Annotated in this window: 50 protein-coding genes and 1 riboswitch (1 of these 51 only partly in view); of the genes, 36 read left to right on the top strand and 14 right to left on the bottom strand. The window is 68.8% G+C overall.

What is annotated here, in order from left to right:
- The 3 genes from NF876_RS07980 to NF876_RS07990 form a co-directional block, all read right to left on the bottom strand.
- Positions 1-751: the 5' portion of an HlyD family type I secretion periplasmic adaptor subunit gene (locus NF876_RS07980; protein ID WP_262268274.1), read on the bottom strand. It extends 560 nt beyond the left edge of the window; 751 of the gene's 1,311 nt are visible here — the first part of the coding sequence; its start codon is at positions 749-751; its stop codon lies beyond the left edge, outside the window.
- Between the two features lie 17 nt (positions 752-768).
- On the bottom strand, positions 769-2,508 hold the full coding sequence (locus NF876_RS07985) for a type I secretion system permease/ATPase (protein ID WP_262268275.1): 1,740 nt from the start codon (positions 2,506-2,508) through the stop codon (positions 769-771).
- A 172-nt stretch (positions 2,509-2,680) separates the two neighbouring features.
- Positions 2,681-11,440, bottom strand: coding sequence for a peroxidase family protein (locus NF876_RS07990; protein ID WP_262268276.1), 8,760 nt, complete (start codon positions 11,438-11,440; stop codon positions 2,681-2,683).
- A gap of 360 nt (positions 11,441-11,800) precedes the next feature.
- Here NF876_RS07990 and NF876_RS07995 point away from each other — a divergent pair, with 360 nt between their 5' ends.
- On the top strand, positions 11,801-12,178 hold the full coding sequence (locus tag NF876_RS07995; protein WP_262268277.1) for a hypothetical protein: 378 nt from the start codon (positions 11,801-11,803) through the stop codon (positions 12,176-12,178).
- Between the two features lie 367 nt (positions 12,179-12,545).
- Here NF876_RS07995 and NF876_RS08000 read toward each other — a convergent pair whose 3' ends face one another.
- Both NF876_RS08000 and NF876_RS08005 read right to left on the bottom strand, forming a co-directional pair.
- On the bottom strand, positions 12,546-13,181 hold the full coding sequence (locus NF876_RS08000; RefSeq protein WP_262268278.1) for a response regulator: 636 nt from the start codon (positions 13,179-13,181) through the stop codon (positions 12,546-12,548).
- Positions 13,174-14,589: a sensor histidine kinase gene (locus NF876_RS08005; protein WP_262268279.1), complete on the bottom strand. Its 1,416-nt coding sequence runs from the start codon at positions 14,587-14,589 to the stop codon at positions 13,174-13,176. Before NF876_RS08005 ends, NF876_RS08000 begins: the two co-directional genes overlap by 8 nt.
- A 421-nt stretch (positions 14,590-15,010) precedes the next feature.
- On the opposite strand from NF876_RS08005, the gene NF876_RS08010 reads away from it, so the two are divergent.
- Positions 15,011-15,784, top strand: a complete 774-nt coding sequence (locus NF876_RS08010) for a LuxR C-terminal-related transcriptional regulator (RefSeq protein ID WP_262268280.1) — start codon at positions 15,011-15,013, stop codon at positions 15,782-15,784.
- A 447-nt stretch (positions 15,785-16,231) separates the two neighbouring features.
- Here the strand turns inward: NF876_RS08010 and NF876_RS08015 are convergent, their stop codons facing one another.
- Complete coding sequence (locus NF876_RS08015) at positions 16,232-16,483, bottom strand: hypothetical protein (protein WP_262268281.1); 252 nt, start codon at positions 16,481-16,483, stop codon at positions 16,232-16,234.
- Between the two features lie 192 nt (positions 16,484-16,675).
- Here NF876_RS08015 and NF876_RS08020 point away from each other — a divergent pair, with 192 nt between their 5' ends.
- The 6 genes from NF876_RS08020 to NF876_RS43120 all read left to right on the top strand — a co-directional run bounded on the left by NF876_RS08020 (position 16,676) and on the right by NF876_RS43120 (position 21,867).
- Entirely contained in the window at positions 16,676-17,344 is a 669-nt protein-coding gene (locus NF876_RS08020; RefSeq protein ID WP_262268282.1) for a transglutaminase-like cysteine peptidase, read from the top strand.
- Between the two features lie 179 nt (positions 17,345-17,523).
- Positions 17,524-17,685, top strand: coding sequence for a hypothetical protein (locus NF876_RS08025; protein ID WP_262268283.1), 162 nt, complete (start codon positions 17,524-17,526; stop codon positions 17,683-17,685).
- A 290-nt stretch (positions 17,686-17,975) separates the two neighbouring features.
- On the top strand, positions 17,976-18,134 hold the full coding sequence (locus NF876_RS08030; protein ID WP_262268284.1) for a hypothetical protein: 159 nt from the start codon (positions 17,976-17,978) through the stop codon (positions 18,132-18,134).
- Between the two features lie 776 nt (positions 18,135-18,910).
- The gene (locus NF876_RS08035; RefSeq protein WP_262268285.1) at positions 18,911-19,918 is read left to right on the top strand and encodes a sensor domain-containing diguanylate cyclase; all 1,008 of its coding nucleotides are present in this window, start codon (positions 18,911-18,913) and stop codon (positions 19,916-19,918) included.
- Between the two features lie 275 nt (positions 19,919-20,193).
- On the top strand, positions 20,194-20,505 hold the full coding sequence (locus NF876_RS08040; RefSeq protein ID WP_262268286.1) for a hypothetical protein: 312 nt from the start codon (positions 20,194-20,196) through the stop codon (positions 20,503-20,505).
- A gap of 153 nt (positions 20,506-20,658) precedes the next feature.
- Positions 20,659-21,867: a polysaccharide lyase family 7 protein gene (locus NF876_RS43120; RefSeq protein ID WP_315975013.1), complete on the top strand. Its 1,209-nt coding sequence runs from the start codon at positions 20,659-20,661 to the stop codon at positions 21,865-21,867.
- Between the two features lie 226 nt (positions 21,868-22,093).
- Here NF876_RS43120 and NF876_RS08055 read toward each other — a convergent pair whose 3' ends face one another.
- Entirely contained in the window at positions 22,094-22,420 is a 327-nt protein-coding gene (locus NF876_RS08055; protein ID WP_262268287.1) for a hypothetical protein, read from the bottom strand.
- Positions 22,421-23,047: 627 nt separating this feature from the next.
- On the opposite strand from NF876_RS08055, the gene NF876_RS08060 reads away from it, so the two are divergent.
- The 5 genes from NF876_RS08060 to NF876_RS08080 all read left to right on the top strand — a co-directional run bounded on the left by NF876_RS08060 (position 23,048) and on the right by NF876_RS08080 (position 28,443).
- A complete protein-coding gene (locus NF876_RS08060) occupies positions 23,048-24,853 on the top strand; it encodes a cache domain-containing protein (RefSeq protein WP_262268288.1) in 1,806 nt (601 codons plus the stop codon).
- Between the two features lie 148 nt (positions 24,854-25,001).
- Positions 25,002-25,979 carry an ABC transporter substrate-binding protein gene (locus NF876_RS08065; protein ID WP_262268329.1) on the top strand — a complete coding sequence of 326 codons (978 nt, stop codon included), beginning with the start codon at positions 25,002-25,004 and terminating at the stop codon, positions 25,977-25,979.
- A gap of 134 nt (positions 25,980-26,113) precedes the next feature.
- Positions 26,114-26,845, top strand: coding sequence for a Crp/Fnr family transcriptional regulator (locus NF876_RS08070; protein ID WP_262268289.1), 732 nt, complete (start codon positions 26,114-26,116; stop codon positions 26,843-26,845).
- Positions 26,846-27,298: 453 nt separating this feature from the next.
- On the top strand, positions 27,299-27,610 hold the full coding sequence (locus NF876_RS08075; RefSeq protein ID WP_262268290.1) for a hypothetical protein: 312 nt from the start codon (positions 27,299-27,301) through the stop codon (positions 27,608-27,610).
- Positions 27,611-28,092: 482 nt separating this feature from the next.
- A complete protein-coding gene (locus tag NF876_RS08080; RefSeq protein WP_262268291.1) occupies positions 28,093-28,443 on the top strand; it encodes an STAS domain-containing protein in 351 nt (116 codons plus the stop codon).
- Positions 28,444-28,453: 10 nt separating this feature from the next.
- Here NF876_RS08080 and NF876_RS08085 read toward each other — a convergent pair whose 3' ends face one another.
- A complete protein-coding gene (locus NF876_RS08085) occupies positions 28,454-28,699 on the bottom strand; it encodes a DUF6894 family protein (protein WP_262268292.1) in 246 nt (81 codons plus the stop codon).
- A gap of 244 nt (positions 28,700-28,943) precedes the next feature.
- Here NF876_RS08085 and NF876_RS08090 point away from each other — a divergent pair, with 244 nt between their 5' ends.
- Positions 28,944-29,198: a hypothetical protein gene (locus tag NF876_RS08090; RefSeq protein WP_173949164.1), complete on the top strand. Its 255-nt coding sequence runs from the start codon at positions 28,944-28,946 to the stop codon at positions 29,196-29,198.
- Between the two features lie 332 nt (positions 29,199-29,530).
- A complete protein-coding gene (locus NF876_RS08095) occupies positions 29,531-29,977 on the top strand; it encodes a PilZ domain-containing protein (RefSeq protein WP_262268293.1) in 447 nt (148 codons plus the stop codon).
- 10 nt (positions 29,978-29,987) lie between these two features.
- Here NF876_RS08095 and NF876_RS08100 read toward each other — a convergent pair whose 3' ends face one another.
- Together NF876_RS08100 and cobD are read right to left on the bottom strand one after the other, a co-directional pair.
- Positions 29,988-30,239 (bottom strand): hypothetical protein, encoded by a 252-nt coding sequence (locus tag NF876_RS08100; RefSeq protein WP_262268294.1) that lies wholly within the window; start codon positions 30,237-30,239, stop codon positions 29,988-29,990.
- A gap of 443 nt (positions 30,240-30,682) precedes the next feature.
- Positions 30,683-31,681 (bottom strand): threonine-phosphate decarboxylase CobD, encoded by a 999-nt coding sequence (gene cobD, locus NF876_RS08105; protein WP_262268295.1) that lies wholly within the window; start codon positions 31,679-31,681, stop codon positions 30,683-30,685.
- Between the two features lie 23 nt (positions 31,682-31,704).
- On the opposite strand from cobD, the gene cbiB reads away from it, so the two are divergent.
- Positions 31,705-32,691, top strand: coding sequence for an adenosylcobinamide-phosphate synthase CbiB (gene cbiB / locus NF876_RS08110; RefSeq protein WP_262268296.1), 987 nt, complete (start codon positions 31,705-31,707; stop codon positions 32,689-32,691).
- Here cbiB and NF876_RS08115 read toward each other — a convergent pair.
- Together NF876_RS08115 and cobO are read right to left on the bottom strand one after the other, a co-directional pair.
- Positions 32,678-34,123 (bottom strand): cobyric acid synthase, encoded by a 1,446-nt coding sequence (locus NF876_RS08115; RefSeq protein WP_262268330.1) that lies wholly within the window; start codon positions 34,121-34,123, stop codon positions 32,678-32,680. The two genes, cbiB and NF876_RS08115, sit on opposite strands and share 14 nt — an antisense overlap.
- A gap of 12 nt (positions 34,124-34,135) precedes the next feature.
- Complete coding sequence (gene cobO / locus NF876_RS08120) at positions 34,136-34,741, bottom strand: cob(I)yrinic acid a,c-diamide adenosyltransferase (RefSeq protein WP_262268331.1); 606 nt, start codon at positions 34,739-34,741, stop codon at positions 34,136-34,138.
- Positions 34,742-34,866: 125 nt separating this feature from the next.
- A riboswitch (cobalamin riboswitch) is annotated at positions 34,867-35,054 on the top strand.
- Between the two features lie 31 nt (positions 35,055-35,085).
- Between cobO and NF876_RS08125 the strand changes: the two genes are divergently transcribed.
- The 9 genes from NF876_RS08125 to cobJ are packed head-to-tail and all read left to right on the top strand — an operon-like array spanning position 35,086 to position 44,495.
- Complete coding sequence (locus NF876_RS08125) at positions 35,086-35,262, top strand: CbtB domain-containing protein (RefSeq protein WP_262268297.1); 177 nt, start codon at positions 35,086-35,088, stop codon at positions 35,260-35,262.
- An 11-nt stretch (positions 35,263-35,273) separates the two neighbouring features.
- The gene (locus NF876_RS08130; RefSeq protein ID WP_262268298.1) at positions 35,274-36,050 is read left to right on the top strand and encodes a CbtA family protein; all 777 of its coding nucleotides are present in this window, start codon (positions 35,274-35,276) and stop codon (positions 36,048-36,050) included.
- Between the two features lie 3 nt (positions 36,051-36,053).
- Positions 36,054-36,464: a DUF1636 family protein gene (locus tag NF876_RS08135; RefSeq protein WP_262268299.1), complete on the top strand. Its 411-nt coding sequence runs from the start codon at positions 36,054-36,056 to the stop codon at positions 36,462-36,464.
- A gap of 25 nt (positions 36,465-36,489) precedes the next feature.
- Positions 36,490-37,524 (top strand): cobalamin biosynthesis protein CobW, encoded by a 1,035-nt coding sequence (gene cobW, locus NF876_RS08140; protein WP_262268300.1) that lies wholly within the window; start codon positions 36,490-36,492, stop codon positions 37,522-37,524.
- Between the two features lies 1 nt (position 37,525).
- Positions 37,526-41,065 (top strand): cobaltochelatase subunit CobN, encoded by a 3,540-nt coding sequence (cobN, locus tag NF876_RS08145; protein WP_262268301.1) that lies wholly within the window; start codon positions 37,526-37,528, stop codon positions 41,063-41,065.
- Positions 41,062-42,360: a precorrin-3B synthase gene (gene cobG, locus NF876_RS08150; protein ID WP_262268302.1), complete on the top strand. Its 1,299-nt coding sequence runs from the start codon at positions 41,062-41,064 to the stop codon at positions 42,358-42,360. The genes cobN and cobG overlap by 4 nt, the downstream gene beginning before the upstream one ends.
- Positions 42,357-42,986 carry a precorrin-8X methylmutase gene (locus NF876_RS08155; protein WP_262268303.1) on the top strand — a complete coding sequence of 210 codons (630 nt, stop codon included), beginning with the start codon at positions 42,357-42,359 and terminating at the stop codon, positions 42,984-42,986. The genes cobG and NF876_RS08155 overlap by 4 nt, the downstream gene beginning before the upstream one ends.
- A 4-nt stretch (positions 42,987-42,990) precedes the next feature.
- Positions 42,991-43,734 (top strand): precorrin-2 C(20)-methyltransferase, encoded by a 744-nt coding sequence (locus tag NF876_RS08160; RefSeq protein WP_262268304.1) that lies wholly within the window; start codon positions 42,991-42,993, stop codon positions 43,732-43,734.
- The gene (gene cobJ / locus NF876_RS08165; protein WP_262268305.1) at positions 43,731-44,495 is read left to right on the top strand and encodes a precorrin-3B C(17)-methyltransferase; all 765 of its coding nucleotides are present in this window, start codon (positions 43,731-43,733) and stop codon (positions 44,493-44,495) included. The genes NF876_RS08160 and cobJ overlap by 4 nt, the downstream gene beginning before the upstream one ends.
- Here cobJ and NF876_RS08170 read toward each other — a convergent pair.
- Entirely contained in the window at positions 44,477-45,229 is a 753-nt protein-coding gene (locus NF876_RS08170; protein WP_262268306.1) for a cobalt-precorrin-6A reductase, read from the bottom strand. The genes cobJ and NF876_RS08170 overlap by 19 nt on opposite strands.
- Before the next feature lie 37 nt (positions 45,230-45,266).
- On the opposite strand from NF876_RS08170, the gene cbiE reads away from it, so the two are divergent.
- From cbiE to cobM, 3 genes are read left to right on the top strand one after another with little or no spacing between them, the layout of a single operon-like run.
- Positions 45,267-46,481 (top strand): precorrin-6y C5,15-methyltransferase (decarboxylating) subunit CbiE, encoded by a 1,215-nt coding sequence (cbiE, locus tag NF876_RS08175; RefSeq protein ID WP_262268307.1) that lies wholly within the window; start codon positions 45,267-45,269, stop codon positions 46,479-46,481.
- The gene (locus NF876_RS08180; RefSeq protein WP_262268308.1) at positions 46,460-46,864 is read left to right on the top strand and encodes a cobalamin biosynthesis protein; all 405 of its coding nucleotides are present in this window, start codon (positions 46,460-46,462) and stop codon (positions 46,862-46,864) included. The genes cbiE and NF876_RS08180 overlap by 22 nt, the downstream gene beginning before the upstream one ends.
- The gene (cobM, locus tag NF876_RS08185; protein ID WP_262268309.1) at positions 46,861-47,634 is read left to right on the top strand and encodes a precorrin-4 C(11)-methyltransferase; all 774 of its coding nucleotides are present in this window, start codon (positions 46,861-46,863) and stop codon (positions 47,632-47,634) included. Before NF876_RS08180 ends, cobM begins: the two co-directional genes overlap by 4 nt.
- A gap of 11 nt (positions 47,635-47,645) precedes the next feature.
- Here cobM and NF876_RS08190 read toward each other — a convergent pair whose 3' ends face one another.
- On the bottom strand, positions 47,646-48,749 hold the full coding sequence (locus NF876_RS08190) for a cobalt-precorrin-5B (C(1))-methyltransferase (RefSeq protein WP_262268310.1): 1,104 nt from the start codon (positions 48,747-48,749) through the stop codon (positions 47,646-47,648).
- Positions 48,750-48,820: 71 nt separating this feature from the next.
- Here NF876_RS08190 and cobA point away from each other — a divergent pair, with 71 nt between their 5' ends.
- The 8 genes from cobA to NF876_RS08230 all read left to right on the top strand — a co-directional run bounded on the left by cobA (position 48,821) and on the right by NF876_RS08230 (position 56,887).
- Positions 48,821-49,615 (top strand): uroporphyrinogen-III C-methyltransferase, encoded by a 795-nt coding sequence (gene cobA / locus NF876_RS08195; RefSeq protein WP_262268311.1) that lies wholly within the window; start codon positions 48,821-48,823, stop codon positions 49,613-49,615.
- A gap of 56 nt (positions 49,616-49,671) precedes the next feature.
- Entirely contained in the window at positions 49,672-50,988 is a 1,317-nt protein-coding gene (locus tag NF876_RS08200) for a cobyrinic acid a,c-diamide synthase CobB (protein WP_373696631.1), read from the top strand.
- A gap of 87 nt (positions 50,989-51,075) precedes the next feature.
- Positions 51,076-51,237, top strand: a complete 162-nt coding sequence (locus tag NF876_RS08205) for a hypothetical protein (RefSeq protein ID WP_262268312.1) — start codon at positions 51,076-51,078, stop codon at positions 51,235-51,237.
- Positions 51,238-51,595: 358 nt separating this feature from the next.
- Entirely contained in the window at positions 51,596-51,796 is a 201-nt protein-coding gene (locus NF876_RS08210; protein ID WP_262268313.1) for a hypothetical protein, read from the top strand.
- A 175-nt stretch (positions 51,797-51,971) separates the two neighbouring features.
- The gene (locus NF876_RS08215) at positions 51,972-54,023 is read left to right on the top strand and encodes an AMP-dependent synthetase/ligase (protein ID WP_262268314.1); all 2,052 of its coding nucleotides are present in this window, start codon (positions 51,972-51,974) and stop codon (positions 54,021-54,023) included.
- Complete coding sequence (locus tag NF876_RS08220) at positions 54,020-54,820, top strand: ABC transporter ATP-binding protein (protein WP_262268315.1); 801 nt, start codon at positions 54,020-54,022, stop codon at positions 54,818-54,820. Before NF876_RS08215 ends, NF876_RS08220 begins: the two co-directional genes overlap by 4 nt.
- An 18-nt stretch (positions 54,821-54,838) precedes the next feature.
- Positions 54,839-55,789, top strand: a complete 951-nt coding sequence (locus tag NF876_RS08225; RefSeq protein WP_373371374.1) for a branched-chain amino acid ABC transporter permease — start codon at positions 54,839-54,841, stop codon at positions 55,787-55,789.
- A 12-nt stretch (positions 55,790-55,801) separates the two neighbouring features.
- On the top strand, positions 55,802-56,887 hold the full coding sequence (locus tag NF876_RS08230) for a branched-chain amino acid ABC transporter permease (protein ID WP_262268317.1): 1,086 nt from the start codon (positions 55,802-55,804) through the stop codon (positions 56,885-56,887).
- Positions 56,888-56,904 lie beyond the last annotated feature (17 nt).

Genomic DNA, 56,904 nt, shown 5'->3' on the forward strand with positions numbered 1-56,904 from the left:
CGATCTGGAGGATCTGGAGCTCGGTCTCGCTGATCTTGCCCTTGGCCTGCGCCACCGTCGAGATCAGCTGTCCGCGCTCGCCGCGCAGCCGCGTCTCCTCACGCTTGAGCGAGGTCACGCGGGTGATCGGCACGAGGTTCTTCTTCCACAGTTCCTGAACCCCGGTGAGCTCGGATGCGATCAGGTCGATCTCGTCCGCCTTGGCCGATGCCTGCAGCCTGGTGCCGTCGATCTGCTCGGCCAGCTGCGCGACCCGCTCCCGCAGCTGCGACTTCTGGCCGGCGCGCGCCTCGCGCCGGCTGTCGAACAGCCGGCGTTCGCCGCCCATCAGGTCGGCCACGTCCCGCTCATGGGCGCGGGAGACGAGATCCTCCGGGAAGCGGATCGCGTCGGCCCCGTCCCGCTCGGCCTCGAGCCGGGCCTTACGGGCGATCATCTCGTCGATGCTCTTGGCCACCATCGCGAGGTTCGCGCGCGCCACGGTCTCGTCGAGACGGACGACCACCTCCCCGGCCCGGACCCGGTCGCCGTCGCGGGCCAGGATCTCCCCGACCACGCCGCCCGTCGGGTGCTGGACCTTCTTGACATGGCTGTCCACCACCACGGTGCCGGGGGCCACGACGGCTCCGGACAGTTCCGTCGTCCAGGCCCAGCCGCCCAGGCCGCCGACCAGGAGGGCGACGCCTCCCAGGGCCAACATGGTATGGCGGCGGATGGACTGGCGGGCGGTCGATTTCATGGTGCTGCTCATGACGCTGCTCCCCGGGTTCACGCGGACCTGGCCGCATTGGGTTGATGGACGGCGCCGGCCGGAACCGGACGCAGGACGCTGCTGAGAACCTCCTCCTTGGGGCCGAACTTGCGCACCGCGCCCTCGTCGAGCACCAGGATGTGGTCGACGCCGGCCAGGGCGCTGGGGCGGTGCGCGATGACCACGACGATCCCGCCCCGCTCGCGCACCCCCTGGATCGCCCGGGTCAGGGCGTGCTCGCCGTCGTTGTCGAGATTGGAGTTCGGCTCGTCGAGCACCACGAGGAACGGGTCGCCGTAAAGCGCCCGGGCCAGGCCGATGCGCTGGCGCTGCCCGCCGGAGAGCGCGGCCCCGCCCTCCCCGACCTGGGTTTCATAGCCCTGCGGCAGGCGCAGGATCATCTCGTGCACGTTCGCATCCTGGGCGGCCCGCACCACGTCCTCCGGCTTCGGGTCGGCCTGGAAGCGCGCGATGTTCTGGGCCACCGTTCCGGCGAACAGCTCCACGTCCTGCGGCAGGTAGCCGATGTGCCGGCCGAGGTCCTCCGCCAGCCACTGCTCCAGCGCGGCCCCGTCGAGACGCACCTTGCCGCGCCAGGTCGGCCACACGCCGACCAGCATGCGGGCGAGCGAGGATTTGCCGGACGCGCTCGGACCGATGATCCCGAGGCCCATGCCGGCCTTCAGTTCGAACGAAACGTCCTGCACGGCGAAGCGCTGGCCCCTGGGGGCGCCCGATCCGGCGTTCTCGACCGACAGGGAGGCGCGGGGCGCCGGAAGCGCGAGCGGCCGCGCCTGCGGGCGGTCGTCCGCGAGGGCGGCCCGCAGCCGCGCCCAGCCCTGGCGGGCCGACACGAAGCCCTTCCAGTTCGCGATGGCGAGCTCGACCGGCGCCAGCGCCCGCGAGACCAGGATCGAGGACGCGATCATGATGCCGCCCGTCGCCTGGTTGTTGATGACCAGATAGGCCCCGACGCCGAGCACGCCCGATTGCAGGGCCATGCGCATCACCTTCGAGAAGGCCCCGAACCCGCCGGACACGTCGGAGGCCGCCTGCTGGTGGGTCAGATACTGGGCGTTGGCCTGCCCCCACATCGCTCCGAGCCGGCCGGCCATGCCCATCGCCTGCACCACCTCGGCGTTGCGGCGCGCGCCGTCGCCGATGCCGTTGCGCAGGGAGGCCGCGCCGACCGCCGCCTTCGTGGCCTTGCGGGTCAGCACATCCGTCAGGATCGTGATCGCCACCAGAACGGACGCGCCGCCCACCGTGACCCAGCCGAGCAGCGGATGGAACGCGAAGCAGATGAAGAGGTAGAGCGGAATCCACGGCAGGTCGAACAGGGCCGAGGGACCGCCGCCGGCCAGGAAGGCGCGGATCTGGTCGAGGTCGCGCAGGGGCTGCTGCGCGTCCCCTTCGCCCTTGTCGCGCAGGGGGGCCAGGACCTGGCCGCGGAAGACGCGCTGGCTCAGATCCTCGTCGAACGCCGCCCCGAGGCGGGCGAAGATGCGGCCGCGGAGCATGTCGAACAGGCCCTGGAACAGGAACAGGGCCAGGATGATGCCCGACAGGCCGAGCAGCGTCGGGATGCTCCGGCTCGGCAGGACGCGGTCGTAGACCTCCATCATGTAGAGGGAGCCGGAGAGATAGAGGATGTTGATCAGGCCGCTGAGCAGGGCGATCCCCAGCAGGGCGCCGCGGCATGAGGCCATCAGGCCGATGCGGCTTCTGGCGGATGAAAAGGATGCTGAAAGGGACATGGCCGTTTCCTCGGAAGAGAAGAAGGATGAACCCGGATGCCGCCAGGGGGGCGGCGGCCCGCCAGGGGGCGGCGAACCGCCAGGGGGGCGGCGGCATCCGGGGTCAGGTTCCCGCCGGGAGGATTGGGGGACATTCTCCCGGCGGGGCCATCGCGATCTCAGGTCGGCCGCATCAGAAGATGAAGTCGCCGTTGTCGAGATCGGACGCGGTGACGCCTTTCAGGACCAGGATGTCGGAGCCGTGCTCGATCACGGTGTCCTGGCCGACCTGGGTCAGGTGCAGGTCCGACAGCTCATCCACCCCGGACAGCCGGCTCGCGTCGATCCGGTCGTGATCGGCGCGGAAGTCGGTGACCACGTCGCGGCCGCCGCCCCGCTCGAACACGAAGCTGTCCTGGCCGGAGCCGCCGGTCAGCCTGTCGTCGCCCGACCCGCCCCGGAGCACGTCGTTTCCGGCGCCTCCGGCGAGCTTGTCGCGGCCCGAGCCGCCCAGGAGCATGTCGTCTCCCGCCATGCCCCTGAGCACGTCGTGGCCCGCCCCGCCCTTGAGGACGTTGTCGCCGGCATTGCCCGACAGGGCGTTGTCGAGACGGTTGCCCGTGCCGTCGAGGTCGGCCGTCCCGGCCAGGATCAGCTTCTCCACGTGGGTGCCATTCAGCGAGTAGGACACGCTGCTCCTGACGGTATCGACACCCTGACCGCTGCGCTCGATCACCCGGTCGCCGGCATCGTCGACCACGTAGACGTCGTTGCCTCTGCCGCCTTCCATCCGGTCGATGCCGGCACCGCCGTCGAGACGGTCGTGGCCGTCGCCGCCGTGGAGCCCGTCGCGACCGCCGCCGCCGTAGAGCCTGTCGTGGCCGCGGCCACCCTCCACCCGGTCGTCGCCTTCGCCGCCCCGGAGCGTCTCGCTGCGCGAGCCGCCCTTGAGGACGAGGTTGGCGGGAGCCGCGGGTTGAGCCGGTGCGGCCGGGATCGGATCGCTCGAGGGTCCGGGATTGGCCGGGACGCCCGGTTCGACCGGGATGACCGGGTCGACCGGGAGGACCGGATCGGCCGGCTGAGGCTGGGTCGGCGTCCCGGGCTGCGCCGGGTTCTCCGGATTGGCCGGCGTCTCGGGCTGAACCGGGGTTTCCGGATCCGGCATCACCGAGGCCTCGACCAGGGCGGGCCTGCGTCCCGCCTCGCACCGGAAGGTGATCCTGTGGCTTGCGCAGACGACACTGGTGGAGCCGTCCTCGTTCTCCTCCCACTCGTACTCGTCCGGCGTACGGCCGGGTTCGAGTTCGATCACGTCCTGGGGCCGCAGTGTCCCGACGATGGTGTCGTTGCCGCCGTTCGTGCGGAACACGATCCGGTGCGCCGAGGTGAGCTGCGAGATGTCGACGACATTGTTGTCCGACGAACCGTTGATCGTGATCGTGCTGAAAGCCAGGCTCGTGGGATCGAAGTTGCCGACGGCTTGCACGGTGTCGTTGCCGCCGCTGGTGTTGATGGTGATCTCCTCGATGTTGTCGAGTTCCGCAATGACGTTTCCATTGCGGGTGATCACGATCTCCGTGTCCGGCTTGAGGCCGGCAGCGAGCGCCGCTGGGACATTGCTGCGGGCATAGACCACAAAGGCCTCGGCCGCGTTGCTTCCCGTGACGACGAAGTGGTCGTTTCCGACACCGCCGTCGACGAAGTCGTGGCCATCGTTGCCGATCTCGAACCCCAGGAACGTGCTGACGCCCCAGGTGACCGTGTCGTTGCCAGCTCCTGCGAAGATCAGGTCATCACCCTGGCCGCCGGTGAGGGTGCTGTTGCTCCCGTCGCCGATCAGGATGTTGTCGTTGCCGTTGCCGTTGATGGCACCGGTCGTGTCACGGTTGACCGTCACGCCGCCCGTTGCGGTTGCATTCGCAGCGCCCGAACCGTCGGATGCAGTGTAGTTGAAGCTGCCGCCAGCCGTTCCGGTATCTGTCAGTGTGACAGAGCCGAGATTGGTCGCCAAGGACGCGGTCAGGCCATTGACGGCGCTGAGCGCGGTGACGTCCAAAGTGGCACCTTCGGCATCGGTGTCGTTGGCCAGCAATGCCCATTCGGGGATGATGAACGGGGCAGTCGTGTAGTTGGTGTACACGCTGTCACCGCTGACCACCGGGGCATCGTTGACGGGAACGACGTTGACGGTCGTGGTGGCGACGTTGCTGTTCAGGAAGCCGTCATTGACGGTCACGTTGACGATCCGATCAATCGCACTCGGGTTCTCCGAGGTGTTCTCGAAGCGGATGGCCTGGATGGCAGCCTGGTAGTTGGCGACGGTCTCCGTGCCGGTCAGGATTACCGTGATCTGCCCTGGAACCGAGGTGTCGATGGTGCGGGTGATGTTGCCTGGCAGGTTCGTCGGTGCCGACAGCACGTCGCCAGCCTGGGCATTGGTCAGCACGACCCGTGCGGACACCAGCACACCGCTATCCTCGACGATCCCCGGATTGCTGGCGATCGCGACTTGGCTTTGATCCTCCGTGAACGTGGTCTCGTAGTGCACGGTGGGGACCGAAGCCGGCCTGGCGAAGTCGACCGTGACGTTGTCGATCTGCACCACGTCATTGCTGAGGAAGCTGTTCTCGAACGAGGTCGCAACGAACCGGATGGCCGCGTTGGCCGAGAACGGGCCAGTCAGGTTGAAGGATAGGTTCTCGGCCACGCCATTGCCCGTGATCCGGTCGAGTTCGGTGAAGGTGATGCCGTCGGCAGAGAACTGCACGGAGACGTAGTCATCGTTCTCGAGATTGTCCGGGTTGGCCGAGAAGCTGAGCACGGCGCTCCCTGCTCCGGCGAGGTTGACCGTCCGGGTGATCGTTGCGCCATTGCCGTCCTCGAAGCGCAGGAAACCGTTGCTCACGAGGATCTGGCCGTTGGAGCTGGTGGCGCTGCCGTCGTCTTCGGTTTCCACCCAGCCCGGGGTCCAATTCACCGTTCCATCCGTGCCCTGATAGTTCGAGGGGGAAAAGTCATCGCGGTAATTCCCCGTATCGAAGGCGTGGAGCGACAGCTTCGGAGGCGTGAGGCTGACCTCCTGGTCGGCGAACTTCAGCTTCTCGATGTTCCAGAGGCGGTCGGTTCCGTCCGAGACCCGGTTGTTGCCCGTGGTCGGATCGGTCTCGACCGTCACGGTCACGTGCTGGACCGTGATGCTGCCGTCCGCGTTGCTCGTGATGGTGTAGTTGGCCCGCAGGTCGCCGTACACCGCCACGTCGGTGGCGCTGTCGTTCAGATCGCCGTCGACGATCTCGCGGACGATGCTGAGCTGGCCCGGGTTCAGGGTCGCGCTGAGCATCAGGGCGTCGAGGGTCTTGCCGCCGAACTGGGCGGTTGCCCCCTGAACCGGGGCGCCGTAGGCATACTGGGATTCGAGGTACACCTTTCCGGTCATCCCGTCTGCCGTGTAGACCCCGGTCGGCGTCGTGATGCGGATCCGCACGTTCAGCCACTGGTCGCCGTCGATGATGTCGTCGCCGGCGAAGCCCTTGATGGTGTCGCTGCCGCCGCCGCCGAGGATGATGTCCGCGGCCTGGGAGGTGTCGAGCACGATCAGCTCGGGATTGCCGTTGGCGTCGAGAACCGGGCGGCCCTGGGCGTCCACCACCGGAATGCGGGTGAGGTGGGCCACCAGCTTGTCCAGACCGTTGATGAGCGACACGTTCTTCTGCAGCAGGTCGTTGGAGAAGGAGTCGATCGGAGAGTTCGGGCCCGGGATGGCGGCCGTGCCGGTGGCCTCCGCCCTGGTGTTCACCGCCGCGACGCGTCCGGTCAGGATGTCGTTGTGCTTCCATCCGGACAGACCCTCGACGAGGTCGAAGCGGTCACGCAGGATGAACGCCTCCTGGTTGTCGAAGATCGGGATGCCGAGATTGGAACTCGCCGCGACGTTGTCCCCCTTGTGGATGGCCCAGTCGAAGCCCGCCATGCCGTTGCTGCGCTGGATGCCCTCGGCCTGGAACATGATGTCGTCGCCGGACTCGCCGTCGTAGTCGGTGTCGCTGGCGCCGCCGTTGAGCACGTCGTGACCGATGATGGTGGAGTTGAAGAACAGCTCCGAGTTCTCGCCCGACAGGCTGTCGAAGCGCGGCCCGCCCTCGAGCCAGTCGTCGCCCTCGTTGCCGAGCAGGGCGTCGCCGCCGTCGCCGCCGAGGATGAAGTCGTTGCCGGTGCCGCCGAAGGCCTCCTTCCCGTCCGGCCCGGTGATGATGAAGTCCTGGCCCTGGTTGCCGAAGATCAGCGCCAGGCCGCTGCCGCCCTGGATCACGTCGTTGCCGCCCTCGCCATGCAGGAAGTCGGTCGCCCCGATGTCGGTGCCGGCATTGGTGATGATGTCGTCACCGTCGCCGCCATGGATGAGGTCGACGCCGTAGCCCGCCTCGATGGTGTCGTTGCCCTCGTAGCCCCAGACCGTATCGTCGCCCTCGCCGGCCACGATCAGGTCGTCCTCGGACGAGCCGCCCATGACCACATGGTCGCCGCCGTTGTAGATCAGCACGTCGTCGTCGCCGTCACCGTCGAGGTCCTTGCGCACCACCAGGGGCGAGAGCGCCTGGAGGACCGGGTTGTCCCAGACCGGATCCGCCCCGATCTGCTTCGACTTGATGATCTCGAGCGTGTGGTCGGGGGTGGAGAAGATGTTGCCCGGGAGCGCGGTCCGGCCGTCGTCGCCGAGGTCGGTGTTGCGCATGATGATGTCGGTCATCGAGTTGTTTTCGAGCTCGTTCAGAAGGTTGAGGCCCTGGACGCGCGACAGGTAGTAGAACCGGTCGGCATCCTGGAGAGCCTCCAGCTGCGCCTCGAAGACGAACGCGAAGGTGGAACCCAGCATGCCGCCGAAATCCATCTTCTTCTCGGCGAGGCCGCCCATCCAGAGATCGATGTCGTTGAGGCCCGAGTTCTCGGCGTTCCAGGCACCGGTGCCGTTGAGGAAGGCGAGACGGTCGGCCGGCTCCCCGGTTCCGCCGAACACCAGCAGGGTCGCGGCGGCCCGCTTCGCCTCCATGGTGATGGCCGCCTCGATCAGCGGGTGCTTGCCGTAGGCCGCGATGAAGTTGACGATCGACAGGGAGTTCTGGAGGTTGAGGGCGAAGTCGGTCCAGCTCACGTAGGGCTTGAGCTGGGAGTCCTGGCCGGCCATCTGGTAGAACTGGGCGCGCGCCTCGTTGAGGGTCGGCAGGCCGAGATCGCGGCCGCGGGCGATGTTGAGGGCCGCGAGGTCGAGCGGGATGCCGACGAGCTGGTTGCGCAGCACGTGGGTGATGAACTCGTCGATCTCGTTGCCGTGCTGGCGGGACATGCCGCGGATGATCGCGCCGGCGGCCTGCTCGTGATCCACCACCACGTTGCCGCTCGCGTCGGTGGCCCCGAAGGCGAGCGGGTTGAGGAAGCCGTCGAACAGCTTCATCGAGACCTGCTGGCCGTTGACCGTGATCGTGTCGATGGTCTCGTTGAGCATCGAGTGGCCGAAGCGGTACACGGCCTGGGCGAACTCCGCGAAGATCGCCGGGTTGATGTCCACCGACGGCTCGAACACGAAGGCATCCACGTCGGGCTGCATCTTGCGGGCGAATTCCTCGAAGACGAGGTGCTGGTACTCCATCTCGTTGGTGAAGCGGGCGGCCTGGAACAGACGCTCGCCGTCCCACACGAGGGCGGCCTTGCCGGCCTCGGTGGTCGGGATCGCGGCGACCGGAACGAGCAGCCACTCGTTCAGGAAGGCGAGATCGCCGGTGGAGAGCGCCAGGGCCTTGACCTGGTCGACGAGGTGGTTGTGCTCCGAGTGGAACACGTGGTGGATCGCGGTCAGGCCCACATTCTCGTTGCCGCGGCCATCGCCCGTGATGTAGTGCGCGTCGAGCAGCTCGTTGTCGTAGGCGGTGTTCGAGCCGCGCGAGTTGACGAGGCCGGTCGTGGAGCCGTCCGCATTGGCGTAGCCGATCCCGGCGTCGCCGTCCTTCTGGAGGAGCCCGCCGGCCAGGACCGGCACCGCCGCGTGGGCGATGTCGTCGAGGAAGGCGTGGCCGGTGAGGACCGCGTTCGCGAGGCTCACCGGAGAACCCGGCGTGCCCGAGACCACGATGTCGTCCGGTGTGTTCGGGACGCCGTCAGGGCCGATCCCGACGATCACCTGGGCATAGCCGGTCTGCGGGTGCGGGATGAAGTTGCCGTAGGGATCCGTGCGCAGCAGCGGAACGTTCGTGACATGGGCGTCGGTCAGGTCGATGCCGAGCATGACGCGGGCCTGCTCCTTGACGTCAGCCCAGGTGGCGAGGCCCCGGTCGCCGTCGAGCAGCCGGCCGGTGGCGACCGGCTTGCCGTCGGGGCCGGTGGTGTATTCGCGCAGGAAGACCTGGTGCGAGGCATGGGACGTGTAGGTCTGGTTCTGGTCGACCCACGGGGTGGTCAGGTTCGTGTTCTCGCCGTTCGGCGTGGCCGCGCGGGTCAGAACCATGAAGTTCGTGTGAGGCGTCGCCGGGTTGTAGAGCGGATCGTCCGGAGACAGGGGAATGTAGACCGTTCCGCTGCCGCCCTTGGCGATCAGGTCGAGGCCGTGGTCGAAGAACTGGCCGAACAGGGTGAACAGCGAGTTGTAGGGGGCCGAGTCGCCGATGTCGGGCGAGACGTTCGGGATCAGCACGGTGGTGCCGTCCATCTGGATGCCCAGCTGGGAGAGAAGGTTGGACAGGGCGGTCTCGGCCGCCGTGACGCCCTGGGCGGCGCCCTCCGCGTCTGCGAGGGCGGCCTCGGCCGTGGCCAAGGCCGTCGTGGCGGTCGCCACGCCGGTCTGCGCGGCGCCGACGGTGGCCGCCGATCCTTCCGCGCTCGCGCGGGCGTCCGCCTCGGCGGTCTGGCCGGCCGTCAGGGCCTGCTGGGCGGCACCGTAGTCGGCATCCGCTTTCACGAGCTGGGCGCTCATGAAGTCGTACACGGCGTGCGCGTCGTTCAGCGCATCCTCCGCGTCGGCAAGCGCCGCCACGGCGGCTGCATGCGATTGCTGGTCTGCGGCCAGCTGCTGCTGCGCCGAGGCGAGGCTGGACTGGGCATTCGCCAGGACGGTGGCGGCGGATGCCACGTTGCCCTCGGCGGTCTCGACCGCCGCGGCGGAAAGCCCGACCTTCGCGAGAGCCGCGTCTACCGCGGCCTCGGTGTCCGCCAGAGCCTTCTCGGCCGCGGCAACGTCGGCCAGCGCGGCATCGTAGGCGTCGCTCTGCTCGTTCAGACCGTTCAGCACCGCCTGCGCATCCTGCAGCGCGGTCTGAGCGAGGTCGCGGAGACTCACGGCCTCCTGATGGGCGGACTGGTCCGCCGCCAGCTGCGCCTCGGCGGCGGACAGGGTCGCGCTGACGCCGTTCAGAACGAGGGTTGCGGCATCCACGTTGGCCTGGGCGGCGTCGGCGGCCGCGGCGGAGGCCTCGGCCGTCGTGTGGGCGGCCGCTTCCGCATCCTGCTTCAGCTTCAGGTCTTCCTGCGCGGCAAGGTAGGCGATGTTCGCGTCGTTGAAGGCCTGCATCTCCGTCGGAAGAACGCCGCCCTGGATGATGGCGTTGTACGTGGCCAGAGCCGCATCGTGCGTCGCCTGGGCGGCTTCGAGATTCGCCAGGGCGGTGTCGTGCAGGGCCTGGTCGGCATTGGCCTTCGCCTGGAGGGGCGCGAGCGCAGCCTGGGCATCGGCGAGGGCGGCCGTCGCGGTCGCCACGCCGGCCTCCGCCGCGTCGATCGCCGCATGGGTGACGGCGATCTTCGCAAGCGCGGCGTCCACGGCCGTCTGGCTCTGCGCCAGGGCCTGCTCGGCGGATGCCACGGCGGCCTGAGCGTCCGCGATGGCCGGGCCGAGATTGTCGGCGCCGCCCGCGATCAGCGCGTCGAGAACGTCCTGCGCGTCATCGAGCGCCTGCTGGGCGGCGTCACGGGCGCTCACGGCTGCCGTGTAAGCCGCATTGTCCTTGGCCAGTTCGGCCTTCGCGTCGGAAAGGGCAGCCTCGGCCGCGGTCTTCGCCGTCGTGGCGAGGGTCACGGCATTGCCGGCGGCTGCGAGCGCTGCCGCCGAGAGCGCCACCTGGGCCTGGGCCGCATCGACGGCATCCTGACCCTGGTTCAGGACCTGCTGGGCCGCGATGAGGTTGAGGCTGGCGATCCCGAGCGTATCGCCCATGGCTTCATAAACGGCCTTGGCGTTGTTGTAGGCCTGCTGGGCGGCGGCGAGCTTCGCCGCGGCGGTCGCGTGCGCGGCCTGATCCGTCGCAGCCCGCGCCTGGGCCTGGCCGAGATTGGCCTGGGCCTGGGCCAGGGCGGCCTCCGCCGTGACGACGGCGGCCTGAAGCCCGGGAATGGCCGCCGGCGCGCTTCCGGCTTCCGCCTGCGCCTGGGCGATCGCCGCGCGGGCCGCCTGGATCTGCTGGATGGCGGTGAGCTGGGCGGCGCCCGTGATGCCGGCATAGGTCAGCGCCGCCCCGATGGCCGCGGGATTGTTCAGCGTCTGGTCGGCGATGAGGTTCGAGATCAGGCGCGGGTCGGCATCGACGACCGTGCCCGGCGGCAGCATCGGCGATCCCGTTGACGAGCCGGGCGCATAATTGTTGTTCGTCAGCCACACCGGGTTGGCGGGCGTGCCGAACATCATCCTGTCGTCGCCTTCGTTCACATAAGTGGGCGGCGTCATCACCGGGAACGGCTGGTCGGCGGCGCCCCAGGTCTCGCGTCCATCGACGAGGTTGTTGTAGCTGCCGTCGACGCTGCGCAACCCGTAGGGAAGCAGGAACGCCTGGGTCGGCGTGGTGGACGCGTTCGGATCGAGGCCGCCGGCCTCGGCCACGAGCTTGCTCAGGTCACCGCCATTGGCATGCGCCTCTGCGATCTTGATCTGCTTCAGGATGAATTCGAGGTCGTGCTTGACGAGATTGACCATGACGCTTCCCCTTGCGTGGGCCCGGCCCACATTGCTGTTCCTCTGCGCATTGCGGCGACCGGGGCTCTCGGCCACAGGCCCGCAACTTGACCGACAGTGTCGAACAGGGTCGGGAAGCCCGCATCGGATGAAGGGGTAACGAATCTTTAGTCATTGGTCCGAGACCATGACCGACTTGGGTCCAGTCGCCGCGGTCCAAGGACCAGGGACAGGGCTGGCCTAAGGTCCGACCCACCCTCGAAGGGATCGTCTGCGCGTCATCCTCATGGGTAGGATGAGGACGCGTTGGGATGGGACCCCACCCGAGAGGAAAAAACTCTGATTAGAGTTGCGCGCTCACTTACGGGACGCGTCGACACCATGCATGAGAACGGCTTCTTTCCGATCAAACATTTCAGCCGGCGCGTCCAGGAGAGCATCCTGGAGGCGTTCGATGGCCGCTGCCCGTCGACATCCGAGCTGGCGCAGCTGCCGGACGTCTTCCTGCTGACGCTTCCCGGGTTCGGGCCGAAGACGCTTCGGAAGATCCGGGCGCTGACCGCCGAGGGTTCCCCATCGCCGGGTCACGCACGGACCGGCGCCTTTCGGCCCCTGCGAACCGAGATCGACCGGCTCCGCCGGGAGCTGGGCGATCTGCGGGACGAGTTCGAGCACCGGCAGTACGATCTCAGACGCCGGCTCGACCTGATCTCGACCGAGATGGCGGGTCAGGGGCCGGCCTTCGAACGGAAGGCCTGAATCGATGGCGCGCCTCGTTCCGGCCGCCTGGAGCATTTTTCGGCGAAGTGGATCCGGTTCGCCGCTCAAAATGCGGCACGCCAAAGAAGAGAGATGATTCCACGCGAGTGGAAACAGCTCTCGAGCATCGGCCGCAAAAGTGGGAACCGGTTTTGCGTGAAAAGATGCTCCCAAACAAAAGCCTCAAACATCGGGCGCAAAAGTGGGAACCGGTTTCGCGTGAAAAGATGCTCCACAACAAAAGCTTGAAGCATCGGACGCGAAAAGTGGAATGCACTTTCGGGATCGATCCGATGCTCGACTCTTGGCTGGCGCATCGTTGATGGCGAAAAACCGGACCCGGTTTTTCGCACGATGCGCCGGCTCTTCAGGCCTCGCCCCATTCCCGTTTGGCGAGAAGCGCCGCCTCGACCCGATTGCGGACGTTGAGCTTCCTCAGGATGTTGCCGACGTGGAACTTGACGGTCTTTTCCGTCACGGCGAGCCTCTCGCTGATCTCGCGGTTGGTCAGTCCGGCGGACATGAGCCGCAGCGTGCGCTCCTCGCTCTCGGAGAGGGTCGCAAACGGCCTTGCTTCGGCCTGGATCCTGTTCGACAGCAGCCGGAGGGCCAGGTTCGGAGCGATGAAGGACCCGTCCGCCTTCACGGTTTTCACCGCATTGATCAGGTCCGGCGCGTTGATCCCCTTGAGAAGATAGCCGACGGCGCCGGCCTCGAGCGCCCGGGTGACGGCGTCGTCGTTCTCCGACGCCGTCAGCATGACGACCTGGGGTGAGGCCGGAAGATCGCTGATGGCGCGGGCGGCTTCGATTCCGCCTCCGGGCATCGAGATGTCGAGCAGGATCAGATCGGGCTTGTGCACCCGCGCCAGCTCGATCGCGTCCGCCGCGGACGCGCCCTCTCCGACGACTTCGATCGTGTCGTCGAGCATGAGCGCCCGGATCACCCCTGCCCGCAACATCGCATGGTCGTCCACCACCGCGACCCGCAACCTGTCAATCATTGTGCCCCTCGCCCGGATCGTGACGATCGCCCGCGATCGTGACGCTCATTTCAATTCTGGTTCCGCCGCCCGCGCGGCGTGTGAGGCGGAAGACGCCGCCGAGGCTCTCGACCCGGTCGCGCAGGCCGACGAGCCCCAGGCCGGGCTCGGGAGCCGCCGGGCCGTTCCCCGGGCCGCGTCCCTCGTCCTCGACGGCCAGGATCAACGCGTCTCCGTTCAGCCGGCACGAGACGGCCTGACCGTGGCCGCCCGCATGCCGGAAGGCATTGTTGAGGCCCTCCTGCAGGAAGCGATAGGCGCAGATCTTGAGGGCATGCGCGAGAGGACGCGAAACGTCATCGCAATCGACCGCCACGCCGGTGCCGGTGCGCAGCTCATGATGGGAGACCACCCGCTTCACGACCTCCGGAAGCGGCAGGCGCTCGATGTCCGGCAGCATCAGGCCCTTCGACGTGGTCCGGATCTCGCGAAGAGCGTCCGAGAGCACCGATTCCAGCGCCTGGAGCTCTTCCTCCCGGCTGTCCGGCGTCCTGGCCCTCCGGACATGCTCGACCGCGAGCGCCGCCAGCCCGATCAGCTGAGCGGGCCCGTCATGCAGTTCGGCGCCGATCCGGCGCAGATAGTTCTCCGTCAGCTCCGCGACCCGGCCCGAGGCGCGCTCGGCCCGTTCCTTGAGAACCTGGTTGTGCCGGGAGGATTGCTCGATGTCGATCAGGCGCGCGCGCAGCTGGCGCTGCTGCGACAGGATGAGCCTGTTGCCCCGGTACACGATCCCGAACAGACCGAGCATGATGAGGGCGGTCGCGCACGCGACGGCAACCCAGCTCTTGAGCCGCAGCCACCGCAGCTCACGGTCGAGACCGAGGGGGTTTTCATGGATCTCCGCCACCGCGATGACGCGGCCGGAATGGTGCTCGCGGATCGGAACGTAGATTTCGAGATACTTGGTGTTCCATCCCCGAACCGTATGCTCGCTCGCATCGAGGTTCGCGTATTGGGCGGAAATGTCGCCCTTCAATGCGGTCGTCAGCCCGTCGGGCGGCGCGAATTGCCGCCCGATCAGCTCCGGGGTCGTCGAATAGGCGACGCCGCCGCCCTCCTTCCAGATCTCGAGATGCGGGAACCGCTGCCTGAAGAGATCGCCCCCGAGTAGGCGATCCAGTTCGCCTCTCCGGGAATCCGGCAGGACCGCCTCGGCCGCCAGCGGCTGGGCGAGCGGCGAGATGAAGCTGTCCATCAGGAGCGCGGTGGCCGACGCGGTATTCTCGATCGTCGTTCGCGTGGCATGCTCCGACACGAACAGGCCGGCCGCGATCATGGCCACGAACATGATGACCCCGCCCGTCACCACGAACTGGCGCGTCAGGCTCACCGTCGACGGGGCATCGCTCCCCCGCCTGATCCACATTGTCGACGCCAACTCGGACACGACCGCCCCATCCCCAAGACGTAGGAGCTTAGCAGGCACGGTATGACTTGCAATCGACCTCGCGCCGGCAATAATCGAGACTTTGGTCCAGATCTGACCGCCACCCCTCGAAATCATCGGCAGATAAATCACAACAAGATGAATGCCGCGTCCGGCTCCAGGCATGGAAGAGATCGTCGCCTTCAAGGTCCGTCGCTTCATATCCCAACCGATCCCGTGGGGCGGCGTCTTCGCGCGAGCGCTCCGGCGGGACCTACCCCTATGGGAGTACGTCTTCCTGAACCGCCCCTAGCCCGTTCGGTCCCGGGACTCCCCTCACGCCGGTCGCTACGTTTCGAGGGCGCGCATCCAGGACCACGCGGCCCATCCGGTCGTCCAGGCTGCGCGCGGGGGGTTTTCAATGTCGTTCGTTTCGCTCGCCTTGGTCGACGATCACCCGATCGTCATCGAGGGTCTTACGCATGTGCTCGGATCACAGGGTCTATTCGACGTCGTGGCGACAGGCTCCACGGCCCGCGACGCGATCGGCATTGCGGAGCGCCTTCGGCCCGCCCTGATGATCCTGGATCTGCCGAAGCAGGGAAGCACCGCCGCCACGATCGCCGAGATCCGATCGAAGCATCCGGGCATCGGGATTCTCGTGTTCACGGCGGACCTCGGCGTGGAACGGGCCATCGACGCCTTCGCCGCCGGGGCGAGAGGCTACGTCTCGAAATCCTGCTCGCTGGAGGAGCTCTCCCGCGCGGCGACGGCCGTGGCCAACGGCGACACCTATGTGTCCCCGACGCTCGCGGCTTCGGTCAACGCCGCGCTCCGAAGCGCCTCCGGGGTCAAGAGCGCCTCCGGCGGAGCCAAGAGCGCCGTGCCGGCTCCCGCGCTGAATGCCCGCGAACACCAGATCGTCCGGCTTCTGCTCGACGGCAAGACCAACCGGGAGATCGCCGGCGGCCTGGGCATCACCGAGAGGACCGTCAAGCATTACATGACCGTGCTGATGCAGAAGCTCAATGTCAGGAACCGCGTCGAGGCTGTGATCGCCGCCCAGAATCTCGGCCGCGACACGGCCGAGCGGTCGAAGTCCGGGGCAAGCGACGTCCCTGCCTGGAACCGCTCGTCCGCGCCCGGCCGCCGGTCGGGCTTCCATGACGCGTTGTCCCTGGAGCGCTTCTCCTAGCGCATAGGACGTGTGATCGAACTCAAGCCCGATGCTTCGAGCTTTTGTTGTGGAGCATCGTGCGGATGGGGCGTTAGCCCCCCGGTCTATCGCCGGCCCATGGACCCTCCCCGTCATCACCGGGTCATACATCCTCCACGTCATCACCGGCCTCGTGCCGGTGATCCCGATACGAGAGGCGCCGCGCTTCTCCGTATCGGGATGGCCGGGACGAGCCCGGCCATGACGTGGGAAAGGTCACGCCACGGCGATGGTCACCCTCTCCACGTCATCACCGGCCTTGTGCCGGTGATCCCGCTTCTGAGAGGCGCCGGGCTCAAGACAAGCGGGATGGCCGGGACGAGCCCGGCCATGACGCGGAGGGTGGGAGTGAGGGTGAGGTGCGGGCGTGAGCACTCGTTGCGACTGTGGTCCTGGCAGCGGGACAAGGACGAAGCCATCGCCCCGTCAGCGGTCTTGATCCAGCCGGGTCCGGATCCGGTCCAGCAGGTCCTCGTCGGAGGCCGTCCGCTCCCAGTCCCCGGGCAGTTCGAGCCTGACGGACTGCGCGCCGCCGGAAGGGGTGCAAACCACCTGGAACGCGTCGGCTTTCCCGTCGACACGCGCGGCCTCCTCCTTCTCCGGATCCTTGCCGAGACCTGAAAAGGCCTGGATGCAGGTCCACGTGATGCCATCGGGGTCGGTGACTTCGCGAGGCATGGCGCCGTCCGCTCCTGGTTTGCCGTCGAGCCTCGACAACGGTGGATGCGCGATAACGTTCCGGCCGGCCGGCCGGCCGCGCAGCGGCCCCGATGCGGCCCGTTAACCTTTGCTTAACTTTCGCCTTGAGCGCCGCCGGCGCGCCGTGTCAGGTTTGATGAACAAATCCTTAACGGCATTTCGGTGGGGGCAATGCGGCGACCTCTCTTCGAGCTTCTGAGCGTTCGGCCATTGTCCAGGCATGCGATCCGGTTCGCCGCCGTCTGCGTCGCTCTGACCGTCGCGGCCGCTTCCGCCGAGGCGCAGACGCAGACCGGAAGCATCCTGCCGACCGTCACGCAGCCGGTCGCCAAGGTGGGAGCCGCCAAGCCGATCATGGGCTGGGTGCGCTTCTGCGAGCAAAACCCGTCCGAATGCGCGGTCGACCCGTCCGAGCCCGCCACCATCGAGCTGACCGCGAAGACCTGGCAGATTCTCAACCGGGTCAACCAGCAGGTCAACGCGACGATCAAGGCCAGGACCGATTCCGACCATTGGGGCATCGAGGACGTCTGGGACTTCGCCGAGGACGGCTACGGCGATTGCGAGGATTACCAGCTCGTCAAGCGCAAGCGCCTCGTCGAGGCCGGCTTCCCGCACCGGGCCCTGCGGATGACGGTCGTCATCGACGAGGACGGCGCCGGCCACGCGGTCATGATGGCGCGCACCGACCGCGGGGACTTCATCCTCGACAACAAGCGCAACGCCATCCTGCCGTGGCACAAGACCGGCTATACCTACATCAAGCGCGAGGGCGACGAGGGCCTGGCGTGGGCCTCCCTCGGTGGCCGGACCTCACCGACCGTGACGGCGAACCAATAGAAGGATCGAACCCGCATCCGTCCGTCGGCGCCCGCGGCCCCGCGCATCGCGCCGCCTCCTGCGGGGGCGTTCCATTGAGCTCGCTCCATTGACTTGCCTCCGGCAGAGTTCCAGAGTCCCCGGCCGGCGCTGCGACCGTGCCGACCGCCCGGGCGATCCGTCAGCCGATGGAGATTCCGTTGATCACTGGACGCCCATGGTACGATCTGCCCATCGTCATCGTCCTTGGGCTGGTGATCGGGCTCGCGTTCGGTGAGTTCGCCAAGTTCCTTTCGGCTCAGCCGCAATCCACGGCCGCCCCCGCGGCGCACCAGAGGGCGCGCCCTTCCGCGACGCCCTAGAGTCTCGGACGTGAAAAGTGGACACCACTTTTGGGATTCATCCGAGGCTCCTTCTCTTGACCGGCGCATCGGATCAGGCGGACCCAGCGGGCCGCGCAAGCGACCCGAAGGGCCACGCTAATGACCCGAAGGGCCGCGCAAGCGAATACCGGGCCCACTTTTCGCTGACGCGGCCCTCTGGGTCCGTCCGATGCGCTAGCCCGGGCGACCTCCCTGTCTACCCCTTTCGGGCGATCGGCAATACCGTTGCGGCATGCTACTGACGCGGAGTCGGCCTGCGGGATGCGTCCATGTCCACGAAACACAGCGAGAATGCCGGAACCAACTGGCGCGAGTTCAGGCTCATCATCGTCCTCGGAACATTGATCGGGATCACGTTCGGCTTCGTGACGCATGCCCTCAAGCCCGAACCGGTCATCGTGGTGGCGAAGTCGAAGTCGCGGCCGTAGAGCCTCGGACGTGAAAAGTGGATCCGGTTCGCCGTTAAACCGGCGCCGACACCCTCCACCTGTCACGGACGACCGGTCATCACCCGCCCCTCGCCGGCCATCCCGATGCGGAAAAGCGCCGCGCCTCAAACAATCGGGATCACCGGCACAAGGCCGGTGATGACGTGGAGAGGGTCAGGATCCGCAGACTCAGGCGGCTAGAGCATCGGACGGGACAAGTGGACCCAGGTTTGGGATCGGATCCAATGCTCCATACACGAAAAATTCCGCAAACGGACAGCTTTTGTTCAGAACTGTCGTGGACCCGACAGACACGGGAGCAAGAGGCGGCTACAACGAGGCAACCGGCCTAGATTTGCCCCTACGGGTCGGAACTTGGAGCGCCCTGGAACGACGGGCGCTCTCCTTTTGTGAAGCCCCGTTGAAAAGCCCCCGCCCATTCGCCGCCGCTGAGCCGCCATGACGGCCACGGAAGCGCGCTTCACAGAATCGTCCCACAAACTCCGAAGCGAAGCCGCATTCCGGTCAAGGTTAATTTTTAGTTAACGGGCTCCCGTAGGGGCAAATACGGGCCGGGGCCGCGCCTGACTCTCCTCAACGGGACCAGGCGCGGCTAATTTTCCCGCCGCCGGCCAGCGGTGCGCCACGACGTCGACAGGATCGTCGTCTCATCGGACCTCGCGACAATGGCGGCGCGTGGGCGATGGCGCCTTCGCGGCAACTGCGATATGGAAGCCTCTCTCGGTTTCCCCTTGTTGCCGGACTGGAATTCCAACGTGTTTGCCGTGCCTCCCGAGCCCTCCAATGAAGCAGAGCGGCTCGACTTTCTCTATTCCTGCGGAATTCTCGATACGCCGCGCGAGGAACGGTTCGACCGGATCACGCGGCTGGCGGCCCAGTTCTACGGGGCCGATGTGGCATTCCTCGGATTCATGGACGACCGATACCAGTGGATGAAATCCGTGCGCGGAGATGGCGTCGCGCCCTGGATCGAGCGGGACCGGTCGATCTGCCAGCTCGTGATCGCCTCCGGCGAGCCCTTGGTGATCGGCGACCTCGCGACGGATCCGCGCCTTGCCGGCCATCCGGTCGTTCCGCAGCTCCCCTTCCGGTTCTATGCCGGGGTTCCCCTCACGACCGAGAACGGCGCCGCCGTCGCGTCGCTCTGCATTCTCAAGCGGGAGCCGGAGGCGGCAGAAGCCTTCGACCTGGCGCCCCTGGGAGATCTCGGCTCCATCGCCATGGACGAGCTCGAGCTGTGGCGGCGCAACCAGGAGCTGGAGCGCCTGGCGGAGACGGACGGCCTCACGGGACTGGCCAACCGCCGCGCCTTCGATGCCGCCCTCGATCGCGCCTGGCGCCGGCGTCAGCGGACCGGACGCCCCGTGTCGCTGCTGATGCTCGATCTCGATCATTTCAAGCGGCTGAACGACTGCCGGGGCCACCAGGCCGGGGACGAGACGCTCCGGCGCTTCGCCGGCCTTCTGGCGGAGGCTGCCCGCCGGCCCGACGACCTGGCGGCGCGGTACGGCGGCGAGGAATTCGCCCTGATCCTGCCCGACACCGACGAGTCCGGGGCCCTGGAGGTCGCGCGGCTGATCCGGGAAAGGCTCGCCTCGGCCGCACTCCCGCACCCGGGCGGGATCAACGGCGTCGTGACCGCCAGCATCGGGGTCGCGTCGGCAGGGCCGGACCATCCGGACGGCGCCGACACCCTCGTGGCGCGGGCCGACGCGGCGCTGTACCGGGCCAAGCGGACGGGACGCGACCGGGCGGTGGCCTAGCGCATCGGACGGACGAAAGCGGGCCACGCGAGTGGCCCGAACGATGCGCCGCTCAAGGAAGTGAGCATCGGATCCGCTGTCGAGCGCCCCGTGCAAGGGGCGGTATCTGGGGCGGTCCCTGGGGCGATCCATGGAGCAGCCCATGCGGGGCGACATCGGGGCAGTGCCTCCGACGGGGTAGTGCCTATCCTTTTTTTCTCTTGCATGGCCTGAACGCGCGCCGCCGCGAGCCGTTTGCTCACCAGGTCATCATCGTTCAACTGCGTGAGTTCGGAATGCGTTTGTTGTCGCTTGCAGTGTTCACCGTCACCGCCCTCGTGTCTCTGGATGCCTCCTCCGAGCCGGGAAACTGGGCTTCCACCCCCGAAGGCAAGGCGCGGTGGGACGCCTGCTACCGGGAAACGAGGCTCAACTACAAAACCTACAATTTCTCGCTCGCCGATTACCGGCAGTCGATCAAGGCCGCCCGCCAGTCCCACATGAGGGAGTGCATGACCCGTGCGACTCCCCCGGCTCCCGTGCAGCTGGCCGTGCCGACCGACCGGAACCCGGAGACGGCTCTGTCCAGCTGGGCGCGCAACCCATAGCCGGTTCGAGACATCGTGCGGCCCGGCGCCGTTGCCGGGTCCGGCCGATGATCGGGGTCGTTCCGCCGTCCCGGTAACCATCCCGGACGGAAAGACAGGCTGGAGACATCCTGATGCCATAAGCTGCGGGCTTTCGGCATCGGTATTGTTTCCATGGCACTCGACCCCAAGACGGCTCCCGGCCAAAACTTCGATCTCTCCGACTGGAAGATCGGCCTTCCCGTCGACGGCAGCGGCGGCTTCAAGGGCACCTCGCGGGAGGTGAAGAATCTCTCCTCTTACGAACATTCGAAATATTTCTACACCGGCCCCGACGGGGCGATGACGTTCGTGGCCCCGGTCGAGGGCGCCACGACGAAAGGCTCCAAGTTCGCCCGGTCCGAGTTGCGCGAGATGATCGGTTCCGAGCGTGCCGCATGGAGGCTTTCGAAAGGCGGCGTCATGACCGCCACGCTGACGGTCGATCATGCGCCGACCAAGTTCGACGGAACGCCCGGACGGATCGTCGTCGGGCAGATCCACGGCCAGGACGAAGAACTGGTCCGTCTCAACTGGGAGAACGGCCGGGTCTATTTCGTCAATGATCAGGCGGGCCCGAAGAACAGCGAAACCAAGTTCTACTTTCACAATGCCGCGGGCAAGCAGCCGCAGGTGTCGCTCAACGAACGCTTCTCCTACTCGATCAGCGCGAAGGGCGATCAGCTCGTCGTCACCGTCAAGGCCGACGGCCAGACCTACAAGTCGGTCAGCAAGATCAACAGCGTGTGGCAGTCCGACACCTTCTACTTCAAGGCCGGCGCCTATCTGGGCGTGAACGAGACGCAAGGGACCGGGTACGGACAGACCTCGTTCTACGCCCTGTCGGTCTCGCACAAGGCCATGGCGAAAGCGAGCCTGCAGAAGGCCGCCGTCGCGACGATCAAGGGCGGTTCCGGGAACGACACTCTGCACGGGAAAGCGGGCAACGACACGCTCTCCGGCGGACCGGGCAACGACGTTCTGTCCGGCGGCGCCGGAAAGGACGTCTTCGTGTTCGACTCGAAACCGGGGACATCCGCGGCGGGTCGCGCGGTCAATGTGGACACGATCACGGACTTCAAGCCGGGCCAGGACAGGATCTGGCTCGACAACAAGATTTTCAGCAAGCTCGGCAACGGCACGCTCTCGCAACCCGCGCAACTGAAGGAAGCGTTCTTCGCCCTCGGCTCCCAGGCGAAGGACAGGAACGACCACGTTCTCTACGACAGGAGCTCGGGCGCCCTGTCCTACGACGCCGATGCATCCGGATCCGGGGCGCCGATCGAGTTCGCCCGGGTGAAGCCGGGAACGGCTCTGACCCATCACGATCTGTTCGTGGTTTGACGTCGGCACGGCCGCCGTCCTCGTCCGACAGGCCGGACGGGATCATGCCCGAGGTCCCATGACGGGAGGGTGGTGCGAGCCGGGTGTCTCATCCGCCGACGTCATCACCGGGCTTGTCCCGGTGATCCCGATACGAGGGGCGCCGCTCACCGGATCGGGATGGCCGGCACGAGGCGGGTGATGACCGGCCGGCCATGACGTGTGGAGGGTGTCCGGGCCGGCCCGGTCAATCGCGGGTGGCGGCCATGTCCTTCGCGCTCCCGGCCCCCTCGAGGCGAAGCCTGCGCTCCAGATCCTCGACCTGCCGGGCGATGGCATTGAGGTTCGACCGGACCACGAACAGATCCGACGCGGTGACTCCCGCCGGGCCGATCGGCTCGACCGGGTCGAGTCTGGGCTCCTGCTTCCGAGCCCCCTTGGCCGACCGCGTACCTCCGATCATCCAGCGCCAGACGGCCCGAACGAGCCCTACGAGCAGCAGGACCAGCGCCACGCCGACAGCCAGCACAATGCCGAGCGTCACGGCGGAGCCGAGTTGATCGCTCCCGTCCATCATCATCCCCCAACCCCAGTTCCCTGCCATCCCTAGAACATCGGACCCGAAAGTGGAATGCACTTTCGGGATCGCATCCGATGCTCAAGCCTTTGAGCGGCGCACCGTCCGGCGCTCCTCTTGCCGAAGAGCGGATCGGCCGCCGCCTCCGGGCGTCGCGAGCGAGGCTATACTTTTGACGTACGTAAGAGCCGCAGAATTTGGCTTGCCCGAAACGGGGAGCGTGAATAACCTCCCCCAACAAGAAAAAGGGCCGCACGAATGCGGCCCGAAGTTTAGGGAGGAAACGCCCAAGAAGGGCGCGCAGGACGGTAACGCCAATCACCGTGCTGCATTGCAATAAAGTACTTTGTGCACGAAAAAGCAGCAAGCACAAAAGGGCAGCTCGGCTGCCTTTCTCTTTTTTGTGTAGCGCGCCTGCAACAGTGGTGGCTCGCCGTCGCGACGGCCGCGGGAGAACAAACCACTGGCGGGATGCCCGGCCCGGCTTCATAATCCAGGGCATGCGACCATGACGGGTCGAGGGCTCTCGATGATCGCCTTGCCTTCCGTGTCGACGCACCGCACGCGCCCCGCCCTCGCCCGGCCTGCCCGTTTCCGGCGGGACCGGCCGAGGCGCAGCCGGCCATGACAGGGCGCCGCCTCCGGTTCAGCGGGCTGTTCCAAAAATACTTCCTCGTGCTGTATCTCGCCGTGGTCATTCCCCTGGCGTCCAATGGCGTCAGCGAGGCCTGGTTCAGCTATCGCGATCAACGGGCGACCCTCGACCAGCTGCTCGCGGTCGAGGCGCGATCGGCGGCCGTCAAGATCCAGGGGTTTCTCGAGGGCATCACCAACCAGCTCGGGGGCCTCGTCCAGCTCTCCTGGACGGAGGAACCCGACGAGCAGCGGCGGATCGATGCCCTGCGCCTGATGCGGCAGGTGCCGGCCATCGTCAGCCTCACCCTGGTGGACGGCGCCGGGCGCGAGCGGCTCTATGTCTCGCGCATCGGACTGAACCGGACCGAGAGCCGCGCGAACCGCACGGAGAACGAGGCCGTCGCCGGAGCCCGGTCCACCCGCCTGTGGTACGGACCGGTCCGCTACTACCGCGATTCCGAGCCGTACCTGACGGTCGCCATGTCGGGCAACCGCGCGTCCGTCGGGGTGGTCGTCGCCGAGGTGAACCTGAAGCTGATCTGGGACGTGATCTCGGCCATCAAGGTCGGCAGGACGGGCACCGCGTTCCTGCTCGACGGGCCGGGCCGGCTCATCGCCCACCCGGACATCAGCCTCGTGCTGCGCGGAGCCGACGAGGCCACCCTGGCGCCGTTCCGGGCGCTCCGGGATCTGATCGGGCAGGCCGGAACGGACGTCGTCACGGGCACGGACGGCCAGGGGAAGGCGATCGCCGCCGCGGCCGCTCCCGTGCCCGGGCCCGACTGGACGATCGTCGTCGAGCAGCCCCTGTCCGAGGCGTTCGGGCCCATCTATGCCGCCCTGTGGCGGACCGGCGGCCTTCTGCTCGCCGGCGCCGCCTTCGCGGGCCTCCTGGCCTATGTGCTGGCGAGCCGGATGACCGACCCGATCCGGCGGCTCGAGGAGGGCACCGAGCGGATCGGCGCCGGCCATTTCGAGCATCGCATCCATATCGGGACGGGCGACGAGCTCCAGCGGCTGGCGGACAGCTTCAACATCATGGCGGCGGAGCTCGCCGTCTCCCAGGAGCGGCAGGAGCGGATCGCCAAGCTGAAGCGGTTCCTGGCGCCCCAGGTCGCCGAGCTCGTCGACCGCAAGGGAGACGACAGCGTGCTCGAGGGACGGCGCACCGAGGTGGTGGTGGTGTTCTGCGATCTGCGCGGGTTCACGGCGTTCTCGGCGAAGGCGACGCCCGACGAGGTGATGAACGTGCTGTCGGAATATTACGATGCCCTCGGGCAGATCATCACGAGAAACGCCGCGACGCTGACGAGCTTTTCGGGGGACGGCCTGATGCTGCTTCTGAATGCACCCGTGCCGATCGACGACCCCGCCCTCCGGGCCGTCGACATGGCGGCGGACATGCAGCGCAGCGTCCAGGACCTCATCGTCGGCTGGAGCGGGCGCGGCCATCGGATCGGCTTCGGAATCGGGTTGGCCATGGGGCCCGCGACCGTCGGGCGGATCGGGTACGAAAGCCGGTTCGACTACACGGCCATCGGCAGCGTCGTGAACCTCGCCGCGCGCCTGTGCGCCTCGGCGGCCGACGGGGAGATCCTCGCGGATGTGGCCGTCGCCGAGGCCGTGACGGACAAGCGCGCGATCGCGTCGCTGGGGCTGCGCTCGATCAAGGGCTACGACGAGAAGATGCCCGTCTATGGGGTGCCCTTCGCACAGCCGCCCGCCTGCCCCGAGCCCGTTGCAGGCAGCCCGGACGCCGCCACGCGGCCCATGCCCCGTGACGCGATAGGCTGACATTCCGGCCGGTTTCGGGACGCGAGCAATGCGGCTATCATGAGGCCGGGTTGTGGGGCCCCTGGACGCATCGAGGTGACGCGCGATGGCCGTTCGAAGCAGAGACCCCATGATCGTTCGCGGCCTCGCGCGCACGGATACCGGCCCGATGAGGCGCCGCGACTTCATCTCCGGGCTCGGCGCGGCCACGCTGGCGCGTCCCGTCCGCGCCCAGCCTCTCGCGATTCCCCTGATCGGATATCTCGGCCCGGAATCGCCCGAACCCTTCGCCAGCCGCCTCAAGGCGTTCCGCGAAGGCCTCGGCGAGACCGGATATTCAGAGAGCCGCAACGTCGCCATCGAGTATCGCTGGGCGCAGGGGCAGTACAAGCTCCTGCCGGCTCTCGCGGCCGACCTGGCGGCGCGCAAGCCCGCGGTCATCGTCGCGGCCGGGGGCGCTCCGGCCGCCTTGGCGGCGAAATCGGCCACCGGCACGATCACCATCGTGTTCGAGATGGGCGGCGACCCGGTCGCGCTGGGCGTCGTGGACAGCCTGTCCCGGCCCGGGGGCAATCTCACGGGCGTGTCGAGCCTGAGCGTGGAAGTCTCGCGCAAGCGGCTCGAATTCATGCGCGAGCTGCTGCCGGACGAGACCGTGTTCGCCGTTGCCGTCAACCCCACGAGCCCGACGGCCGATTCCCAGCTGAAGAACCTCCATGCGGCGGCCGACGCCCTCGGCGTACGGCTTCATGTTCTGAGCACCAGCGACGAAGCCGAGTTCGAAGGCCTGTTCTCGACGGTCGCCGGGCTCGATGCCGGCGGTCTGGTGTTCACGTCCGATCCCTACTTCGCGTTCCGCAGCCAGCGCCTCGCCGCGCTGGCGACCCGCTATCGCGTGCCCGCGATCACGCAGTCCCGCGACTTCCCGAACGCGGGCGGGCTGATGAGCTACGGCGGAGACTTCACCCAGTCGCACCGCCGCACCGGCATCTATGCCGGGCGGATTCTCAACGGGGAGAAACCGGCCGATCTTCCCGTTCAGCTCGTCACGAAAGTCGAGCTGTTCGTGAATCTGAAGGCCGCCGGCGCTCTCGGCATCGCCGTGCCGCCGACGCTTCTCAGCAGCGCCGACGTGGTGATCGAATGAGATCGCGCGCCGCCCTGCGGGCGGCGATGCCCGCGCGGTTCCCGCATCGCGGCCGCGGACCCGCTGGGTCCGTCCGATGCGCTGGACCATCCAGTGTGGTAGAATGAAGCCTGTTCAGAACAGGACCGTCCCCCGTGACGCAGGTTCGTATGGACAGCCCTCACCGATCCAATCGGCTCCTGGCCGCTCTGGACGACGAGGATTTCGCGTATCTGGAGCCGCATTTCGAATTCGTGGATTGTCAGCGCGGCGACGTGATCTACGAGCCGGGCCAGGCGATCCAGTATACCTACTTCCCTCACAGCGCGGTGGTGTCTCTCGTGACCGTCATGATCGACGGCAAGTCGGCCGAGATGGCCACGTTCGGGTGCGAATCCCTTTTCGGTTTCGTCAGCGCCTTCGTGTCCCGCAACTCGTTCGGACGCTATATCGTCCAGATCCCCGGAACGGCATCCCGGATCGACCTGGACCTGATGCACGATGCCTTCAAGACCCGGCCCAACGTTCAGCAGCTCATCCTGCGGTTCACCGAGGCCCTGCTGGCGCAGACGCTCCAGAGCGTCGCCTGCAACGCCACGCACGGCGTCGAGGCGCGATGCTGCCGCTGGATTCTCAGCACGCGCGACCGGTGGGGCTCGGACGAACTGCCCCTGACGCACGAGTTTCTCGCGGAGATGCTGGGGGTCCAGCGCTCGACCGTGAGCGCCGTCACGCGGAGCCTCCACGAGGCCGGGCTCATCAACCAGAGCAGAGGCAGCATCACCATCCTGGATCGCCGCGGCCTCGAAGAGACGGCCTGCGAGTGCTACGAGATCATCCGGGGCAAATTCTCCCAGCTCCTGCCCGTGTGGAAACAGGATCGATGACCATGGTGTTGACATGCCGGGCGCCCGCCACAGGTAAGACAGCCTGTGACGTCCCAGCCATCGAGCCTTGATGTGGTAAAGCGAACGCTCCCGCGCACTGCCCTGCCGGCCCATCTCATCGACAAGGGCCTGATCGCTGCGGCCCTGACGGCGGCCGTCACGGCCCTCCTCCTGTGCTCCCAACTCCCTTAGCGCATCCAAATCAATGCTCGTATCGTTGAGCGGCGCATCGGTGCATGCGACCGTCCTTGGGTTTCGGCGCCCATGGTTTCGCCATGGCGTGAGATCGCTCTTCCGACGTTCGTCGCCGCTCAACGGCCCGCGCTGCAATCGTCCCGACGACGATGGAGCAAAAGTGTGACCACTTTTGCCCTGCCCGTGTCGTGAGACACCTGGGATGGCAGTCGGCTATACTCCGCCCATGAGCCGATCCTCACACCGTGAGCCTCGCCGATGCGCTATTTCACTTTCGCCATGCTGGCCTGCACCGTCCTGGCTTCGGGCAGCGTCTCCGCGCAGGACCGGCGCTGGGCATCGTCTCCCGAGGGGAAAGCCCGGTGGAACGCCTGCTACAAGGAAACGCGGCTGATCTTCCGGACACGGAACCTGTCGCTGCCCGATTACCGGGCCGAGATCAAGGATGCCCGCAAGGCTCACATGCAGGTCTGCATGACCCGAGCCACGCCTCCCGCACCCGTGACCGTGGCGACGCCGCTCGGTCAGAACCCGGAAAGCGCCCTGGCGAGTTGGGCCAGCAGCCCGTAAGCCCGGGCCACCTCCCATCCTTCCGTTCCCATCAGCGCATCGTGCGGACGAAAGCGGGTCCGCCCCGAACGATGCGCCGCTTCAAGATGGGAGCATCGGACCATCGGGCTGGCCGTCTCTCCCCTCCCCCTCATCACCGGGCTCGTCCCGGCGATCCCGCTTGTCTGACGCGCTGAGCCCGAAGCAATCGGGATGGCCGGCACAAGGCCGGCCATGGCGTGTGGAAGGTATCATCACCCGCTCATGCCACCCTCTCACGTCATCACCGGGCTTGTCCCGGTGATCCCGGCCGGAAGACTGCCGAGCGCATCGTGCGGACGAAAGCGAGCCACGCTCGCGACCCGTACGACGCGCCAGCCAAGAGTGGAGCATCGGGTCCGGCCTCAAACATGCGTCCACTTTTCACGTCCTATGCTCCAGGATCGAAATCTGAGATCGTGCGTTGATCTACGCCGCTTGGAGTAATCCTGAAGGGGGAGCGCATGAACATCGAGCTGGCTGCGCAGGACGCGGGAACAGCCCTGGTCAACATCGAAGGCCGCCTGGACGCCGCCGCGGCGCCGAGCTTCAAACAGCAGATCTCATCGGCGATCGCCGGCGGCAATGTCAGGCTCGCCCTGCATCTGGCCCATGTCTCGTTCATGGACAGCACCGGTCTCGGCGCCCTGGTCGCCGCCCTGAAGGCGGCCCGGAAAGCCGACGGCGACATCGGGATCGTGGCGCCCAGCAGCCAGGTTCAGAAGCTGTTCCGGCTGACCGCGATGGACCGGGTGTTCAGGATCTTCGAAACGCACGACGAGGCGCTGCGTCAGCTCAAGCCGGATTCCCGGTGAGGGTCGAGAATTACTCGTCGGACGTCGACGTCGCGTCCATCCAGGGGATGATGAGAACGGGGCGGAGATCCTCCCCGACGATCTCGATCATGATCTCGCTGCTGTAATGCGGCGACATGCCGGCCCAGCTCTTCAGAAGCCTCTCGGCCACTCTCGCGGCCTCGCTCCTGGCGGCCGCGATGTCCGGCAACTCGACGCCACTCGGATCCTCATCGATGCCGAAATGGCTCCTGACATCAATGTAATAGCGGGGCATTACGCATCCCCTCGAGAACGCTGAAAGCCATGGGGCTGAACCCCATTCTGGTATTCACCTATGTTAATTGACAATCTGAAGCGTTGAAATTCCCCCTGAATCCCCGCTCACTATTCCGGACAGGCCTCATCATTTATGAAACCATCCGACAGCACTTCGATGGCATAGTCTTTCTTTGTCACGGCCGGCGAACCGAATGCGAGCCGCACAGTTGCCAATACTCTGCCACCCTTCAGGACCTCCGATGCTCTTACCCTGGATGAAACTCGCGACGGATACCACGATGCTGGCCTTCGAGGCCCAGATGGTGATCTGGACCCGCGTGTCCCGTGCCGCCATGGGCCAAGGCTCGCACGCGGAAAACCTCCTGATGGTCACCGAGAAGGTCACCGCCTTCGCGGAGGCGGCGGCGACGCTCGCGGCGGGGGGCTCGCCCCACAAGGTCGTGAAGGGATACCGCCGGAAGGTCCGGGCCAACGTGAAGCGCCTGAAGCGCTAGAGCATCGGACCATCGGGATGGCCGTCTCTCCCCTCCACGTCATCACCGGGCTCGTCCCGGTGATCTCGATGCGAGAGGCGCGGCGCTTCAAGCAATCGGGATGGCCGGCACAAGGCCGGCCATGACGTGGGAAGGCATGACGTGGGAAGGGTGGTGCGAACCGAACGACGCGCCGCTCAAGGAAGGGGGCATCGGGCGCTCTCGCGGCCACCGACCGCGAGCCCGGGAACCGTTCGCCCCGGTTGAACGATCTTAAGCCTATCTGCGGGATTTCTATTCTGCATCGATCGATCGGTGCTATTTTCGGCAGAAGTGCGTCGAAAGGTTCATACATGCGAGATCGTCGCCAGAGCGAGCGTCTCCCCTCGATCCTGGAGGGAAGGATCGTCCTCGGCCGGGAAGCGCCTCACCTTCAATGCACGCTGCGGGACATCTCTTCGACGGGAGCCCGGATCTGGCTTCCGGCCGCGATCGAACTCCCGCAGCAGTTCGAACTGCTCATTCCCGCCCTCGAGCAGACCATGCCGGTTCAGCTCATGTGGTCGAATGGCAAGACCCACGGGGTCATGTTCCAGGCGGACCTTCAGGGGCTGTCGGACAGTTCGGACGACGCGCCGGACGACGTCCAGCCGCCGGAGCCTCCCTCCGCCCTCGCGGGCGTTCCGAAGGGTCTGATCGCCCTGACGGAGAGCGTTCTTGCGGACGCCCGCCAACAGCTGGCCGAAATCCTTGAGATGCCGGCCGAGAAGATCCGGCTGCGCCTCGACATCGACCCGTGACCCTGGCCCGTCAGCCTACCAGTCTCACGAGGCGGTTCCGGACCTCGGAAATCCCGGCCAGCACCACGGCGCCGAAGGCCGTCGCGGCGAAGAGCTCCCCGAAGATGTGGACCACCGCGCTCTGCTCCGGAAGGTTGTCGAGGATCACGTGGTGGACCTGATGGATTGTCGCCATGCCGATCCCGAGAAACGCCCCGACCGAAGCCAGTCCAGGCGTGTTCCAGGCCCTGAGCATCTTCCTCTCGATATGACCGGACGACATCGAACCGCAGCTCCTGCCGAACGTGATCGGACTTGTGCGGCCACGACCGCACCGACTTGCGACACCGACTTGCGACACTCGCTTGGGCCACCGCCCGGAATACGGACACCGACCGGACCGGCGGGAGCCAAAGCCAAGCCTGAGCGAACAATAACATTCCTGCCGAAATCTCGACAGGGGTTCCGAAGCTGCTTTCGAAAACTTGGCAATACCGGTCGCGCAAGTAAGCTTGACCATTGGAATTACGTATATTCCACTATTTCTTTTCGAGCCCGCCCGAGGCTATAAAATGAACCCATTGATGCGGGGCAATTCACAACAACAGTCACCAAAGATATTTTTCCAAGACTACCGTGCCTGGGGGGCTAAGCACGGGCTCGAGCCGCGGTTCGATCGAAAGATCGGACGCGGCTTTTTCTTTGTCTCGGATTCAACTGGGCTTCTCAGACAAAGCTGGCGAACGCGGCTTCGAGACGCCGCCAAGCCTCGTCGCAGCCCGGCAGGCCGAAGCGGAGAAGGCGCGGGTCGAACGGGAACCGTCGGACCCAGATGCCGTGCCGTCCGAGATGCGCGAACAGGTCCGGGGCGCGTCCGCCGCTCATGAGCCGGTAGAGGACCGTCCCGGCCAGCGGCTGCTCGGAGCGGGGTTCGAGGAGCGCATCGAGGCGGCGGGCATCCCGGCCCCGTGCCTCCCGGGCAACCAGCCGCCATGGACGATCCCGCAGCGCCCGCCGTCCGACCTCCATGGCCGGGCCCGAAACCGACCAGGGTCCCAGCACCCGCCGCAGCGTCCCGGCCGCATCGCCGGCCGCGACCGCGAAGCCGAGCCTCACGCCGGCGAGCCCATAGGTCTTGCCGAAGGAGCGCAGGACGACCGCGTTGTCCGGGAGCACCGGGACGAGCGTCTCGCCGGCGGCGAAATCCGCGAAGGCCTCGTCGACCACGAGCCAGCCGCCACGCGCCCGCAGGCGCTCGGCCTGGTCGAGCAGGAGCGCCCGGGACAGCAGGCGGCCGTCGGGATTGTTGGGGTTCACCACGACGAGGACATCCGCCTCTCCGGCCCGGTCGGGCGAGGCGACTTCCATGACGTCATGCCCGGCCCCGCGCCAGGCCCGGGCATGCTCGGCATAGGTCGGCCCGAGAATGGCGACGCGCGACCGGGCGCGCAGGGCCGGCAACAGGCCGATGAGAACCTGCGTTCCCGGCGCGGCCACCACCATGGCGGCATCGGGCGCGCCATAGGCTTCGGCGGCGGCGGCCTCGAGATCCCGGTGATCGGCGGGCGCGGGCAGCCGCTCGAACAGACGGGCTGGCAAGGGCGGCACCGGATAGGCTATGGGGTTGATCCCCGTCGACAGGTCGATCCACGGGTCGGGCGCGTCCGGAAAGAGCCGCCGGGCCACGTCCAGATCGCCCCCATGCCAGATCCCCGCGTCACTCATCCGCTTCACCCACCGATCGCCCCATGATCCTCTCCGACAGCCTCGTCACCTTGAGCCTCGCCCTCGCGGCCGAGGCGGCGTTCGGCTATCCCTCCCGCCTTTACACGCGGATCGGCCATCCCGTCACCTGGATCGGGCATCTGATCAAGGGGCTCGACCGGGGGCTGAACCGGGAGGGCCGGTCGTTCGGCCGCCGCCGCGCCGCGGGCGTTCTCGCCCTGCTGCTGCTCCTGGCCGTCACGGGAGCCGCCGCGTGGATGCTCCAAGCGGCTCTTCTGCCGCTCGGCCCCATCGGCCTTGCGATCCTGGCCCTTCTCTCCGGCACGCTGATCGCCCAGCGCAGCCTGCACGAGCATGTGGCGGCGGTCTCGGCGGGTCTGCGCGAGAGCGGCCTCGACGGGGGCCGCCGGGCGGTCGCGATGATCGTCGGGCGCAACCCGCAGAGCCTGGACGAGGCGGGGGTCGCCCGCGCGGCCATCGAGAGCCTGGCCGAGAACTTCTCCGACGGCATCGTGGCGCCGGCCTTCTGGCTCGGCCTCGGCGGGCTGCCCGGCGCCGCCCTCTACAAGGCGACCAATACCGCCGACAGCATGATCGGCCACCGGACGCCCCGGCACGAGGCCTTCGGCTGGGCGGCCGCCCGGTTCGACGATCTCGTGAACCTGCCCGCCTCGCGCCTGACGGCCCTGCTCGTGATCGCGGCGGCCGCCCTCCATCCCGGCGCGTCGGCCCGGAAGGCCTGGCAGGCCGTCCGGCGCGACGCCGCCCATCACCGCTCGCCCAATGCCGGCTGGCCGGAGGCCGCCATGGCCGGGGCCCTGGGCCTGCGCCTCGCGGGCCCCCGGGTGTATGGCGACGTGCGGGTCGAGGACCGCTGGATGGGCGACGGGCGCGCCGAGGCCCGGGCGGAGGACGTCGACCGGGCCCTCGCCCTCTACCGCACCGCCTGCGCGCTCCTGTTCGGTCTCGCCGTGGTAATGGCCCTCGCTGCCCGGTTCATCGCGCGCTGAGGGCGAGGAGCCGGTCGCAGTCGAGATGGGTCTCCAGGTGGTCGGCGAAGCGGTCGAGGATGTCGTCCACGAGGGGCTCATAGGCGAGATCGCTCGGCTCGGCCCCGAGCAGGGCGAGCCACCGCGCCCGCTGGCGGTCATCCGCGAACAGGCCGTGGACATACGTTCCGGTCACGAGGCCGTCCGCCGAGACGGCGCCGTCCGGCCGCCCGCCCGCCAGCCGGGCGAAGGGGCGCGACGCCGCATCCGGGCCCGCCGTCTCGCCCAGATGCATCTCGTAGCCCGCGAGCGGCGCGTCGTCGGCGAGCGTGGCTCCGGTCACCGCCTCGAGCCGCTTGGTCGCGGTGAGCGTGGTCGCCACGTCCAGAAGGCCCAGCCCCTCGACCGCGCGGCCCGCCTCGCCCTCGATGCCGAAGGGATCCTCGATGCGCCGGCCGAGCATCTGGTAGCCGCCGCACAGGCCCAGCACCCGCCCGCCCCGCCGCACATGCGCCTTGAGATCGACGTCCCAGCCCTGCTGACGGATGAACAGCAGGTCGTCGATGGTGGTCTTCGAGCCGGGCAGCAGGACGAGCGCGGCCTCCGCGGGCAGCGGGCGTCCGGGCTCGACCAGTACCACCTCGACCCCGGGCTCCTCGCGCAGGGGATCGAGGTCGTCGAAATTGGAGATCCAGGGCGTCACCGGGACGGCGATCGCCACCGCGCCCTTCCGCCCCTCGCGCCGCAGGCCGAGGCCGTCCTCGGCGGGCAGGCGCGCGGCGTCGGGAAAATGCGGCACGAGGCCGAGCGCCGGCCAGCCGGTGCGCCCGGCCACGAAGTCCATGCCGCTTTCGAACAGGGACGGGTCGCCCCGGAAGCGGTTGACCACGAAGCCGCGGATCATCGCAGCATCCGCCTCGTCGAGCACCGCCCGGGTGCCCACGAGGCTCGCGATCACGCCGCCCCGGTCGATGTCGCCCACGAGCACCACCGGCACGCCGGCCGCGCGGGCGAAGCCCATATTGGCGATGTCGCCGGCCCTCAGGTTCACCTCGGAGGCCGAGCCCGCGCCCTCGACCAGGACGAGTTCGGCCTCGGCCGAGAGCCGCCCGAAGCTGTCGAGGACGGCCGCCATGAGGCGGGGCTTCCAGGACTGGTACTCCCGCGCCCGGGCGCTGCCGACCACGCGGCCCTGCACCACCACCTGCGAGCCGGTCTCGCTCTGGGGCTTGAGCAGGACCGGGTTCATGTGGACGCTCGGCGCCACGCCGGCGGCGCGCGCCTGCAGGGCCTGGGCGCGGCCGATCTCGCCGCCGTCGGCCGTGACGGCGGCGTTGTTCGACATGTTCTGCGGCTTGAACGGCCGGACCGTCAGGCCCCGGCGCGCGAAGACCCGGCACAGGCCCGCCACCAGGAGGGACTTGCCCACGTTGGAGCCGGTGCCCTGCACCATGAGCGCGCGCATCTAGAACTCGACGCCTTCCTGCGCCTTCACGCCGGCCGCGAAGTGGTGCTTCACCAGGGTCATCTCGGTGACGAGGTCGGCCGCCTCGATGAGCTCAGGCTTCGCGTTGCGCCCGGTGACGACCACGTGAAGACCGGGCCGGCGCCGCGTCAGGGTTTCGACCACCTCGGCCGGATCCAGGTACTCGTAGCGCAGCGCGATGTTGAGCTCGTCGAGCACCAGGAGGCGGAGGTCCGGACGGGTCATCAGGTCCTTCGCCTTGTCCCAGGCGCGCGCCGCCGCGGCCACGTCGCGGGAGCGGTCCTGGGTCTCCCAGGTGAAGCCCTCGCCCATGGTGTGCCATTCGACCTGGTCGGAGAACCGGTCGAGGGCCAGGCGCTCCCCGGTCTCCCAGGCGCCCTTGATGAACTGCACCACCCCCACCCGGAAACCGCGCCCGAGCGCCCGCAGCATGAGCCCGAAGGCCGCCGTCGACTTGCCCTTGCCGGGACCGGTATGGACGATCAGGAGCCCCTTCTCGACCGTCTTCGAGGCCACCTCCCGGTCCTGGACCTCCTTGCGCTTGATCATCTTGGCGCGGTGGCGCGCCTCGTCGTCCTTGCTCATCCCGATGTCCTGGGTCATCCCGATCCCGCCTTCGCCCGAGTGGGCCGCACCATGAACAGGCTCAGGCGCGATTTCAAGGCCGGCCGATCCGCAACGCTCAGGCTTGAAAGATGCCCGCCGCCCCGGTAAGCATGGACGGGACGGTGCCCCGGCAACGGGGTGAAAAGGGAATGCGGTGAGACACCGCGGCTGCCCCCGCAACTGTAAGCGGCGAGCCTTCGCTCCAAATGCCACTGGAACCACGTTCCGGGAAGGCGGTAGCGCAAAGCATCGACCCGTGAGCCAGGAGACCTGCCGTCATCGTGCAACCCAAATGCCGCCGGAGGGGTGGCCGAGAGGTATCCATGTCGACCCTGACCCATCACGTTTCCGTCACCGCTTCGTCTCAACGTCTCGTCGCCATCCTGACGGCGGCGACCTTCGGCCTTGCGCTCGTCTTCATCTCGGGCTTCGCCTCGCCTGAAGCCCTGCACAACGCGTCGCACGATTGGCGCCACTCGCATAACTTCCCCTGCCACTAAAGGGGATCGCCATGACATTGCGGGTCTTGAAGGCGGCCTTGGTCGCAGGGTTTCTGGCTGCCTGCGTGGCTGCGACCCTCCAGGTCTTCCTGACGTCTCCCCTGATTCTCCAGGCCGAGACCTATGAAAAGGCCGCCGCGCCGGAGGCGCATGCCGCCGGATACGGCGGCCTGCTGCATCTGGCCCATACGGGTCACGCCCCCGCCGACGGTGCGGACGAGGGTGGCTGGGAGCCCGGCGAGGGATTGCCCCGGATCGCGTTCACGGCTCTTGCCACGTTGGTCAGCGGCGTCGGCTATGCGGCGATTCTCGCAGCCCTGATGCTGGCTGCCGGTCGCGAGCTCAACCCGCAGACGGCCCTGCGGTGGGCCATCGGCGGCTTTCTCGCGGTCAACCTCGCGCCCGCCGTCGGGTTGCCTCCGGAGCTTCCGGGAATGGGAGGTGCACACCTTGCGCAGCGGCAGATCTGGTGGATCGGCACCACCCTTGCGACGGGGCTCGGCCTCTATCTGATCACGCAGATGCGACACAACGCGGCGATCGGCATCGGTCTCGTCGCCATCGTGCTCCCCCACCTCATCGGAGCCCCGCATGCAGAGGCGGCATCGAGCGACGTCCCGGCCGTGCTTGCCGCGCAATTCGCGGCCCGTTCCCTCGCCGTTGCGTTCGCCTTCTGGGCAACCCTCGGACTTGCCCTCGGCTGGTCGTGGGTGCAGCACGTCGATCGCACGAGATCGGGCCTCCCCACTCAGGCTGCTCCCGTCCCCGGCGAACACAAGGCCGTTTAGCCCATGACCTCATCGCAAGAGGAGATCTGCCATCAGGAGATCTGCCTGCACGTCTGCGTCACCTGCCGCGAGGCGGGTGGCCCGGACGACAAGGCGCTCCGGCCCGGCGCCGTGCTGCACCGGGCCCTCGCGGAGGCGCTCGCCCGGCCCGATGCGCCCAAGGTGCGCGTGGAGGCGGTCGAGTGCCTGTCCGTGTGCAAGCGCCCCTGCACGATCGCCGTCTCGGCTCCCGGACGCTGGACCTACATCTACGGCGACCTGAACGCCGAGACCTCCGTCGAGACGATCCTCGACGGCGTGCGGCGCTACGCGGCCACGTCCGACGGCCTCGTGCCGTGGCGCGAGCGGCCCGAGGCCTTCCGCAAGGGCGTCGTCGCCCGCATCCCCCCGATCAAGACCAGCAGCGCGGCCTGACCGAGGCCGCCGAAAGGCTCAACCTATGAGCGATCTCAGCAAGATCCCCTGCACCATCGTCACCGGATTCCTCGGTGCCGGCAAAACCACCCTGGTGCGCCACCTCCTCGAGAATGCGGGCGGACGCCGCATCGCGGTTCTCGTCAACGAGTTCGGCGACCTCGGCTTCGACGGCTCCTTCATCGAAGGCTGCGGCATCGAGGGCTGCACGAAAGAGGACATCGTCGAACTGCCCAACGGCTGCCTGTGCTGCACGGTGGCGGACGATTTCGTCCCGGCCCTGAACACCCTGCTCGACCGGCCGAACCCGCCCGAGCATATCCTGATCGAGACCTCGGGCCTCGCCCTGCCCAAGCCGCTGGTGCGCGCCTTCAACTGGCCGGACATCCGCTCCCGGGTGACGGTCGACGGGGTGATCGCCGTGGTCGACGGGCCGGCCGTGGCCTCGGGAGCCTTCGCGGAGGATCCGGAAGCCCTGGAGGCGCAGCGCCGGGCGGATTCCTCCGTCGATCACGAGAACCCGCTGGAAGAGGTGTTCGAGGACCAGCTTCTCTGCGCCGACCTGATCATCCTCAACAAGACCGACCAGATGGCCGCCGGGGACCGGGGGAAGGTCCTGGCCGAGATCGAGGAGCACCTGCCCCGCGCCGTGAAGGTGATCGAGACCGCGCACGGCAGGGTCGACCCGACGGTCCTGCTCGGCCTCGGGGCGGCCGCGGAGGCGGACCTCGAGTCCCGCCCCTCGCACCACGAGACCGCCGACGACCACGACCACGACGATTTCGACAGCATCGCGGTGCCGGTCGGCGCATTCGCCACCCCGGAGGCGCTCGTCGCCCGCGTCGAGCGCGCCGCGGAGGCTGACGGCGTGCTGCGGATCAAGGGCTTCGCGCCCGTCGACGGCAAGCCCATGCGCCTCGTGGTCCAGGGCGTCGGCACGCGCGTCGCGCATCACTTCGACCGGCCCTGGAAGGCCGGCGAGACCCGCGACGGGCGCATGGTGGTGATCGGCCTCAAGGGCTTCGACCTGAAGGCCGTCGAGGCTGCGCTGCGCGGGTGACATGCACCTCCTTCCGGTCACGGCGATCTCCCTCGACGAAGGCCAGGAGGCCGTCGACCTCCAGCAGCCGCCGGGGGATGTGGTGGTGCTGTCCTTCGCGGACAGCGACCTCGGCGCCCTGGCGGAAGCCCGAAGGCCGGCGGCGGGCGGAGCCTCGCTCCGCCTCGCCTCCCTGCGCCGCCTGCGCCATCCGCTCTCGGTCGACCTCTATATCGAGAAGACCGCCGCGAAGGCGCGCTTCGTGCTCGTGCGCTGCCTCGGCGGCCTCGACTACTGGCGCTACGGCATCGAGCACATGGCCCGGGCCTGCCGGGCCCACGGGGTGAAGCTCGCGGTGCTGCCGGGCGACGACCGGGCCGATCCGCGGCTTTCGGCCTACGCGACCGTTCCCGAGGCGCTCTGCGACGAGCTCGACGCCTATTTCCGGGCCGGCGGCATCGACAACATGCGCCGCCTGCTCGCCCGCATCGAGGCCGAGATCGGCCTGTCCGATGCGGCGGCGGAGCCGCCCCGCGCGGCCCCGCGCGCTTTCGCCTGGGCGCCGGCGGGTCCGTCTGGTGGCAGGGAGCCCGGCTCCGAATCCGATCTCGGGAGACAGGCTCATCCGGAGCCGACACCCTCCTCACGTCATCTCCAGGCCTATCCCGGTGATCCCGATCCTGTGAACCTCGGCGTTCCTCCGATCGGGATGGCCGGGACAAGCCCGGCCATGACAGCGGGGGAAGCCTACGATGCGGCGGCCACCGGGAAGGCGGGCTCCGGCGTCGAAGCCTACACCGTCGCATCCCCCGAAGCCGTCCTCGCCCGCATCGAGGCCGGGCGCCCGCTGGCCTATCTCGTGGTCTACCGCTCCTCCGTTCTCTCCGGCGACACGCGGGCCGTCGAGGCCCTGTCGGACGCGCTCGCCGGGCGGGGCATCGACCCGCTCGTGCTGGCCGTGTCGAGCCTGAAGGACCCGGACGCCGTCGCGGTGGTGCGCCGGGCGATCCGGGCGCGCCGCCCCGACGTGATCGTGACGACCACGGCCTTCTCCTCCCGCGACGGGCAGGACTTCGTCCTCGACGAGGCCGATTGCCCGATCCTGCAGGCGATCCCGGTCGGCAGCGCCAGGGACGCCTGGGAGGCGTCGCCCCGCGGCCTCTCGGCGGCCGACCTCGCCATGCAGATCGCCCTGCCCGAATTCGACGGGCGCATCGCGGCGGCGCCCATCTCGTTCAAGACCGAGGAGCCCGCCGATCCGGCGCTCGCCTTCTCGCGCCGCGCGCAGGCCCCCGATCCGGCCGGCATCGACGCCGTGGCCGACCTGGCGGCCGCCTGGGCGCGCCTTGCCCGCACGCCGCGCCGCGAGCGCCGTCTCGCCCTGGTCCTGTCCGATTACCCGGCGCGCGGCGGCCGCGCCGGATTCGCGGTCGGGCTCGACACCCCGGCGAGCGCCTGCGCGATCCTCGACCTTCTCGAGGGAGCCCGCTACGCGGCCGGGCGGGATGTCACGGCCGACGGCCTGATGCCGCGTCTGACCGAAGGCGAGCCGTCCTTCGCGGTTCCGCTCGCCGCCTATCGGGCGTGGCTCGACACGCTTGCGCCGGACGAGCGCGCCGCCATCGACGGCCGCTGGGGCGGCCCCGAGCGCGATCCCGCCTTTGCGGACGGCGCCTTCCGGTTCCGCGCGATCCGCGCCGGGAACGTCCTCGTGGCCCTACAGCCGGACCGGGGCCACGGCCGCGACCGCAAGGGCGCCTATCACGATCCCGAATGCCCGCCGGGCCACGGCTATCTCGCGTTCTATCTCGGGTTGCGGACGATGGAGCGCATCCATGCCCTCGTCCATCTCGGCACCCACGGCACCACCGAGTGGCTGCCCGGCAAGGCGGTGGCGCTGTCCTGCGCCTGCTGGCCGCGACGCGCCGTCGGGGCCGTGCCGGTGATCTACCCGTTCATCGTCGACGATCCGGGCGAGGCCGCGCCGGCCAAGCGCCGGATCGGGGCGGTCACGGTGGGCCATCTCACGCCGCAGGTCGCGGAATCGGGCCTGCACGGCGAGGCGGCGGCCCTGCGCGAGCTGGTCGAGGAGTTCTCCTCCGCCCAGGTGCTCCATCCGGGCCGGGCCGCCCTCGTGGCGGGCGAGATCCTGGAGCGCGCCAGGACGAGCGGGCTTGCCGATGCCTGCGGGGTCCGGGACGGCATGCCGATGGACGAGGCCCTGACGCGGCTCGACGCCCATCTCTGCGACCTGGGCGAGGTGACGATCCGCGACGGGCTGCACGTGTTCGGCCACGCTCCCGCCGGTTTCGAGGCCTGCGCGGCCGGCGAGCGCGAGGGCCTGCTGAAGGCCCTCGACGGCCGCTTCGTCGCGCCGGGCCCGTCCGGTTCGCCCTCGCGGGGCCAGACCGACGTGCTGCCCACCGGGCGCAACCTCGCGACGCTCGACCCGCGGGCCATCCCCACCCGGGCCGCTACCGAGCTTGGGCAGCGGGCGGCGGCGGAAGTGGTGCGCCGCCACCTGCAGGAGGAAGGCGACTGGCCGCGCCGGATCGTCATGGATCTGTGGGCATCCCCCACCTTGCGCTCGGGCGGCGAGGACATCGCCCATGCGCTGGCGCTGATGGGCGTGCGCCCGACCTGGGACCATGCCTCGACGCGGGTGACCGGGTTCGAGATCGTCCCGCAGCCGCTCCTCGACCGGCCGCGCGCCGACGTGACCCTGCGGGTCTCCGGCGCCTTCCGCGACACCTTCCCGGACCAGATCGCCCTGCTGGACGCCGCCGCCCGCGCGGTGGCGGCCCTCGACGAGGACGACGAGTGGAATGCGCTCGCGGCCGCGCGCCGGCGCGGTGAGGCCTTGTCCCGCGTCTTCGGCTCCGCCCCCGGCACCTACGGGGCGGGCGTGTCGGCCCGGGCCCTCGACGGGGACTGGGACGCGAGGGACGATCTCGGCCGCACCTATCTCGACGGCACCTCCCATGCGCTCACGGCCGACGGCGGGGCGCGGGAGGATGGCAGCTTTCCCCGGCGGGTCGGGCAGGCGGAGGCCTTCGTCCATGTGAGCGACGTGGCCGAGCGCGACATCCTGGACGGGGATTCCGCCGCCGATGCCGTCGGGGGCTTCGCGGCGGCCGCCCGGTCGCTCGGCGCCGCCCCGGCCGTCTACAGCCTCGACACGAGCCGCCCGCAGGCGCCGAAGGCCCGCACCCTGGCGGAGGACATCGACCGCCTCGTGCGCGGCCGCCTCGCGAATCCGCGGTGGATCGAAGGCCAGCTCCGGCACGGCTGGCGCGGCGGGGCCGAGATCGCCCAGGCGGTCGACGCGCTCTTCGCCTTTGCGGCGACGACGGACGCGGTTGCGCCGTCCGCCTTCGATTGCGTCTTCACGGCCGTGACGGCGGACGGGACCGTCTGGGAGCGGATCGAAGCCTCCAATCCCGATGCCGCCCGGGCCATCCGGGCGCGTCTCGCCGAGGCCCGCCGCCGCGGCCTGTGGCAGAGCCGCCTCAATTCGGTGGCAGCCTTCTTCGACGATGAGCGCAAGGAGGCGGCCGAATGAACGCCCTGCCCGTCGACACGAGGCGCCGCGGCTGGTGCCCGGGCGTGCGCCGCCCCATGGCGACCGGCGACGGCCTGCTCGTGCGCCTGCATCCCTTCGCCGGCGGCCTCACGGCTGCAGGGGCGCGCCTCGTCGCCGAGGCGGCCCGGGCCCATGGCAACGGCCATCTCGACATCACGGCCCGCGGCAACCTGCAGATCCGCGGCGTGAGCGACGAGACCTATCCCGGCCTGCTCGCGCTCCTCGACCGGCTGGGCCTGGCCGAGCCCGAGGGCGACGGCCCGCACCGTCTGACCGTCCTCTCGCCGCTCGCCGGCCTCGACCCGCTCGACCGCTTCGACCCCATGGCCCTGGCCCGGGCGGTCGAGAGCCTGGGCGCGGTCGGGGACGGGTTGCCGGCCAAGGTCTTCGTCGCCGTCGACGGCGGCGGCGCCATGCCCCTCGACGGCCTCGGGGCGGATCTTCACCTGACGGCGGCCGGGACCGGCGGCGTCGCGTTCGGCGTGCCCTCGGCCGGGGACCTGCGCGGCATCGGCACGGCATCACCGGCCGACGCTCCGGACGCCGTCCGGGCGATCCTCGCAGGCTTTGCCGCCCTGCGGCGCACGGGCGGGACCGAGGCGCGCCGCCTGCGGGACCTCGGCCCGGACCTCCTGGACGGTCTGGCGGCATCCGCGGGTCTGGCTCCGGGACCCGCGACGCTCCGGCGCGGGGCGCCCCCCCGCGCGGGGATCCTCTCCGCGGCCGACGGCAGGGCCGTGCTTCTCGCGCTGCCGTTCGGCCGCTGTCGCACCGGGCAGCTGATCCAGGCGGCCGGGTGGAGCGAGCGCTTCGGGACGGGGGAGATCCGCCTGTCCTTCACCCGGGGCATCCTCCTGCCCGGATTGTCGGACCGGGACGTCCCGGCGCTTCTCGACGAGGCCCGGCAGGCGGGCTTCGTCACCGATCCCGGCGATCCCCGCCTGTCGCTGATCGCCTGCCCGGGACGGCCGGACTGCGCCGGCGCCGCGACGCCCGCCCCGGCGGACGCCCTCCGGCTCGCCGCGGCCTGCCCCGACCTGCTGGCCAGGGGCGTCACCGTTCACGTCTCGGGCTGCCCGAAAGGCTGCGCCCATCCGGGCAGCGCCGATCTGACGCTGGCCGGGCGCCCCGATGGCCGCTATGACGTCGTGCTCCAGGGCGCGACCCGCGACGCCCCCCTTCTTCACCTCTCCCTCGACGAGCTCATGATCCGCCTGATGCCTGCGAAGACCTCCCACGACCTCGGCGCCGCCTTTCCGGAGCGCTCCCGATGACGAGCCGCGCCTATATCCGGGACGGGGCCGAGATCTATCGCCGCTCCTTCGCGATCATCCGGGCCGAGGCGGACCTGTCCGGCTTTTCCGGCACGGCGGAGCGCGTGGTCGTGCGCATGATCCATGCCTGCGGCATGACCGACCTGCCCAGGGACGTGGAGCTCTCGCCGGATTTCGCCGACGTGGCCGAAACAGCCCTCGCGCGGGGCGCGCCGATCCTGTGCGACGCCAAGATGGTGGCGAACGGCATCACCCGCGCCCGGCTTCCGGCGGGCAACGACGTGATCTGCACCCTCGACGACCCGCGCGTCCCCGACCTCGCCCGCCGGAACGGCAACACGCGCTCGGCCGCCGCCCTGGAGCTGTGGCGCGAGCGGCTCGACGGCGCCCTCGTGGTGGTCGGCAACGCGCCGACCGCGCTCTTCCATCTGCTCGACATGCTCGACGCCGGCGCGCCCAGGCCTGCCGCCGTGATCGGCATCCCGGTCGGCTTCATCGGGGCGGCGGAATCCAAGGAGGCGCTGGCCCGGGATCGCCGCGTCCCCTATCTCGTCGTTCACGGACGGCGCGGCGGCAGCGCCATGGCGGCGGCGGCGGTCAACGCCCTGGCGAACCCGGTCGAGTGAGCCGATGACCATGCAGGATCCCGTCCGCCTCTTCGGCCTCGGCCTCGGCCCCGGCGACCCCGACTACATGACCGTGCGCGCCCGCCGGGTGCTGGAGAGCGCCGACCGGCTGGTCCATTTCTGCAAGCGTGGGCGGCGCGGCAACGCGCGCACCATCGCGGATGCCGTCGTGGGCCCGAACCCGGCACGCGAGATCGCCCTCGCCTACCCGGTCACGACCGAGATCCCGGCCGACCATCCGGACTACGCGGCGGCCCTGAACCCGTTCTACGAGGAAGCGGCCGCGACCCTGCTCGCCGAGGTCGAGGCGGGCCGCACGGTGGCGGTCCTCTGCGAGGGCGATCCCTTCTTCTACGGCTCCTTCATGCATCTCTGGTGGCGCCTGAAGGACCGCCTGCCCATCGAAGTCGTCCCGGCCGTCACGGCCATGTCGGGCGCCTGGACCCACGCGGGCGCGCCGATCACCTGGGGCGACGACGTGCTCACCGTCGTGCCCGGCACCCTGCCCGGGCCCGAGCTGGCACGCCGCCTCTCCGGCACGGATGCCGCCGTGGTGATGAAGCTCGGAAGCCATCTGCCGAAGGTCCGGGAGGTCCTCAGATCCACCGGCCTGTTCGACCGGGCCATCTACGTGGAGCGCGCCACCATGGCCCAGGAGAGGATCGTTCCCCTGCCCGACCTGCCCGAGGATGTCGAGGCGCCGTACTTCTCTCTGATCATCGTGCCGGGCCGAGGGAGGCGCGTGTGACGGGTCTTCTCACCATCGTGGGCCTCGGCCCGGGCGATCCGCGCTACCTGACGCCCGCCGCCTCCGAAGCCCTCGCGTCCGCGACCGACATCGTCGGCTACGGCCCCTATGTGGACCGCGTGCGGGATCGGCCCGGACTGCGCCGGCACGCCTCCGACAACCGGGTCGAGCTCGACCGGGCGCGCTTCGCCCTCGGCCTCGCGGCAGACGGCGCCCGCGTGGCCGTGGTGTCCGGGGGCGATCCCGGCGTGTTCGCCATGGCGGCAGCCGTGTTCGAGGCGGTGGAGAGCGGCGAACCGGCCTGGCGCGGCCTCGACATCCGCGTGGAGCCCGGCATCACGGCGATGCTCGCGGCGGCGGCCCGGGTCGGCGCGCCTCTGGGCGGCGATTTCTGCGCCATGTCCCTGTCGGACAACCTCAAGCCCTGGGAGGTCGTCGAGGCACGCCTGAGGGCCGCCCTCGCGGCCGATTTCGTCGTGGCGCTCTACAACCCGATCTCCTCCGCGCGCCCCTGGCAGCTCGGGGCGGCGTTCGGGATCGTGTCGGAGATCCGCCGCCCCGACACGCCGATCATTCTGGCGCGGGCCGTGGGCCGGCCCGACGAGCGGATCAGGATCCTCCCGCTGGCGGAGGTGGACTCGTCCATGGCCGACATGTCGACCATCGTGGTCATCGGCGCGTCCACCACGCGCCTGATCGAACGGACCGCCGCCGGGGAACCGTGGGTCTATACGCCGCGCTTCTATGGGGTTCGGCCATGAAGCCGCGCCAGCCAGTCGAGCGCCGCGTCGGCGGTCGCGACTTCCTCGATCCCGGGCGGCTTCCCCGGACGCTTCACCACGATGACCGGCAGGCGGAGCGACCGCGCCGCGAGGATCTTCGGATAGGTGGCGGCGCCGCCGGAATTCTTCGTCACCACCACGTCGATGCGCTCGCGCTCCATGAGACGGCGCTCGCCCGCTTCGTCGAAGGGTGCGCGATCCTGAATCGCGATGACATCCGGTGCCGTCAGGGCATCGCCGATGGGCTCGATGGTGCGCACCACGTAGGTGTGCTGGGGCGCAGCCGCGAAGGGCGCGAGCTCGAGACGGCCAACCGTCAGGAAGACACGACGAGGGGCCCGACCCAGCGCATCGACGGCGGCCTCCATGGACGGAACCTCGGTCCAGCGGTCGCCCTCCTGCGGAGTCCAGGCCGGGCGGCGCAGGGCCACCAGCGGCACGCGAGACCGCCCGCAGGCCTCGGCCGCGTTGCGGGAGATCACGGCCGCGAAGGGATGGGTCGCATCGACGACGGCCTCGATCCGCTCGTCGCGCAGAAAGGCCCCGAGACCCGTCGATCCTCCGAAGCCGCCGATGCGGGTGGGGACCGGCATGGGACGGGGATCGCTGGTGCGGCCGGCCATGGACAGGAGCGGACTGAACTCGGATCGGCCCGACAGCCGCGCCGCGAGCGCGGAGGCCTCCGTGGTGCCGCCCAGAATGAGGATGCGCATGAACTCCTTGTCCCTGAATTCTGAGCCGGAGTCGAGCATGGCGCCGCGCCGCCCCTGGCTCACGATCCTCGGGATCGGCGAGGACGGGCGTGCGGGGCTCTCGCCCAAGGCGCTGGCGGAACTCGATCGCGCGGAGGTCGTCATCGGGGGCGCGCGCCATCTCGCTCTCGCGGCCCCGGTGGCCGCGCAGACGATCCCCTGGCCGAGCCCCTTCGCGGACGGCTATGCCATGGTCCTCGCCCGGCGCGGCCGGCCCACCTGCGTTCTCGCGACGGGAGACCCGTTCCATTACGGCGTCGGCGCCGAACTCGCGCGCCTCGTCCCGGCCGAGGACATCCTGTGCCTGCCGCATCCCTCCGCCTTCAGCCTGGCGGCCGCACGCCTGGGCTGGTCCCTGCCGGACTGCGACTGCGTGAGCCTGCACGGACGGGCGCTCGAGCGGATCATTCCCCGTCTGCAGCCGGGCGCCCGCATCCTGGCCCTGTCATGGGACGGCTCGACGCCGGGCCAGGTCGCCGCGCTCCTGAAGGCGCGCGGCTTCGGAGCCTCGACCGTGACCGTGTGCGAAGCCCTGAATGGCCCGCGCGAGCGCGTCCGGCGCTCCGTGGCGGCCGATTTCTCCATCCCGGACGTCGACCCGCTCAACACCGTTGCGATCGACGTCGTGGCGGCAGCGGATGCCCGCATCGTGACGCTCGCGCCGGGCCTTCCCGATGCGTTCTTCGACAGCGACGGCCAGCTGACGAAGGCGGACATCCGTGCCCTGACCCTCGCGGCGCTCGCCCCTCGGGCCGGCGAGCTGCTCTGGGACATCGGGCTGGGCGCAGGCTCCGTCGGAATCGAATGGTGCCTGCGCCATCCGCGCAACCGCTGCATCGGCGTGGAGGAACGCCCCGAGCGCGCCGAGCGTGCCCGCCGCAACGCCCTCGCGCTCGGCGCGACGGCGCTCGACATCCGCCTCGGGCGCGCGCCGGCGGCCCTCGACGACCTGCCCGCGCCGGATGCCGTTTTCATTGGCGGCGGCGCCTCGGAGCCGGGCGTCTTCGATGCCGCATGGGCGGCCCTGAAGCCTGGCGGACGGCTCGTCGTCAACGCCGTGACGCTGGAAACCGAGACGCTTCTCGGCACGCTTCATGCCCGGCACGGCGGCGCGATGCGGCGCCTGGCCGTCTCGCGGCTCGAACCGGTCGGCGGCATGCACGGCTGGCGGGCCGCGATGCCCGTCACGCAATGGGTGGTGACGAAGCCATGATCGTGGCCGGGCTCGGGTTCAGGCGCGGCGTCGCAGCCGGGGAAATCGTCGCTCTCGTCGAGGAGGCGCTGGAACGGGCCGCGCTCGCCCGCGAGGCCCTGACCACGCTCGCGACCCTCGATGTCCTTGCCGACCTGCCTGCCTTCGCGGCGGCGGCCCGGACGCTTGCCGTGACGGCGATCCCGGTCGAGAAGAGCCGGCTGTCCGCCGCGGCGCCGCGCATCCGCACCCGCTCGGCCCGTTCGATCGCCGCCCATGGCGTCGGCTCTGTCGCGGAAGCAGCGGCTCTCGCGGCGGCTGGGCCCGGCGCCGCGCTCATTCTCGACCGTATCGCGTCGCCCTCCGCCACCTGTGCCCTGGCGCGCCTGGAGACCGGCTCATGACCGTTCACTTCATCGGAGCGGGCCCCGGCGCCGCCGATCTCATGACGGTGCGCGGGCGCTCGCTCGTCGAGCGCTGCCCCGTCTGCCTCTATGCGGGGTCCATCGTTCCGCCCGAGATCCTGTCCTGGTGCCCGCCCGGCGCCAGGCTCGTCGACACGGCTCCCCTCGATCTCGACGCGATCACGGCCGAATACGTGCGGGCGCATGAGGGCGGGCAGGATGTGGCGCGGCTCCATTCCGGCGATCTGTCGATCTGGAGCGCCATGGGCGAGCAGCTGCGGCGCCTCGATGCCCTCGGCATTCCCTACACGATCACTCCGGGCGTCCCGTCCTTCGCGGCCGCGGCGGCCGCGCTGGGGCGCGAGCTGACCGTGCCGGAACTGGGCCAATCGGTGGTGCTCACGCGGACCTCGGGCCGCGCCTCGGCCATGCCGGACACGGAGCGGCTCGCCACCTTCGCGCAGACGAAGGCGACGCTCGCCATTCATCTGTCCATCCACGTCATCGAGCAGGTGGTCGAGGACCTGCTGCCATCCTACGGCGCGGATTGTCCGGCGGCCGTGGTCTGGCGCGCCTCCTGGCCCGACGAGAGGGTGATCAAGGGAACGCTGGAGACGATCGCCGCCCTGGTCCGCGCCGAGAAGCTCGAACGCACGGCGCTGATCCTGGTCGGCCGGACCTTGGACGCGAGGGATTTCCGGGACAGCGCGCTCTATTCGACCGGTTACGACCGCCACTTCCGTCCCGGCGGCCGCGAGGACGGCCGATGAGGCATGCGGCGTCAGGCGACCGGATGGAACGGCATGCGGCCGACGAGCCGTCCGTCGCGGTCGAACACCACGACCTCGAGGGCGATGGCGGCCCCGCGCAGAGCCCCGGCGGCCGTTCGCCAGGCATGCTGCGCCACCACGTCGCCGAGCGGGACGCCGAGGCGCTTCCCGGTTTCCAGCACTTCGAGGGCCGTGTTGGCTCCTCTCGCGGCCGCGACGGCGTCGGGCTCCGCGCCCGCCTCGGCGAGGCGCTCGGCCAGCCAGGCGAGATCGACCGCCCCGGAGCGGGAATGGAGGTCGAGCAGGCCCTGGCCGAGCTTCGTCATCTTGGCGAAGCCGCCCGCGACCGTGACCCGCGGGACCGGGTTGCGGCGCAGGTATTTCAGCATGCCGCCGGCGAAATCGCCCATGTCGATCAGGGCATGGTCCGGCAGGTCGTGCAGGACCTGCACGGCCTTCTCGGACGTGGAGCCGGTCGCGCCCGCCACATGATCGAGGCCATCGGCGCGGGCGACGTCGATGCCCCGGTAGATGCTGTGGATCCAGGCCGAGCAGGAATAGGGAACCACCACGCCCGTGGTCCCGAGAATCGAGAGCCCGCCCAGGATGCCGAGGCGCGGGTTGAGGGTCTTTTGCGCAAGCTCCTCGCCGCCCGGAACCGCGATCTCGACCTCGACGTCCAGCGGCCCGCCGACAGCGCGCGCGGCTTCCTCCAGGTTGTCGCGGATCATCTGGCGCGGAACCGGATTGATGGCGGGCTCGCCCGGCGGCAGGGGCAGGCCGGCCCGGGTCACCGTGCCGACGCCCTCGCCGGCCCGGAACGTGACGCCCGAGCCCGGCGCGCCGGGACGGATGGTTGCGATCACCAGGGCCCCGTGCGTCACATCCGGATCATCGCCCGCGTCCTTCACGACGCCGGCCCGCGCGCCGTCCTCCCGGACCTCGCTCGTCGCGAGGGAGAAGGCCGGCCGCGCCCCGCCCGGGAGCACGATCTCGACCGGATCGGGGCAATCGCCCGTCCGCCAGCCCAGATAGGCCGCCTTGGCGGCCGCCGTCGCGCAGGCGCCCGTGGTCCAGCCACGGCGCAGCGATCCGGCGGGTTTACTCTCGTCCATACGCCCTCTTACATCGTCCCCATGAATTCCAACAGCCACCCCGTGAACGCCGTCCGGACCCGGAGGCTCGCATGACCTCCCTGTCCCGTCTCTCGCCCCCCTTCGCTCCCGGCACGGTCTGGCTGGTCGGGGCCGGCCCGGGCGATCCCGGCCTGCTCACGATCCATGCCATGAACGCGCTCGGGGCCGCGGACGTCATCGTGTACGACGCGCTCGTCGATCCGGCGGTGCTGTCCTTTGCCCGGGAGGGAGCGGAGCTCGAGTTCGCCGGCAAGCGCGGGGGCAAACCCTCGGCCGTTCAGCGGGACATCTGCGAGCGGCTCGTCACGCTCGCCCGCGAGGGCAAGCGGGTCCTGAGGCTCAAGGGCGGCGATCCCTTCATCTTCGGCCGCGGCGGCGAGGAAGCGCTGGCCCTCTCGGAGGCCGGCATCTCCTTCCGCATCATCCCGGGCCTGTCCAGCGGCCTCGCGGCCCTGGCGATCCATGGTGTCCCGGCCACCATGCGCAAGACGAACCATGCGGTGATCCTCGCCACCGGCCATGCCGCGCCCGACGCCCGCATCGAGTGGACGGCGCTCGCCCGCACCGGCGCGCCCATCGTTCTCTACATGGCCGTCTCGAACCTCCCGTCGATCGTAGAGGGGCTTCTGGAGGGCGGGCTTCCCGGCGACACGCCCGCGCTCGCCGTGCACGGCGCGACGACCGCGAAAGAGAGCCTGGTGGAAGGAACCCTCGAAAGCCTGCCGCGACTGGCGGAGAACGGCCTCATCCGCTCGCCGGCCATCGTGGCGATCGGGGCGATCGCGGCTTTCCGCTCGGCCATCGCCAACCACCTGCTCGAATTCGCCAGCGAGGCGGCCCAGTGAGCGTCGGCCCAGGACTTCCCATCGCCCCAGGACTTCCCATCGCCCCAGGACTTCCCATCGCCCCAGGGCTTCTGATCGCCGCGCCACGCTCCGGGTCGGGCAAGACGACCGTCGTGCTCGGGCTCCAGCGCGCCCTGGCCCGCCGGGGCGCGAGGGTGCGCGGCATGAAATGCGGGCCGGATTACATCGATCCCGCGTTCCACGCCGCCGCCACCGGGGCGCCGAGCTTCAACCTCGACAGCTTCGCCATGGGCACCCCTTTGCTGGAAAGCCTCGCATCCGAGGCCGGCCAGGGGGCCGACCTCATCGTCGCGGAAGGCTCCATGGGCCTCTTCGACGGCATCCGCCGGGAGACCGGCCGCACCGGCGCCAGCGCCGACATCGCGGCCCTGTTCGGCTGGCCGGTCGTTCTCGTCCTCGACGTGTCGGGCCACGCGCAATCGGCAGCCGCCGTCGCGCTCGGCTGCGCCCGGTTCGACCCGAGGATCGAGGTGGCCGGCGTGGTGCTGAACAAGGTCGCGAGCGACCGCCACCGGCGGCTCGTCGAGGACGGCATGGCGCGCATCGGTGTTCCGGTTCTCGGCGCTCTCATGCGCAACGGCGACCTGGCCCTTCCGGAGCGTCACCTCGGGCTTGTGCAGGCCGGAGAGACGGACGAGCTCGACCAGCGCCTCGAACGTCTCGCCGATGCGGTGGAGGGCGGGCTCGACCTGGACCGGCTCGTGGCCCTGGCCCGCCCGACCCGCCTTCGGTCCCTGAACCCTGGGAGGAGCCTGCCGCCGCCGGGCCAGCGCATCGCCCTGGCCTCGGACCGGGCCTTCTCCTTCGTCTACCCGCATGTGCTCTCGGGCTGGCGCCGGGCGGGAGCGGAAATCGTCCCCTTCTCTCCCCTGGCCGACGAGCCCCCGCCGGACGGGTGCGACGTCTGCTGGCTGCCGGGCGGCTATCCCGAGCTTCACGCAGGCCGCATCGCGCAAGCCGGGCGCTTCCTCGACGGGTTGCGCCGCTTCTCGCAGACGAGGCCCGTCCACGGCGAGTGCGGCGGCTATATGGTGCTGGGCCGATCCCTCGAAGACGGCGACGGCGGCACGCATCCCATGGCGGATCTCCTGCCGGTGGAGACGAGCTACGCCAAACGCCGGATGCATCTCGGCTATCGGGTGGCCTGCCTCGTCGAGGACGGGGCGATGGGCGCGGCCGGCCGGCGTCTCGTCGGCCATGAGTTCCACTATGCCTCGGTCGTCAGGAGCGACGCGTCACGAGACACGGCTTTCGCGACGATCACGGACGCGGAAGGCCATGATCTCGGGACCGCCGGGCATCGCCGGGGGCTGGTCACGGGAAGCTTCTTTCACGCCATTGCGCCGGCATGACGCCGTCCCGGTGCGGTTGCCGGCCGGCTGGGCCGTGAACCTCCCGCCGGTCGGGGCGTTGAAGAGCACCCTGTCGAGGAGATCCCGATGCGCCTTCGAATGATCCTGCCCCTGGCCGTCCTGCTCACCCTGGCCGCCTGCGGCGAAGACGGACCGGACCAGACCGGGAGCACGGACAACGCCAACCAGCCCGGCAACAATTCCGCTCCCGCCAATCCGCGCGCCAACCCGGCGCCTCCGGCGCAGTGACCGTCGACCGCGAGAGCCTCGGACGTGACCCGGAGGGCCGCGTCCGATGCGCGAGCGGCACACAAAGGTCCGCGGACGCGGGGTTCCGGCCACGGTCCTTCTTATCCCATGTTAATGCGCCCGATCCCGGTTCGGGCTCTCCTCCTCCGAACAGGAGGCTCGAGACGGGACGACGCGGCAGAACCGGACCGAAAATCCGGGAACGCCATCGTTTCGCCTCAGGCATAAGTATTGATCCCGGTCAACCTGCAAGGGGTCGGGGAGAACACCTGAGCTTGACGGTCGGACAAGAATCGTCCCGCGCGGCGCGGCCTTCCGGCAAGCTGGTTCATCGCATCCCAGGGTGGTGGAGGCGCTGATGAAAGAGGCATTCCATATCGGGCAGCTCGTCCGGATCACGAGCCCGTCCTCCGGCTATGCGGATCGCCGCATCTACTGCATCGTCTGCCTTGTGCCGGACGACGATGCCCCTCTCTACCGCGTCAAGAATACGGTCGGCATCGAGCACGTCGTGAAGGCCGAAGACATCGAGCCCGCCGCTCTCACGGCCGTGCCGTAGCGGCCGGGCCGTTGCCGAACCGGCCCTGACGCCGCCGAGGCGTTCAGGGTGTATTAGCCCATGGTAGCGGTGGCAGGCACCTTGCCGTCCCCTGACCGGCACGACAGAATACCCTCCAACCAAGCCCGAACGGGCAAGCCGGCACAGATCGGCGGACGCATCGAGGCCTGTCCTCATGCGCCAGAGGAAGCGAAGCCATACCACGCGTTGTCAGAGCGCGCGGCTGCCAGGGAGGTTGACGTCGTTGACGACGGCTGCGGATGCGCGCGCGGACACATTCCCGAAACTGCTGGCGCGCAACGCCCGCCTGCGCCCGACACGCACGGCGTTTCGGCACAAGGATCTCGGGATCTGGCAATCCTGGACCTGGGGTGAGGTCCACGAGATCGTCCGGGCCTATGCCTGCGGCCTGCAATCCCTCGGCCTGAAGCGCGGCGGCAAGATCGCGATCATCGGGTATAACCGCCCCTATCTCTATTGGAGCATCTGTGCCGCTCAATGGCTCGGTGCGATCCCGATCCCGGTCTATGCGGATTCCGTGGCCGACGAGATGGCTTACGTGCTCAGCCATGCGGAAGTGACCCATGCGGCCGTGCAGGACCAGGAGCAGGTCGACAAGATCCTCTCTGTGTCCGACCAGATCCCGCAGCTCCAGCATGTCCTCTACGACGAGCAGAAGGGCCTGCGGGATTACGACCACGGCCGCCTCCACTCCATCCTGTCCGTGGTGGAGGAAGGTCGCGCGCGGCTCGCGGACGACCAGGAGGCCGCCGCGATCGACCGCGCCCTTCAGGAAGGACGCGGGTCCGACCTCGCCATCATTCTCTATACCTCCGGGACCACCGGGCGGCCCAAGGGGGTGATGCTCACATCGGACGCGGTGATCGCCGCCGCCGAGATCGGCTGCGATTTCGACAAGCTCGACGAGACCGACGAGATCATCGCCTATCTGCCGATCGCCTGGGTGGGCGACCACATCTTCTCCTACGCGCAGGCGATCCTGTCCGGGCTCTGCGTCAACTGCCCGGAAAGCCCCGAGACCGTCGCCGAGGACAGGCGGGAAATCGGCGCCACCTACGTGTTCGCGCCGCCGCGCGTCTTCGAGAGCATGCTGACGCTCACCATGGTGCGCATCGAGGATGCCGGCGCCCTCAAGCGGCGCATGTTCCACTTCTTCATCAGCCACGCCAACAAGGTCGGCGAGAAGATCCTGAACCGGGAGCCCGGCGTCGGCGCCTGGGACCGCCTGCTCTGGGGCATCGGCAACGTGCTCGTCTACGCGCCCCTCCGCAACCGCTTCGGCATGACGCGGGTCAAGGTCGGCTATACGGCCGGCGAGGCCATCGGGCCCGAGATCTTCCGCTTCTACCGCTCCATCGGGGTGAACCTGAAGCAGCTCTACGGACAGACCGAGGCATCCGTCTACATCACCATGCAGCCGAACGGCGAGATCCGCGCCGACACGGTCGGGCGCCCCGCCCCGCAGGTCGAGATCCGGATTGCCGACAACGGGGAGGTCCTCTACCGCTCGCCCGGCGTGTTCGTGGGCTATTACAAGGACGACCAGAAGACCGCCGAGACCAAGACCCCGGACGGCTTCGTTCATTCCGGCGATGCCGGCTTCTTCGACCCGAACGGCCACCTCAAGATCATCGACCGGGCGAAGGATGTGGGCCGGATGCGCGACGGGGCGCTCTTCCCGCCGAAATACGTCGAGAACAAGCTCAAGTTCTATCCCAACATCAAGGAGGCGGTCTGCTTCGGCGACGGGCGCGACCATGTGGCGGCCTTCATCAACATCGACCTCGTGGCCGTGAGCAACTGGGCCGAGCGGAACGGCGTGACCTATGCCTCCTATCAGGAGCTCGCCGGGCATCCGCTCGTCTACGACATGATCGAGAAGCACGTGGACGAGGTCAATCGCTCGCTGGCTGCGGAACCGCGCATGGGAGGCGCGCAGATCAAGCGCTTCCTCATCCTCCACAAGGAGCTCGACGCGGATGACGGCGAGCTGACCCGGACCCAGAAGGTGCGTCGCGGGTTCATCGCCGAGCGTTACGCTCCGCTGATCGACGCGCTCTACGACGGCTCCCCGGAGGCCGACATCTCGACCGAGGTCACGTTCGAAGACGGCCGCAAGGGCGTGATCTCCGCACGGGTCAGGATCAGGGACATGCCCGTCTATCCGTCGGCGGAACCGGGATCCGTGCTGGAGGCCGCAGAATGAGAGCGCCGGACCATCCCGTGCAGGCGAAGGGCGACGTGCTGCTTTCGGTCGAGAACGTGTCCCTGGGGTTCGGCGGCGTCAAGGCCCTCACGGACGTGTCCTTCGACATCCGCAAGAGCGAGATCCGCGCCATCATCGGGCCGAACGGCGCGGGCAAGACCTCGATGCTCAACTGCATCAACGGCTTCTATTACCCCACCGAGGGCCGCATCACCTTCAAGGGCGTGAAGCGCCCGAAGATGCGCCCCTACGTGGCGGCGCGCGGCGGCATCGCGCGCACGTTCCAGAACGTCGCTCTCTTCAAGAGCATGTCGACCCTGGACAACATCATGGCGGGCCGCTCCATCAAGATGCATGCGAGCTTCTTCTGGCAGCTCTTGCGCCATGGCCCGGCCATGAAGGAGGAGGTCGAGCATCGCCGCTTCGTCGAGGAGATCATCGACTTCCTCGAGATCCAGCACATCCGGAAGGTTCCGGTGGGACGGCTGCCCTATGGTCTCCAGAAGCGGGTCGAGCTCGGGCGGGCCCTCGCCATGGAGCCGGAGCTGCTGCTGCTCGACGAGCCCATGGCGGGCATGAACCTCGAGGAGAAGGAGGACATGTCCCGCTTCATCCTGGAGGTGAACCAGCAATACGGCACCACGATCGCGTTGATCGAGCACGACATGGGCGTGGTGATGGATCTCTCCGACCGGGTCGTGGTGCTGGAATACGGGCGCAAGATCGCCGACGGCACGCCGGCCGAGGTCAAGAGCGACCGGCGCGTGATCGACGCGTATCTCGGCGTGGCGCACTGAAGGGCCCGGGCGATGGACATGCTGTACAAGGTCTTCATCGAACCCTTCGTCTTCATGGGCGAGGCTCCGGATCTCCTGATCCAGACCCTCTGGGAAGGGCTGGTGTCGGGGGTCCTCTACGCACTGATCGCGCTCGGCTTCGTGCTCATCTTCAAGGCATCCGGTGTGTTCAACTTCGCTCAGGGGATCATGGTCGTGTTCGCGGCGCTGATCCTGGTCGGCCTCTACGAGAAGGGGGTGCCGGCCTTCCTGGCGTTGATCCTCGCGGCGGTCGCCATGCTGGTGCTCGCCATGGTGGTGGAGCGCGTCGTGCTCCGCCCCCTCGTCAACCAGCCCGACATCATCCTGTTCATGGCGACCTTCGGGCTCACCTATTTCCTGATCGGGTTCGGAGAACTCATCTTCGGCGGCAACCCGCGGGAGATGATCACCGAGCAGCTCTTCCTGCCGCAGGGCACGACGGAGATCGATGCCCTCGGCGGCTCCATCCGTCTCCAGCATCTCGACATCGCGGCCGCCGTCATCGCGTCGATCATGATCGGTCTGCTTGCCGTTTTCTTCTCGAAGACCCGCATCGGACGTGCCCTGCGGGCCGTGGCCGACAGCCACAAGGCGGCGCTCTCCGTGGGCATCTCGCTCAACCAGATCTGGGTGATCGTCTGGTTCGCGGCCGGCTTGGTGGCTCTTGTCGCGGGAATCATGTGGGGGGCGCGCTCGGGCGTGTCGTTCTCGCTCCAGATCATCGCCCTGAAGGCTCTTCCGGTGCTCATCCTGGGCGGGTTCACGTCGATCCCGGGGGCCATCATCGGCGGGCTCATCATCGGGGTCGGCGAGAAGCTCGGCGAGTTCTACTGGGGGCCGCTCGTCGGCGGCGGCGTCGAGACCTGGCTCGCCTATGTCATCGCCCTGCTCTTCCTGCTCTACAGGCCGCAGGGCCTGTTCGGCGAAAAGATCATCGAACGGATTTAGGGAGGCGCTTCCGTGCTCTACCGCGAGGCCGGCCAGTTCAAGACCAACTACGTGGCGGACAGCGCGGTCTTCCCCCTGCGGGAAGACCGCATCGGGCTTGGCCTCATCGTCCTGGCCGCCTATGCCCTGGCGTTCCTCGGGAACAGCTTCCTGCTCCAGGCCGTGATGATTCCCTTCCTGGTCTTCTCCCTCGCGGCGATCGGGCTCAACATCCTCACGGGCTATACGGGCCTCCTGTCGCTCGGCACCGGCGCCTTCATGGGCGTCGGCGCCTATGCCTGCTACAAGCTGATGACGGCTTTTCCCGGCGTGAACGTGATCGTCTGGATCTTCGTCTCGGGCTTTTTCTCGGCCGCGGTCGGCGCATTGTTCGGCCTGCCCTCCCTGCGCATCAAGGGTTTCTATCTCGCGGTCGCGACGCTCGCCGCCCAGTTCTTCCTGCAATGGTGCTTCATCCGCATCCCGTGGCTCGTGAACTACAACGTGTCCGGGGCGCTCGATGCGCCGCTGCGCACCCTGTTCGGCATTCCGATCATGGGGCCGAACGCGACGCCCCAGACGCGTTATCTTCTGGTGCTCACCATCGTGATCCTGCTCACCTGGCTCGCGTCGAACCTCGTTCACGGCCGGATCGGGCGCATGTGGATCGCCATCCGCGACATGGATCTGGCGGCCGAGCTCATGGGGATCAGGCCCCTCCAGACCAAGCTCCTCGCCTTCGCGGTCTCCTCCTACTATTGCGGGGTCGCGGGCGCGCTTCTCGTCTTCCTCTGGTATGGAGGCGCGGAATACGACGTGTTCAACATCAACCAGTCGTTCTTCATCCTGTTCATGGTGATCATCGGCGGATTGGGCAGCCTCATCGGGTCCTTCTTCGGCGCGGCATTGATCTTCATCCTGCCGATCGTGCTCGGCATCGTGCTGCCGGCGGCCCTGTCGCCCTTCGGCCTCTCGGTGGGGGCCGACGTGATCGAGCATCTGCGCTTCATGATCGTGGGCGCGCTCATCATCTTTTTCCTGATCGTCGAACCGCACGGACTCGCGCGGCTCTGGCAGATCGGCAAGCAGAAGCTCCTGGTCTGGCCGTTCCCCTACTGACGGACGGCCCGAAGGGA

It is taken from the genome of Microvirga yunnanensis, assembly GCF_025460875.1.

What these genes read in the sequence shown, in the direction of transcription:
- NF876_RS07985 (WP_262268275.1), bottom strand. Translation starts at nt 2,508, where the DNA reads ATGTCCCTTTCAGCATCCTTTTCATCCGCCAGAAGCCGCATCGGCCTG.
- NF876_RS07990 (WP_262268276.1), bottom strand. Translation starts at nt 11,440, where the DNA reads ATGGTCAATCTCGTCAAGCACGACCTCGAATTCATCCTGAAGCAGATC.
- NF876_RS07995 (WP_262268277.1), top strand. Translation starts at nt 11,801, where the DNA reads ATGCATGAGAACGGCTTCTTTCCGATCAAACATTTCAGCCGGCGCGTC.
- NF876_RS08000 (WP_262268278.1), bottom strand. Translation starts at nt 13,181, where the DNA reads ATGATTGACAGGTTGCGGGTCGCGGTGGTGGACGACCATGCGATGTTG.
- NF876_RS08005 (WP_262268279.1), bottom strand. Translation starts at nt 14,589, where the DNA reads ATGTGGATCAGGCGGGGGAGCGATGCCCCGTCGACGGTGAGCCTGACG.
- NF876_RS08010 (WP_262268280.1), top strand. Translation starts at nt 15,011, where the DNA reads ATGTCGTTCGTTTCGCTCGCCTTGGTCGACGATCACCCGATCGTCATC.
- NF876_RS08015 (WP_262268281.1), bottom strand. Translation starts at nt 16,483, where the DNA reads ATGCCTCGCGAAGTCACCGACCCCGATGGCATCACGTGGACCTGCATC.
- NF876_RS08020 (WP_262268282.1), top strand. Translation starts at nt 16,676, where the DNA reads ATGCGGCGACCTCTCTTCGAGCTTCTGAGCGTTCGGCCATTGTCCAGG.
- NF876_RS08030 (WP_262268284.1), top strand. Translation starts at nt 17,976, where the DNA reads ATGTCCACGAAACACAGCGAGAATGCCGGAACCAACTGGCGCGAGTTC.
- NF876_RS08040 (WP_262268286.1), top strand. Translation starts at nt 20,194, where the DNA reads ATGCGTTTGTTGTCGCTTGCAGTGTTCACCGTCACCGCCCTCGTGTCT.
- NF876_RS43120 (WP_315975013.1), top strand. Translation starts at nt 20,659, where the DNA reads ATGGCACTCGACCCCAAGACGGCTCCCGGCCAAAACTTCGATCTCTCC.
- NF876_RS08055 (WP_262268287.1), bottom strand. Translation starts at nt 22,420, where the DNA reads ATGGACGGGAGCGATCAACTCGGCTCCGCCGTGACGCTCGGCATTGTG.
- NF876_RS08060 (WP_262268288.1), top strand. Translation starts at nt 23,048, where the DNA reads ATGACAGGGCGCCGCCTCCGGTTCAGCGGGCTGTTCCAAAAATACTTC.
- NF876_RS08065 (WP_262268329.1), top strand. Translation starts at nt 25,002, where the DNA reads ATGAGGCGCCGCGACTTCATCTCCGGGCTCGGCGCGGCCACGCTGGCG.
- NF876_RS08075 (WP_262268290.1), top strand. Translation starts at nt 27,299, where the DNA reads ATGCGCTATTTCACTTTCGCCATGCTGGCCTGCACCGTCCTGGCTTCG.
- NF876_RS08080 (WP_262268291.1), top strand. Translation starts at nt 28,093, where the DNA reads ATGAACATCGAGCTGGCTGCGCAGGACGCGGGAACAGCCCTGGTCAAC.
- NF876_RS08085 (WP_262268292.1), bottom strand. Translation starts at nt 28,699, where the DNA reads ATGCCCCGCTATTACATTGATGTCAGGAGCCATTTCGGCATCGATGAG.
- NF876_RS08090 (WP_173949164.1), top strand. Translation starts at nt 28,944, where the DNA reads ATGCTCTTACCCTGGATGAAACTCGCGACGGATACCACGATGCTGGCC.
- NF876_RS08095 (WP_262268293.1), top strand. Translation starts at nt 29,531, where the DNA reads ATGCGAGATCGTCGCCAGAGCGAGCGTCTCCCCTCGATCCTGGAGGGA.
- NF876_RS08100 (WP_262268294.1), bottom strand. Translation starts at nt 30,239, where the DNA reads ATGTCGTCCGGTCATATCGAGAGGAAGATGCTCAGGGCCTGGAACACG.
- cobD (WP_262268295.1), bottom strand. Translation starts at nt 31,681, where the DNA reads ATGAGTGACGCGGGGATCTGGCATGGGGGCGATCTGGACGTGGCCCGG.
- cbiB (WP_262268296.1), top strand. Translation starts at nt 31,705, where the DNA reads ATGATCCTCTCCGACAGCCTCGTCACCTTGAGCCTCGCCCTCGCGGCC.
- NF876_RS08115 (WP_262268330.1), bottom strand. Translation starts at nt 34,123, where the DNA reads ATGGTGCAGGGCACCGGCTCCAACGTGGGCAAGTCCCTCCTGGTGGCG.
- cobO (WP_262268331.1), bottom strand. Translation starts at nt 34,741, where the DNA reads ATGAGCAAGGACGACGAGGCGCGCCACCGCGCCAAGATGATCAAGCGC.
- NF876_RS08125 (WP_262268297.1), top strand. Translation starts at nt 35,086, where the DNA reads ATGTCGACCCTGACCCATCACGTTTCCGTCACCGCTTCGTCTCAACGT.
- NF876_RS08130 (WP_262268298.1), top strand. Translation starts at nt 35,274, where the DNA reads ATGACATTGCGGGTCTTGAAGGCGGCCTTGGTCGCAGGGTTTCTGGCT.
- NF876_RS08135 (WP_262268299.1), top strand. Translation starts at nt 36,054, where the DNA reads ATGACCTCATCGCAAGAGGAGATCTGCCATCAGGAGATCTGCCTGCAC.
- cobW (WP_262268300.1), top strand. Translation starts at nt 36,490, where the DNA reads ATGAGCGATCTCAGCAAGATCCCCTGCACCATCGTCACCGGATTCCTC.
- cobN (WP_262268301.1), top strand. Translation starts at nt 37,526, where the DNA reads ATGCACCTCCTTCCGGTCACGGCGATCTCCCTCGACGAAGGCCAGGAG.
- cobG (WP_262268302.1), top strand. Translation starts at nt 41,062, where the DNA reads ATGAACGCCCTGCCCGTCGACACGAGGCGCCGCGGCTGGTGCCCGGGC.
- NF876_RS08155 (WP_262268303.1), top strand. Translation starts at nt 42,357, where the DNA reads ATGACGAGCCGCGCCTATATCCGGGACGGGGCCGAGATCTATCGCCGC.
- NF876_RS08160 (WP_262268304.1), top strand. Translation starts at nt 42,991, where the DNA reads ATGACCATGCAGGATCCCGTCCGCCTCTTCGGCCTCGGCCTCGGCCCC.
- NF876_RS08170 (WP_262268306.1), bottom strand. Translation starts at nt 45,229, where the DNA reads ATGCGCATCCTCATTCTGGGCGGCACCACGGAGGCCTCCGCGCTCGCG.
- cbiE (WP_262268307.1), top strand. Translation starts at nt 45,267, where the DNA reads ATGGCGCCGCGCCGCCCCTGGCTCACGATCCTCGGGATCGGCGAGGAC.
- NF876_RS08180 (WP_262268308.1), top strand. Translation starts at nt 46,460, where the DNA reads ATGGGTGGTGACGAAGCCATGATCGTGGCCGGGCTCGGGTTCAGGCGC.
- cobM (WP_262268309.1), top strand. Translation starts at nt 46,861, where the DNA reads ATGACCGTTCACTTCATCGGAGCGGGCCCCGGCGCCGCCGATCTCATG.
- NF876_RS08190 (WP_262268310.1), bottom strand. Translation starts at nt 48,749, where the DNA reads ATGGACGAGAGTAAACCCGCCGGATCGCTGCGCCGTGGCTGGACCACG.
- cobA (WP_262268311.1), top strand. Translation starts at nt 48,821, where the DNA reads ATGACCTCCCTGTCCCGTCTCTCGCCCCCCTTCGCTCCCGGCACGGTC.
- NF876_RS08205 (WP_262268312.1), top strand. Translation starts at nt 51,076, where the DNA reads ATGCGCCTTCGAATGATCCTGCCCCTGGCCGTCCTGCTCACCCTGGCC.
- NF876_RS08210 (WP_262268313.1), top strand. Translation starts at nt 51,596, where the DNA reads ATGAAAGAGGCATTCCATATCGGGCAGCTCGTCCGGATCACGAGCCCG.
- NF876_RS08215 (WP_262268314.1), top strand. Translation starts at nt 51,972, where the DNA reads ATGCGCCAGAGGAAGCGAAGCCATACCACGCGTTGTCAGAGCGCGCGG.
- NF876_RS08220 (WP_262268315.1), top strand. Translation starts at nt 54,020, where the DNA reads ATGAGAGCGCCGGACCATCCCGTGCAGGCGAAGGGCGACGTGCTGCTT.
- NF876_RS08225 (WP_373371374.1), top strand. Translation starts at nt 54,839, where the DNA reads ATGCTGTACAAGGTCTTCATCGAACCCTTCGTCTTCATGGGCGAGGCT.